The organism is Olivibacter sp. XZL3, from assembly GCF_004368405.1.
GTDB lineage: Bacteria > Bacteroidota > Bacteroidia > Sphingobacteriales > Sphingobacteriaceae > Olivibacter.
In genome coordinates this window covers 57,672-115,342 of the sequence record NZ_SBJH01000062.1, presented here as the reverse complement: position 1 = coordinate 115,342, position 57,671 = coordinate 57,672, and the positions used below count along the sequence as shown (strand labels likewise).

Below are 57,671 nucleotides of genomic sequence, written 5' to 3'. Positions count from 1 at the left end.
ATCATGAAGCAATTAGTGCAGCCTAATAAGGAGGAATTAAAGAAGCTGCAAGCCTTTATGCATCAAACGCTGTGGGGTAATATCCAACATAAAGAAGGGCCACAAAAGTACGGTGTTAAGAAAAGCGTTTTTTATTATGAGCCCGACTCCATGCCACCAGGTACCTATGATCCACAGATTAATTACAAAGTTTGGTCGGCCTGGAATAAGAAGGGAGCGGATGATGTTGGCCGATCCTATAATTATCCACACGTGGCAGCCGCTCATTGGGTATTGTATCGCTTATCCCGATTTCATAAGGGCTTAGTGGATCAAGAAAGTTGGCAGTGGTACCTGGATAAGGCTTTCCAGACCAGTATGGCGATGGTCAAACAGGCTCCTTACTATGCGCAGTTTGGGCAGATGGAAGGAACCGTCTTTTTACTGATATTACAGGACTTAAAAGCAGAGCAGAAATTGACCGAGGCAGCGGCTTTGGAAGCGGCAATGAAAGCGCGTGCCGACCATTGGCGTACATTGAATTATCCCTTCGGCAGTGAAATGCCTTGGGATTCAACGGGGCAGGAAGAGGTGTATATGTGGTCCGACTATTTTGGCTACACAGATAAAGCGGCGGTTACACTCAGCGCCATTATGGCTTATATGCCTACCATTCCGCATTGGGCCTATAACGGGAGTGCGCGGAGATATTGGGATTTTCTTTATGGAGGTAAAATAGCGCGGGTAGAACGGCAGATTCATCATTATGGGTCGGCATTGAATGCTATTCCTGTGTTAAAAGCGTTCCATGATCAACCCGAAAACCTGCATTTGTTGCGGGTCGGTTATGGCGGTTTAATGGGTGCGATAGCCAATGTAACCGAAGACGGTTTCGGTCCTTCGGCATTCCATTCGTATCCTTCTACATTGGCAAATGATGCCTTGTCGGGAGATTATGGCAGTGGTTTCTTTGGCTATGCCGTTAATACATCAAGTTATTTAGTGCAGAGCGAAACTTTCGGATGGTTAGGCTTCGGCGGTAATGTCCGCGAAGAAAAAGATTGGGTCGTGTTAAGGCCTACCACGGCGGCGAAATCAAAAATATTTATTGCACCTGCTAAACTGCTGCTGAGCTTGGATGCAGGCCAATTTAGGGAGGTGGCATATAATCCGGGAACAAAAGCTATTCGCATTAAGCTAGCGCCTAAGGATGCATTTACATCGCAGGCATTCCTGCGTTTGGAAGCAGAAGGAGCAAGAGGCTATGCCGTTGAAACGGAACCGAAGATAGAGCGGGGCGCTCAGGTAATCCCTTTAGCGGAACAAGAAACTACATTATTACTGAAGCCACATTAAAAAGGCGATACGGATTGTCTATGGTTGGGGCCGCGTCGAGAGATGCGGCTTCCTTTTGTCGTTCAAATTTGTTGATAGATTGTTAAAATCTGCGTAATGGGAAGCGAAGGTCTTACGTATTTTTGTAGGGTACGCTGCAGCGCAACGTTAAAGCGAACCAGTTAGACGACCGTTTTCTCTGAGACTAAGATACCGCCATATAAGGCGAAGAGGGACAAAACAGGATATCCCTATAAGATTAAAGTTTGCCCCCTTGAAAGGAGGGCAACTGCGGTGTTAAAAATTTTGTTTCATGTGTGTTTGACCGTCCGCCGTGAGGCGGGTGGTCTTTTTTTTTGCCACGGAAGACCCCAAGGGATAAGCTATAGGGTATAAGCTTTTTCGCTTTTCTCCCTGAAGTAAAGCCGCTCCCAATAACAAAAAGAGCCTTGACCCTACACTCTTGGCCAAAATGGTTAAATATCGAAGCCTTTTGGCTAAAATGCGGGAAGTTGGCTTTTCCTTTTCATTTTACATTTGAATCTTTAAGTGTTTCATAGACATTTATAGACCGAGCTAATCATTATTTATTTATCAGAGCCGAGGGAACCAGTACGACATTTGATTTTTGTGTAATCCACAGGTGTATACCTATAATGTAAATTTATATGCGAACAAATTACCAAACGGATAAAAAGCGCCTTAGTTGGGCATTTTTGTTTATGCTGTTACTTTCCGTAATGCGCGTCGAAGCGCAGGAACAGATAACAGGGACTGTTAAAGATTCCAGGGGCCTTCCTCTTCCTGGCGTAAGTATTGTGCAAGAAGGCGAAAGTATCGGCACCAAAACCGATGAATCGGGCAAATTTGTGCTCAGCTTACCAAAGCTGGGTGTTAAACTTATCTTCCGCTCCATCGGGTATAAAAATTACGATACCATCATTACCACTTCAAATAGTATTGAAGTGGTAATGGAAGACGATGTAGCCGGCTTAGACGAGGTGATGGTTACCGCTTACGGCACGAGCAAAAAGTCGTCCTTCACTGGTTCGGCCACCGTAATCGATGCAAAACAGCTTGAAAATGTGAATACTTCCAATGTTGCGCAAAGCTTACAGGGATTGTCGGCCGGCGTTCAAGTAACTAATACCTCGGGGCGCCCGGGAGCGAATCCAACAATTACCATCCGCGGTATCGGATCGCTGACAGCTGAAATGTCTCCGCTCTACGTGGTGGATGGGGTGCCTTCCGATGTAAATCTAAGCGCGTACTCTCCATCAGACATTGAATCCATCACGGTGATGAAAGATGCCGCTGCTACTTCACTTTACGGATCGCGCGCTGCCAATGGTGTGATTATGATTACGACTAAGCGTGGCGCCAGCGGTAAAGCGAGAGTTAACGCACGTGCAGCTTGGACAACCAGTGATTTTGCCGTGAAATTCCCCGAGCGGGTGTCACCTGCTAAACAATGGGAATTGGCTTGGGAAGGTTTGTACAACGATGCACGAGATTTCGATGAGTTGTCTGATGAAGCAGCTAGGGAGTATGCAAGTAATCGAGTTCCTTCTGTTTTCTGGAATACTACGCCCATATTGGATGAGAACGGGAATGTATTGAGAAACTATCGCTCCGGTTGGAATATGGATTATCCGGTTGGTTTGGATGGGAAAATCAAACCGGAGGCGCAACGCTTATGGGATTTTGACTTGTTTGAAGAGGCCTTCAACTATCGGCTAAAGCAAGACTATGGCGTAGATTTTAGTGGCGCTATGGGTGAAAATAATACCTATTATGCCTCCTTTTCTTACCTCAACGATAAGGGTGTTCACATCAGTGACGGCTTTAAGCGTTATACCGGAAGGGTTGCGTTAAACTCAAAAATAAACGATTGGTTCAGCATGAGCAACTCGATTATGTTTATGAATAGCACCGATATAAATGGCGGCTTTGATGCACGGGTATTTCGTGTCATGCCGACCGAATATTCAGCGTATCTGTGGGATTATGAAACCAATTCCTATGCGATCAGTCCTTATACCGGAAAGCCGCAGTTGGATGAAGGGGTCGGAAACGGTCGGGCTTGGTGGCCACGCTGGAGCGCCTATGGCGCTTTAACGGAAGCCAAAAACAGCCAGACCGATAATCTGCAAACGGTATCTGTGCTAAGCTTCCGCCTAATGGAGGGATTAAGCTTAAAAACAACCTATTCTTTCCAGTTAATCGATAACTTCTATAGCATGTGGAAAAGTCCGGAACGCGAGAACCAGTTACTTCCTTCCGAGGGCTATGTGCAAAGGGATAGTTATAGAAGCTATTCACATACTGTCAATAATGTATTAACCTACGACAAAACCTTTAACGATCTGCATCATATCAATGTATTGGCCGGGCAGGAGATTTATTCTTACACCACTTCGGGTTCAGGTGCAACCCGTTATGGTTTGGCTTTGCCTTATTTCAGGGAAATCTCGTTAGCCTCTAACGACCCTACAGCTTGGTCGAGCTTCTCCCGTTACGGACTAGCCAGTTTCTTTGGTAAGGCGGAATACGATTACAATAACCGTTATTACTTTTCAGGAAGTATACGTACCGACGGCTCTTCCCGTTTTCATCCCGACAATCGTTGGGGACAGTTCTATTCGATAGGAGCTTCCTGGCGTGTTTCTGAAGAATCCTTTATGGAGAATACCAAGGATTGGTTGCAAAATTTAAAACTTAAAGCGAGTTATGGTGAAGTAGGAAACGATCGGGTGAATAACTATTATGCCTATCAGGCTTTATTCGGACCAACCAGCTATGTTGGGCAAGTCGGCGTACGGCTTAATCAGTTGGAAAACGAAGACATTAAATGGGAAACCAATATCCAGACGAATATTGGCTTGGAATTCGCATTGTTTAACAAGCTTTCGGGAAGTATTGAATACTTCACTCGCAAGTCCAAAGATCTGTTGTTAGAAACCCCTTTGGCTCCGTCATTGGGGATGGATGCGATCTTGCGAAATATCGGCGATGTACAGAACAAGGGCTGGGAACTAGATCTAAATTACTCCGCTATTCGGAAAAAAGACTTCGACTGGAATATATCCTTCAATGCCACTGGATATAAGAATACGATTACTAGCTTGCCGAGTAGGGAAGAGCAATTTAACCAAGGAGTGGCCGTCTTTAAATGGCGAGAGGGCGGATCGCGTTATGATATTTATGCGCCTAGTTTTGCCGGTGTTAATCCAGATAATGGACACAACCAGTGGTGGCGATACGAATTTGATGACAACGGAAACGTCGTCGGTCAAGAGAAGACCGAAAATTATGACGAGGTGAACGTGGACGCGCAACGGGTTAATAAAGGCTCTGTACTTCCAGATGTTTACGGGGCTTTAACCAATAGCTTCCGGTATAAAGGACTGGATTTATCCTTTATGCTTTACTATAGTTTTGGCGGTAAACTATATGATTATAATTACTCCGAAAGCAATGTGCTGCGCGAGAATTTTGCTGCCTATGATAACCTTGATCGCCGTTGGCAGCAACCCGGTGATGTAACAGATGTTGCCAAGATCTACACTTATCACACCTTCGACGCTTTTTCCAATGCCCGATACAGCGATCAATACATTTTCAACAATGATTTTGTGCGGCTGAAGAATGTGATGTTAGGATATACCTTACCACAAACACTGGTGTCGAAATGGGGTCTATCGGCTTTACGCGTTTACTTCCGTGGGGATAATTTACTGACCTTCGGCAGTGCCAAAAACAGGGGCACCGATCCGGAGAATTTTGGAAACGGTTTTATTGGAGTAACCGACGCAAGCTCGGGCGTACCGATCTTAAGGAGCTATTCTTTAGGCTTAAACGTGTCTTTTTAGGCGCATAAAAACAGAAGAAAATGAAACATATAAATAAAGCATTCTTGGCTGTATTGGCCTCTGTATTATTGCTGACAACTAGTTGCGAGAAGTTTTTGACCGAAGAACCAACATCCGATTTAACAAATGAGTTAGTGCTCAATGATGTGACGGGTTTGAATTTGTTGTTGCAAGGGACGTATCGTATGATGCGTGATGGAAACAATGGAAGCGCCGATAATCCTGCCATATCCAGTCCTTCCGGTATCCGGTTGCTTTCGTCCGTGTCGGGATTCGATATGATGGTCAATCAGGAACAAGTAGGAAATAACTGGTATTTTTATACGTATAGCAACCAACGTTATGACGCAACCAGTGGCATCACATCGGCAATGTGGACTACCATGTATCGGGTGATTAACAATACCAATCTTATCTTAGAAAATGTCGATAACATAGAAGGGGAGCAGTCGGCAATCAACGCGATCAAAGGACAGGCGCTAGCTTTGCGCGCCCGCTGTTATTTTAACCTGGTTCGTATGTATCAACATACTTATGGTATTGCCAAAGATAAGCCGGGTGTGCCTTTGCAGTTGACGTCCGATTTGGAAGCCAAAGCGAGAGCAAGCGTTGCCGAAGTGTATAATCAGATTGTAGGGGATCTGACGAGCGCTGAAACCTTATTGGTGGATTATGCCCGGCCCAGTATCAACTATTATAACCAAGATGTGGTTCACTTCCTTTTGGCGGAGGTGTATCTTACGATGGAAGATTGGGCAAAGGCGCAGCAATATGCGAATAAGGTTCGCGTGGCCTATTCATTGATGACCATTGGCGAATATGCGGCGGGATTTTCGAGCCCGAATAGGGAATGGGTATTAGGTTATGAGCAAGGCGCACAGGATTATTGGTGGTACGACTCGCCGGCCTGTTGGTTTGATTTTGGACAGAATAATGCGCCCTGGCAGGCCGAGCAGATCCTACCGGCCAACTCTTTTGTAGAGGATGTCATGGCCGATGATCCGCGGGCACTCTTTATCGAGAATCCGTTGTATCCAGGTCGCTATGCCGCTACAAAGTTCTTAGAACTGCGCGATGAACCGCCTTACGGTCATTTGTATGACTTCCGTGCAGCGGAAATGTATTTGGTGGAAGCTGAAGCAGCAGCACGTCAAAATGATGTACAAACGGCGCTGCAAGTGCTCAATACCTTGCAACGCGAAAGAGGAGCTACGGTGACCAGTGCTACAGGTCAGCAGGATTTAATCGACGCCATTTTATTAGAAAGGCGTAAAGAAATGTGGGGTGAAGGTCTGGAATGGTTTGACATCCTTCGCTTGCAACTACCGGTGGAGCGAACTACCGCTCAAGGACATTTTCAGAACGTGAGCGTCCCGCAAAATTCCAACCGCCTAATCTTAATGATTCCTGAAAGAGAGGTGATAAATAATAGTTTGTTGGAACAGAATCCGAATCCAAGTCAAGTTCCGGTGTTTGTTCCCTAGTATTGAGAAATAATAAGGACACAAGCCGTCTAAAAAGCGGTCGCGTTTCGCCGCTTACCGCAGGCGCTATGGTTGATGGCGACAAATGGTGCTTTTTAGACGGCTTCATTTGCTTCCGTCGCGGAAAGTCTGTAGAGGTGACTAACTGATCAAAACAAGCTTCGAGCTTACTAAAATCGGAGCAAGCCAAAAGGCGCGGGAAGACTAGTTTTGGCTTCTAACCTTGTAAATATGAAAATAAAAACGATTTATTTTTTTTTCTTGCTTAGCGTGCATCTTGTTGGCTATAGCCAGATAAGGGCGCCGAAAGAGGCAATCGTTTCGGATTACAGAAAGTTAATGGTAACGACTCCTCCGGATTCGTTAAAGACCGACTCTTTTTATCGAAAATACAGTGATGCTTTTGGGATTCCGATTCTATCTTCTGAGAGAACGCCGGATGACGCATTATTAGTTGCGAGGGATATCGTTAATTATATGCTGATGGCTCGTCAGGATATCCGGGACGGGTTAATAAAGAAAGGTGCACGGGTCTTGATTATCGCGGCTGTTGAAGGGGAAATGGATTTGCCTGAACGCAGGCATTGGAAAAAACCAGCTAAAGACGATCGGAGATTGACCCCGGGAGAACGTGAAAACTACGATAAGCCGGGCGGTATCGCCAGCATGACAGACAAGGAGTATTGGAACAATCGGGCGAGGGGAATGGGGGGGACACTAACGTCTTGTGCCGAGGAAAACTTGTTGGGGTATCCGGGGACGCGGTACTATGGGGAGCATATTCTGGTACATGAATTCAGTCATAATATCATGGATGGTATCCGAACGGTGGATCCGACCTTATATGCAGCGATTGAAAAAGCCTATGAAGAGGCCAAGAAAAAGGGCATGTATAAAGGACAATATGCTATTAATACAAAAGAGGAATACTGGGCCGAGGGCACACAATGGTGGTTTTGGTCCAATATCGAGTTTTACGATGCAGGCCAACGGATCCAGAGTCCAAACGACCTTGCTGCTTATGATCCAACTTTATACCGCCTTTTAAGTCAAGTCTACGCCGGGCATCATATTCCTGTAGACATCTATTATGGCAAAAACCTAAAGCCGGCGCAGCCTTAGGACTGTTGAAGATTGATTCTATATTCAGCTGCATTTTCTTTGCCAGGTATTCCTTTTTTACATCAAGGGAGTGCGCGGTATTGAAAAACCAGGTGCTTGCTAAAATACAATCGTTGTTTGTTAATATCTGTGTATTTAATCAGCTATTGCTCTGATAACTTTGGTCTGTCGTCGACGTAGATCCATTATAAACCTGTATGAAGACTTTGGGAAAGGAAGATTAAGTGCTGAGTGATATAAGCAATCATACATTCAGTATAAAAATTTACCCAAAACCAAAGATATATGAAGTTAAATTTTACTATTGCCGTTATTATATGTTTTTTATATAAGGCGGCTTTCTCGCAGGAAAGCCTGCGAGGGAAAGTTGTGAACAATGAGAATGAGCCTATTCCTGGGGTTTCAATTCTCGTTAAAGGTACCCGAACAGGAACAACTACTTCTGCGGAAGGGACATTTACCTTGAATGTTTCAGGAACGGCTACCTTAGTCGTTTCCGGCGTCGGTTACATCAAACAGGAAGTTCCCATTGCTAATAAGGATTTCTTGGAGATCCATTTAGAGAGCGATGATATGTCCTTGGAAGAAGTAGTCATCAATGGTGCTTATGGTAGTTCTGATAAAAAAAGTTTTACCGGGTCGGCCACGGTGGTGAGCAGTGACAAGCTTTTGGCTACGCAGCCAACTAATTTGACCCAAGCTTTACAGGGCGCGAGTCCAGGTGTACAGGTACTGAATACGGACGGTTCGCCGGGCAGCAATGGGAGCATTACCGTTAGAGGGATCAGTTCGGTCGGCGCAGGTACAGATCCCTTGTATATCCTGGACGGTATGCCTTATAATGGTGATCTAAGCTCTATCAATCCGAGTGATATCGAAAGCCTGACGGTGTTAAAGGACGCTGCAGCAACAACCTTATACGGTTCGCGGGCAGCGAACGGTGTGATTGTGATTACCACTAAAAAAGGAACGGCTGCAAGTCCCGTTATCAATGCTAAAAGCAACTTTGGCTTTTCTGATATCGCAGTACCTTATCCGGACAAACTTAATCCGCAACAGGTTTTTGAATTAGCTTGGGAGGCTTTGAAGAACGGACAGACTGATCGTGGTGTTTCTGATGCGGAAGCTGCGCAGTATGCAACAGATAATGTGGTACTCCAGTATTTTCAAAATGCCGACAGAAATGTGTTTAACACCTCTACTCCCATTGGATTGGACGGTAAATTAAAGCCGGACGCTCAACAATTATTTTACGGTGATTGGCTAAACGAATTATTCAGTCCGCGTTTGAGGCAGGAACATAATGTCGATTTCAGCGGCGCTGCGGGGCAGGACAATCGTACCCAATACTTTATTTCCGGTTCCTATCTCAATGACAAAGGCTATTTCAGAGTGCAAGGCTTCGAGCGTTTCTCGGGTCGGGCCAACATCAATTCTCAGGTGAAAAAATGGTTGAATGTCGGTTCGAACGTCTCTTATAGTCATTCTTTTCGGCAAAATCCTGCTGTGGAAGCCCGCTTTACCCGCGTAATGCCTACAGTCTATCCGGTTTACGAATGGGATTATGATAACAATACCTATTTGCGGGATCCTTACGGAAACTTAATGCCCGATTACGGAAATAATACCCGAACCGAATGGAGAGGATGGAATCCAGGGTTTACGGGAGATTATAAGAATGAGTATGACTGGAATTTTAATGGAGCGCAAAGGGATAATTTATCGACCCGAAACTTTACGGAAATTACCTTTATACCGGGCTTAAAATTGAAGACGGGTTTGAGTACTGATTATCAATTAGACTATAACCATTCTTATCAATCAGCAACCCTTACCAATTCCGCTGGATATGGCGGATGGGCAAGTCGTACTGCAAACAGAAGATTTACGTATACGCTGAACAATTTACTGACGTACGATTATAGTGTCGGTTCACATCATTTCAATGTGCTGGCAGGGCAAGAAATCTACAAAGCAAAGTGGAATTATGTATCTACGTCAAGAGAAGGCTTTCCTTTGGGTGGGTTATATGAAACCGATGCCGCAGCGGGTCCCAGAGGCGGCGGATCGTCAGAAGATAATTATCGTTTATTAAGTTATCTGTCTCGTATAGAATATAACTATAACAGTAAATATTATTTTTCCGCCAGTTACCGTGCAGATGGTTCATCTCGCTTTTCTCCGGAAAACAGGTGGGGCAATTTCTGGTCGATAGGGGGCGCTTGGATTTTATCTGCTGAAGATTTCTTAAAAAACACTTCTTGGATCGATAACTTAAAGGCCAGGGCCAGTCATGGTACCGTAGGCAATGATCAGGTGCAGGATGTGGTGGGGTATTATGCTTATCAAGGATTGTATGCCGCCGGATATAACGATTATAACGATCCGGGAGCCATTCTCTCTAGGTTGCCGACGCCGGATTTGGTGTGGGAAAGTAACGAGCAAACAGATGTCGGGGTAGATTTCGACCTCTTCGGCCGGCTTCATGGGTCGATTGATTGGTTTAACAGAAAATCAAAGAACTTAATTTTTGCACGGCCCTTATCACCGTCGGTCGGACTAAGCAGCATCTTTGAGAATGTCGGTGATATCAAAAATACGGGTATTGAAGTGGAATTGGGTGCCGATATTTTCCGGGGGCATGCCTTCTCCTGGAATATAGATGTAAATGCCTCACGTTATAAAAACGAGATCACGCGTTTACCTCAAAATGAAATTATCGATGGGCGTTTTAAGATGGTCGAAAGAAAATCGCGATATGAATATTTCGGACCCGTGTGGGCAGGGGTAAACCCTGAAAACGGTAACAATACTTGGTGGTTGTATACCGATAACGGTCCGGTGCAAACGGAGGATTATACCTTGGTGAACAATAACGAGCAAAAGCGCTTTTTGGGATCCTCTATTCCGGATTTATTCGGCGCCATCACCAACAATTTTGCTTATAAAGGTGTGGAGTTCTCTTTCATGCTTTACTATAGTATAGGCGGGAAAATGTACGATGGCGATTATGCAGAAGGAGTTCGATGGAGAAGGGGCTTTAATATGAGCACAGATATTCTTGATCGTTGGACTCCCGAAAACACCAATACCGATATTCCGAGGCTGTCTGAATACACGCAAAATAATATTACCGTGTATTCTTCTCAATATTTGTTTGACAACAGTTTTTTACGTCTACGTAATATTTCTTTGGGTTATGTATTACCCAATCAGTTGACAGAGAAAATTGGAATAAACCGGCTGAAAGTTTTTGCCCAAGGTACCAATTTATTAACATGGGGCAACGCGGCTAAACGAGGAACCGATCCCGAAACAAGACTAAACGGTGTAGTAGCTAACGGGCCGGATGGTACGGGGAATGGTACGATAAGGAAAAGTTGGTCATTCGGTTTGCAAGCTTCGTTTTAGTCCAATTTGTGAATAGTAAAAGAAAATAAGGAAGCACAGTGGGTATGGGATGAATTGCTTCCTGAACACGATAAAAAAATTACAGTAATGAAACACAGAAAGAGCTTAATTTACGCTTTTATCCTTTTTTTAACGACATGGTTGTCAGGATGTAAAGATGTTTTTGAGACAGGTCCGTCTACGGCGATCTCCGATGAATTGATGTTTAATACCGTTGACGGTGCACAGACTGCTATGAATGGCGTGTATAATTACATGCGTTTAAGAAACACAGATATTGAATATGGAACAGTCATCCAGTTCAATAATGGTTTTGACGCGGCGTCTAACGACTTAATTGTCCGCAATTCTATGGGGCAAATGCAGGTTTACTATGCACATAATACAGCTGAAACCCGTGCAGACGCCACTTTAACGCGTGAAGTATGGAGCTACTTTTATACCATTATCAACAACGTCAATGTTATTATTAATAATATAGACGGTGCTGTGGGGAATGAGACACAAAAAACGGCCATTAAAGGGCAGGCCTTAGCCGTTAGAGGATGGGCTTATTTTTACCTTATTCGTTTTTATCAACAAACGTATGTGCTGGCAAAGGACCGTCCAGGAGTGCCTTATTATGATCAGGGCGGAACGATAGAAGGAAAGCCGCGGGAAAGCGTTTCCTTTATATACGACCGCATTGTTGACGATTTAATGGCGGCTATTGATCTGTTGGCTTCTTATAATAGGACCTATAAAAGTCAGATTAACCAAACGGTGGCACAGGGCATTTTAGCAGAGGTGTATTTAACAATGGAAGATTGGACAAATGCAGCTGCGATGGCAAGCGTTGCGAAGGCCTCTTATCCTTTAATGACGGAAGAGGAATATCAATCTGGATTTAACGATTGGGATCTCGATGAATGGATGTGGGGCGTTCATCAGACGCCAGAACAAAATCTAGGTAACGGCTCGCCGTTTACACTATGGGCCAATCAAAGTAGGGGTGATCGTTGGACCTTTGATTTTATGTATGTAAACGATCGCTTTAAAGATTTGTTTTCTGCTGAAGACGTTCGCAATCAGTTTTGGTTTAGAGAGGATCATGGCTTTTGGACTTCTGACAAATTTAGAGATGCTGCAGACTTCTATGGAGATATCATCTTGATGCGCGCTTCGGAGATGTTTTTAATCGAGGCAGAAGCGTTGGGCAGACAAGGACGCGAAAACGAGGCTAAAGAGGTTTTGTGGCAATTGCAAGATCAGCGGCATGCTGCTCGGTCAACTGCTAGCGGCTCAGCCCTAATCGACGATATTTTGGTGGAAAGAAGAAAGGAGCTATATGGTGAAGGCTTCGCATGGTTCGACCTAATCCGTAATCAAAGACCTGTGCACCGAGAGGGTGATCATCCACTGAAGCCCGAGATACCGGCACGTTCATGGCAGTTTATCTTGCAAATTCCAACTAACGAATTTAATAGCAATACCAGTTTAACGCCAGCGGATCAGAACCCCTATGATGGTATTTTTCAACCTTAATTAAAAAATAAATGAGTTATACTAAGCTAGAGATTGCCGTTAAGGCCTTCTTTAGCTTTAGCATTTCAATAATATAGACAGTTTCAGCTTGCAAAGAAAATAACTAGATTAACAGGGATCTAAAAAGCCGTCATTTCGACCGGAATGCAATGGAGCGGAGAAATCTGGCAGTGCAGGCTTTTTAGGTAGCCCGGTTGGTTTTATAAAAGGTCTCCGGCCGCTTGCTTAGATAAGGATATTTATTACCTTCGCTTTCAGTTTTTAATCAACTACATTTCATTATGCCCCAAATAAGCTTAGACGAAATCCGAAATTTCGAAGGAAAGTATCCAAAACAATTGTGGTATCTCTTTACCGTAGAGATGTGGGAACGCTTTTGCTTCTATGGTATGCGGGGAATATTGGCTTTGTTTATGGTCGATCAGCTGGCTTTGAATGATCGGGAGGCCAATCTTAAATACGGAGCTATACAAGCCTTCGTTTATGCGTTTACCTTTTTGGGCGGTATTGTGGCCGACAAAGTCTTGGGTTTTAATAAATCATTGGTGTTTGGCGCGGTGGTGATGATTGCAGGTAATGCGCTCATAGCCATTTCACCGAACGATTTCTTCTACGTGGGGATTTCCTTATCCATTATAGGCACCGGCTTTTTTAAGCCGAATATCTCTTCAATGGTGGGACAGCTTTACAAGCCTATCGATACGCGAAGGGATGCAGGATTCAGCTTATTTTATGCGGGAATTAACATAGGCTCCTTTTTAGGTGGCATCCTTTGTGTTTATTTAGGCAAGTATGTTAGTTGGAGCGCAGCTTTTGCAGCTGCCGGCGGGGTTATGGTAATCGGACTCATCACTTTTTATTTCTCCAAAAAGCAGTTAGGCCCTATTGGACTATCGCCACAAACGGATCTGCCGAAGGGTAAACGAAAGCGTAACGAGTTCTTGGTTTACGTTTTTGCACTCGTAGCGATACCTTTTATTTTGGTTATGATCCAGAATACGCAGTATACGGACTTCTTTATGTATACCGTGGGTCCACTTGCCTTGATCTATTTCTTTTACGAATGGTTTAGGCTGTCGGATAAGCAGTATCGTTATCCCTTATTGGCGGCTTTGATTTTCATTGTTGCTTATATCTTTTTTATTTCCTTCTTTGAGCAAATGGGAGGCTCCTTAAGTCTTTTTGCTGCCAATAATCTCAAACACGACTTGTTGTTCTTTAGCGTTGATCCCAATATGGTTAATAATTCGTCGGGGGCTTTGTTTATTGTGCTCTGTAGTTCTCCGTTGGGAATGTTGTGGATCTGGATGGCCAAGAAGAAAATTGAGCCGAGCACCTTGACCAAGTTCGGTATCGGCTTTCTGTTGCTTGCTATAGGCTTTTATCTGTTTTTCTTTACCCGCTTTTATGCAGATGAACAAGGTAAAACTTCCTTAAACATCTTTACCTTGGGATGGTTTTTCATCACCTTAAGTGAACTGTGTATCGGTCCGATCGGGATGTCAGTGATTACCCGGCTATCGCCGCACAAGTTGACGGGTATGATGATGGGACTTTGGTTTTTAGGCAGCGCCTACGGGCAGTACGTAGCCGGTTTACTGGGCGCAGACATGTCAATTGCCGATCAAAACGCATCATTAGGTGATAAATTGATGGCTTATACAGCAGGTTACAAACAATTGGCTATTTATGCGGTAGGAATCGGAGTTGTTTTAATGTCGATTAATCCGGTGATGAAACGGATGATGAAAAAAGGGGATAAGATAAGCTAAACTGCTTACCGATGTCACTTCATTAAAACCTTCCTAATCTAATACCGAGGCCTTTAACCTTGTACCACTAAGTTTAATCTGATAAGGCCATTGTTCATCGTTTTCTTCTTTGCCATCGGTTACATGCTCCCAGTGTTCTGTGGGAGCGCCACTTACGACTAACCATAGATGCACGGTGTTTTTTGGAACGACAAAGGAGGCATTGCCTTCGGCGGCCGAATAGACGGTTCCATATTTCCGCTTTCCATTTTTAAGAACGGCCAGGAATCCGTAACGCCATCCGGCTTTGTCGGGATTTATGCTTCGGAAGCCTTTGGCTGTAGGAGTTCCTCTGAACTGTAAATTGATTTTGCTGCCCGAGGCAGGAACCTCCAATTCTATACCATTGTATCCATAGTTTTGAGGGCAGTTTTCCGGCGCAATCTGCTGCCATCCGTCGCCCTTTGCATTTAGCTTAGTGTGGTGTTGGTTTGCATAGGGTTTGGCTACCTTTTCAATGCGCTTGATGTCCCAAGTGATAAATCGGCGCGCGGCGTCGAAGATTTCGTCGTTAAACTGTTTTTGATCAATGGAAGTGAGGCGTTTATAAGTCCTTACCGGATCTTCTCCTTCTTTCGCTTTTCTCCACAGTTTGCCAATAAAGTCTTTACCATGTAGGCTGGCCCAATACTCCAGTACATAGGGAGAGTGGTATTGATTCATCTCATGAAGAAAAGCGTAATGCGTGTTTTTTAGGAAGTCTTTCAGGTGGTAGTTCTCAAAAGTCATCCATTCGGGATAAACCTGCCACAGCATAAATTGGGAAGTCATTTCGAAAATCGCTTGTCCCCTGCTCCCTTTAGGTGCCGAAGTAAAGCCCCAGGCACCGTCGGCATGCACCATGTATTGGAAAGAATGACCCAACTCATGGGCCAGCGCGCCATAGGGCGCTTTGTTCATCCGTACAGCAGGCGTCCACAAAGTGCCGATTTTATTATCCGTTCCACCGCCAAAGGCGGTTCCTTCCTTCCCGCCGATCACAAAAAATAGCATCTTGTAGCGATCTGTCAGTGAATTTCCTTTTTCTACAAATTTCAGCTCATTGACGTAATAGCTATAAAACCGCTCACATTCTTTTATGGCTTCTTGTATATCAAAACGCTTATTCGTGTCAGGATTGGTCATTGGATCCTTTCCAAATTCTTTAGCCCAGAAAACGGCGATGTTTTCGGATTCTACCATCCGATGATAGCTGTACTCACTGGTATCGCTGTGGTAGTTGTTGTGGTCGGGTACGCGCCAAATTTTAGCAGGAATATGCAGTTCTTTCTTTTTAGGAGGATCGATTTTACCACAGAAGAACAAAAGTCCGACAAAAGGACTTAAATAGAAAAATTTCATGTTCAGGAAATATTTGTTCGTATATAAATATACATGCTTCTATAACGGAATTACTTCTATTATTTTGACTGATTTTTCTTGATTTTTACCTTCGTTTTAGCACTTTACTTGCTTTCATTCAGTGCTTTTTCGATCTGTTGGTAGGTTTTGATTAACTTTTCGACGTTCTTGTTTCTGGTATGAAACATAAAGGAAGTATAAATCCGTTGAACGCCTATTCCCGTGACCTTAACGGGTAAGATATTGTTAATCTTTATAATGGTTTTACGGTATTCAGAATTCTTATACCATCTGTCGAAAATTTTGTGCCGTATTCCAGCCTTGTTATCCTCATCAGAACATATGTAAACTAATGAATTTTCGGTGTTTTGAAAAAAACGTTTAATGATATCTTCTATTGTTTTTGAGACTTTAGCGTCAAAAGGTTCAAGGTCGTCACTTGCTTTTTCGATAACCAATTGAAATATATTTTGGATATCTTCTCCTGAAATGATCGAAAACGTGTAATCTACAACGAAGGCAACCCGATACAGAATGTTGTTTTTTGTTACGAAATTGTAGGTGTTGGTTAGGTTGTCGAAAACGTAGTTATAATGGTTTAGCAAGCTTTATTCCCTTTTTTGTTATTGTTTGCAGGGAGGTTTTTCCCTTGATGTACGAACGTACAAGCTCTTTGTCAGCTATCATTTTAGCTATTGACTTTACCACCATTTCCTTTTTTACATCTTGCTTTTTCATACTGTAGCAAAAATACAAAATTACTTCCTGTTAACAAAGTACCTGTCATCTTTACTCCAATACGAAAGCTTGCTTAATCATATATCCATCTCTAGGTGCAGCGTTGCCCGGATATTGGCCGATGAAAACGGCTATGTTTCCGGGCGCTAGCATTCGTTGATATAGGAACAAATTTTTAATATCCCTTCCGAAGAAGGAAAACCGAAGGGTCTACATATTTCTCCCCAATTGGCAGCACGTGTTCTTCTATATGCAGCTGATGCCGTTCAATTCGCGACACCTTATTTATCGCCACCAAAAACGAACGGTGTACTCTAACGAATTTATCTTTTGGCAACAGCATTTCTCCTTCTGAAATAGTCATTCTACTCAAATAGCTACGTCCATCAAGTAACACAAAATTCAAGTAATTACCCGAAGCTTCCACAAAACAAAGCTCATCCAATAAAATCCGTATTTGCTCATAACCCGTTTTAATAAACACATAACTCTTGGCGTCAGCTATCTGTTGTCGCAATGCCAATATCTCTTGCGCTTTATTACAGGCCTTCAAAAAGCGGGGAAAAGAAAACGGTTTTAATAGATAATCAAGCACATCGAGTTCAAAACTCTCCAAGGCGTGTTCCGCATACGCTGTAGTGAATATAACTATCGGTTTATTCGACAAACTATGAATAAATTCGATTCCTGAAATATCCGGCATTTTAATATCCAGAAAGAGCAGATCCACCGAATGTTTACGAAGGTAATCCATTGCCAGCAGGGCATTCGTAAATGTATCCGTTAACTCCAAAAAGGGCACCTTCACTGCATGGCTTTGCACTACATCCAAGGCTATGGGTTCATCGTCTATTGCTATGGCCTTTATCATGGTTTATTTAGTATTTCCTCCAATTGTAAATATAAACGTTCTCCATCACTTGGTCGTCTTGCATTTGTATTTAGTACAGTACCACTTCTGTCTACAATCATATATGTGGGATAAAAGCGGGGCACATTAGAGGTATGTAACAGATCTTTCCAAAAAGGTTCCATTTCGGAAGATGTTTTCCAGATATGAAAACCTTTAATATCTTGAAGGCTGATAAATTGCCTCCATTTCTCTACGTCTTTTTCACTTTCCATGGCAAGGTATAAAAACACGATATCGTTACGTCCAGCAAAATGCGTTTTCAACGCTTGGGTATACTGGCTCATTTCCACCACGCAAGGCCCGCACCAGGTACCCCAAATATCCAGGTAAATGACCTTCCCTTTAAAACGCGCAAATAAATCTTCCGGTGAAGTAATCAAGGCGGGGTTATCGATAAACACAATATTTTTGTCCTGCTTCTTCTCATGTAAAAGTGTTATCAACTCTTCTTTCCGTTCAGTTAAAGTAGACAGATACTCACTTTTAGGGAAAGCTCTTTCCACTTCGTTTATTGCAGCAATAGCTACAATCAAGTTTTTAGCTCCAAGAAAGTTTATAGCCTCATTAACTAAATACCTTTCATAAGCATAGGTCGGCAAACAGTTTCTTGCATATAAGAGGGCCAAAAATGTTTCTCCATAATCCCTTGCTTTCCGCTTAATAGTATCAACAGCTATTCCCACGGCTTGCTCTACAATTTTTTCACCTTCTTCTGTCACTCTTATCCATAAATTGCGGCAGGCATCTTTCATAAAATATTGGAGGTATCGATTAGCCGAATAACTATGCTTTAACATATCTTCAGTGGGCATTCCTGTGCTAAACACAATGGTATCCGCAAGGACTTTCCAAGTTTCTCCCCTTGCCAATTTGAATTGCATTCCATCTACTAAGTCCATGAGCGCATTTGCATAATAGTAAACAATTTCCGTTTTCTCAAGATCGCTCTGAATACCTTGTAGTATTGAATCTCGTTCTCTCCATACCCATGGCAAAACCACCTTCATCAAAGAGTCCTTGCTATAACGATTATATTGATTCAACAGTAGACGATTAACCAACAAGGTTTCTTGGTCTAACGTCTTTAAGTGTACTGCAGGATGTTGCAGTAGTTGATAAGAGAACTCTTTATTAGATTGTGCTTTACTTGCAATAGAAAAGCAAAAGACTGTAAAAAAAAATAATGTACGCATCTTTTATAAGGTCACGGTTAAATGAATAAAAAACTCAGTTGCTGTTTGACGGATGACTAATTCATGACGGTTGGGGTACATCCACTCCAGTCGTTGCTTCACATTATCGAGACCGATTCCTTTATGATCGCGTTCTGGATCTGACCCCAACTTGGTATGTAAACTGTTATGTACGTCAAAGAAAAGTCTGCCGTGTTCATCTCGGAGACTGATTTGAATCCACGATTTTTCCTGAAAGCTAATACCATGTTTAAAGGCGTTCTCTACAAAAGGGATGAGCAACATAGGGCTTATATAAACTCCATCCATACTATCACGGATGTCACAGTTTATTTGAATATCAGGAGACGTGAGTGTCCGGAGCATTTGCAAATCAATATAGTTTCGGAGGTACGCAATCTCCCTGGCCAACAGAATCTTGTCTTCATGGTTTTCATGTAACATGAAGCGCATCATATCCCCCAGTTTCTGAATGCTGGTGGCGGTACGTTCTGCATCTTCCTGCAGGGCAATCCCATACAAAGTATTAAGAATATTGAACAAAAAATGTGGGTTGATTTGTGATCGCAGAAAGCGGACATCAGCCGTACTCTTCCCTAATGCAGATTTCAAATTAATCAATTGTGCTATTGTAGCCTGTTGACCGGAATGGACATAATAGGCTAGCGGGACGACGATTAAGTTGATGCAAAACCAAGTGGAGAAATATATAAATCCTGCGGAAGATGTGAAATGCAAAAAAAGAACGCCAAAAGGCACGAATAATAGGAATGAACCTGCAATGCCGAGTAAGCCATATAATAATTTCTGTTGATGTACGCTATCAGACTTAGGCAGAAGCCAATAGGTGTTTAGCGCAAACACCAGATACGCATAAGGGGTAGACAGTATCCAAAGAAAAGCGCCATCTGGAGAAACAAGCATCAACAGAAGGAAAACAGGTATTCCAACAACCAATACTATTAAAAATTCTTTCGCGATGCGCGAAGCTATCGTTCCTTGTTGATGCCAAACATATGTCACCCCTGCCTTGATGGCCTCATACAATATAAAACATGCGAAGCTAGTTAAACTCACCCCTAAGGTTAGCCCTTCTAATATAAAAGACGACCATAACCTAGTTTCATCCGGCCTCTGCATTAACCATCCGCAGGTAGTTAAGCCCATCCACATAACGAAAAATAACAGTAAAGACAATCCTATGCCCGCTTCTGTCTTTTTCTGTCTAAAATAATGATAACATACCCATCCATTAAACGCCATAAATCCAGCGTAGATCACGCTTGCATAGCCCATTTTAGCACTAATTACCTCAAGTTCAACATTCCGACTTTTTTGGCTATATAGCACAATCAAGCAGAAGATCCAGACACCTGTAGCTATCAAATATTCGATGCGTTTCAATTTCATTCTTGTCTTTTTAGTAGTTTTTAGTTATCCTTTAAGTTTCGACAATAGTAGATAGTCTCGATTCGCTTTGCAACAAAGTGGGACGAAACCGCCTTTTTATGGGACGAATTTTTGATGGAAACAGCAAATAGTCATTACAAATGCTAGAACCCCTGCCATTAGCCGCCAACACCTCCGCTCTTAGCAAAATAGCTTCGTTTTATCATGAAGGCAGTGTCTAGTAAGATGGTATAGGTTTAATTCACTTGTGTGATGATGTTCAACGGCGGTTAAAATGGGGTGACAGTTGGCTAATATCCTTCTAAACAGGGCTCCTCCAAACCATTAATTTTGAAGCATAGCCTTTTAACAGGAATATGAAAAATATAAAAAAGATAGTTGTTCTCTTTCTACTTCTTTTCTCCGTCTGTGTCTTCGCACAAGAAGTGAAGCACAATTCGCTAGGTACGGGAAATCCCATTATACCAGGCTATTTTGCCGATCCGACGGTGAAAAAATGGGGAGACACGTATTATCTCTATGCTACAACCGATGGAAATGGCTTTGGGTTAGGGCCTTCGCAGGTTTGGACGTCCAAAGACTTCGTTAATTGGTATATGGAGCCGATGGACTGGCCCAATACGCCCATCTATTGGGCACCGGATGTGAATAGGGCGAGTGACGGAAAATATTACATGTATTATAGCCAGCCCTGTGAACTTTATGGGGCATCATCCACTTCACCCAGGGGCCCTTGGACTCCCTTGCTTCCCGGAACGGAAGCGGTGGTCCCGAATTATTTCGTGCCTAATGTAATCACGTTGGATGGGCAGACTTTTCAAGATGACGATGGGAAAATGTATATGTTCTGGGGAACTTGGGGCATCTATCCGAACAGCGGTTGCGGTGTGGGATTATTAAATGCGGATATGAAGTCCTTTGCCAAAACGGACATGATTCCGAACACCATTGCGAAGGACTTTTTCGAGGCGCCTTTTATGTTTAAAAGAAAGGGGATTTACTACTTGATGTACAGCGCTGAACATTGTGAGGACGACAGTTACAAAGTGCATTATGTGATGAGCAAGGCCGGTCCGATGGGACCTTTTACCTATGGCGAGAACAGTCCGATTTTAGTTACCAACGAGGATGGAACCGTTCATGGGCCTGGACACAACAGCGTATTGCAGGAAGGTGATGACTTTTTTATTGTTTACCACCGGCACAATAATCCACATAGCGGAGGCGGTTTCCATCGCCAAATTGCGGCGGACAGGTTGGAGTTCGACGCCGCAGGCAATATAAAAAAGGTAGTCCCCACGCATAAGGGTGTTGGCGCTTTGGCCAAAAAATCTGTGTCTGCAAAAAACCTGGCTCTTGGCAAAAAAACAAGCGCATCTTCCGTATATAGCCAGGCGTTTAAAGCCGAGTATGCTGCGGATGATAACAATGGGACGCTGTGGAAAGCGGCCGACAATATGCGGGAGGCTTGGTGGCAAGTGGATATAGGAGAATTAACATCTGTCCGCAGTGTGTTGACCCAGTTTGAATACGCTACCTGGTATTATCAATACCTGATCGAATACTCAACGGACGGCAAACAATGGAACGTATTCGCCGATCGAAGTAAAAATACGCAATGGGGAAGCCCTATGAAAGACTACGGTGACGTCAAGGCGCGCTATCTTCGCATCACCATCAAAAACAGCCAGGTAGCGGGCTTAAACAAGGCCATATGGAATGTGAAAGTATTCGCTGAAGCTGGTATTGGACGCAATGAAGGAAAATTATCCCTTCCACAAAAGGCTGTTGAACGACAGGAGACTCGTGGTCTGTTAGTAGATCTGGACGCCGATCGGTATGAACTGCGGGCTTCAGACACGTCGGTATCTAACCAAGGGGTTTTAGGAGGTGAATTTGTCGTGAAAAAGGGCGCTTATCAAGTCGATCTCGTCCAAGGAAAGAAAGCTTTTATTTTTGACGGACAAACTTATTGGCAATCACGCATGCACTTGCCGCCGACATTGAGCGGCAATAGTAGCTTTACCATCAGTGCTTGGGTCAATAACCCAAGCATTGCTAAGGAGGAGCCTTTAATCCAATGGAGCACCGGCGGACGTGATTTGATGCATGCCTCCCTAGGTTTTGGTGCCGATAAATCGTTAGGAGGTGTTGTGCACGGCGGGTGGGCCAATATTCCTTTTAAGAACCCTCCTTCTCCTGATCAATGGCATCACATCGTTCTCGTGTTCGATGGCACGGAGGAGCGTTTATATATCGACGGCATACTGGAGAATGAAGGAAATCGGATGCTGTTCCTCGAACAGGCCGGAAGTATATCGATCGGAACGGATAGGCGGCTACAACACTATTTTAGTGGTGCGCTGGCATCATTGAAGATGTACGATCGTGCTTTGACGAATGAAGATATCCGTAGTCTCCAAAGGGCGGAAAAGAAGAGTCCTTACTTCGTCTCTTTTGAAGCGAAGGACTTAAGCATTGGACCGGTAAAACAATGGAAGAATAAGGGCTATGGCATTTCGGGTATATCTTTCGAGGACGGCCAAGCGGAAGTTGTTACCCGGGATAATCGGATGGGCGTAAGACTGAAGGAGGGAAAAAAGCAGTTGCTAAATTTCTTTAGGCAAAGCTTGGATAGTATGGCAACTTTTTCCTTGTTATTTGTCTATGCCGACCGTAGCGGAAAGGTGCAAAGCGACTCGAATTTGTCGGCTTTAATAAAAAAGGGAAATCAGACTTATCGCTATAAAGCGGGTAAATTGGAGAAAGCGCTGCCTGTAGAAAAAGAAATGGACCTTCTGTTGCCAAGTGGCGAATTTTATCTCCATGCATGTTATCTCTTAGATGAAGCGTGGGAAGAAAACCGCTTGGAACGGTTAACGAGTGCATTGCTGAATACGAAAATGACGGATACTATACATCCCGTCTATCATGTCAAGCCAAAATGGGTGACGAAGGATCTGGCCTTTATGCAAGCTGATACCCTTTTGAGTGATCAAGGGTTTCATTTTAGTTTTAAAAGGATCGGTGCCGCAGGGGCAAGCTCGCCCTGGCAGTCGGCCACCGATTACCTAGCGCAAGACCTGAGTCCGGATGAGCAAGCTGCTTTTCGCTTTTATGTGCGCGACCGCTTTGGAAATGTTTTTGGCTCGGAGGAAGTTTCTTTAGCAAGAGCTCCGCGAAATCTGTTTAGCGACTTCAAGAAGCATGTAGACTACGCAACGCATTTTTCGTCGCAGCAGGATTGGGACGGAGTGGAAGGAATTACGGCCGACAGTGTGCATTTAGGTAGCCAAGATGGATTTCTTAGGCTCGCCTCCGCAAAAAGCGCTTGGGATGGAAGTGAAAAAAAAGGCCCGTTTTTGTATAAAGAGGTTGTCGGGAATTTTCTGATGCAGTTAAGGGTGAGTGATTTGTCCGGATTGGAACAGAAAAAGCCCTTGGGGGCAAACGAAGTCGGTCTCATGGTGCGGCGTGCAAAGCATGAGGAAAGGGAAGAGCTGCTGCAAAACGGTGTCATGCTGGGTTGGGGCATCGGAAACATGGTGACCGACTTACAGGATGGTCGGCGACAGCAGCATAATAATACTGGGTTCGATTTTTATTCCTATCTCCAAATTCAGCGTGAGGGCACATTTATTTTTGTGAGAGGGAGTAAGGATGGGAAAAAATGGGTGGAATTTCCGGGAAGTCCGTATTTTAAGCCAGAATGGGAGGGAGAAACGCTACAGGTGGGGCCTTATCAGGCCAGTTATGGAGATAAAAAAGGTTATGGTGTGTTTGCTGAGATTCGGTTGTATCAGTATCCTTAACAAAATAGCCGCGCTCTTTAAAAAAGCGCGGCTATTTTGTTAATTTCCCTTAACGTGTGGTGGATGATGGGTTCAGTTCTTTCAGCAACTCGTTAACGGCGGTGTCCAGCTGAATGTTTTTAGAGCCATAGCTTTCGCCTATCGGCCGACTCGCGGGTACATCCACTGGTCTGGGATGTAGTTCCATATCTTTTCCTTCGTGGTCTGTAATACGGGAGAAGGGAAGGCGGATACTCGAGCCGTCAATTAAACGGGCGGCCGAAGTGAAGATGATCCAGCCGGCGGTAGGTTCGCCAACCACTTTTCCAAGTTTCATGGTCCGGTAGCCTTCGGTGAAATCTTCAGCGTCCGAAAGCGAATGTTGATTAGTCACTAATATGGTCGGCTTTTGTAAGGCGCGTTGCCCTAACTGGATCCGGGCAGGCGATGCCGGCATATCTCTTCCCGTCATGGTTAGGTAAGGTTTCCGACTGAAAACATCCAATGCATAGGCGTTTACAAAACCTCCGTTATTGTTCCGGATGTCGATAACGACCCCTTCTCTACTTAACGTTTGCGCGTCCAGGTCTAGGTAAAGTTGGTGCAGTGAGGCTTCGCTCATATCCAACATATGGACATAACCCAGACGGCCATGACTGATTTTATCGACATAGCTACGCTGCTGTTCTACCCACTGGCGGTAACGCAGTCTTTTCTCCACCGTCATATTAATCGGACTGAGTGCAACTTCATCTTCTTTACCTCCTGCCGATAGGATTTTTAGTGTTACTTTTTTTCCGGTCTTATTGGATAAAAGCGCTTGAAGGTTATCGCTCTTTGTCAACGGCTTCCCGTCCACCGCCACGAGTTGGTCTCCTGTCTGTATTTTTCCCGAATTAGCTGCAGGACCGTCCGTTAGGACTTCAGAAATTACAAAGCGACCATTTTGCTCATAAGTTGCTGCATCGAACTGCAGGCCTAAACGGCCAATAGGTGCAGGCGCTTCTGTGGAACTTCCACTGGCGCCCATATGAGAAGCATTCAGTTCGCCGACCATCAAATTCAGCACACGGCGCAATTCTTCCGGTGTACTTGAAGCAGCAGCAAGTCTTCGGTACCGCGTTAACATAGCGGTCCAATCTACTCCGTGGAATTTCGGGTCGTAAAATCCTTTGTTCAACACTTCCCAGGCCTGATAAAGCATAATATTTTTTTCCTGGTTAAAATCAATATCCATATGGGCTGTTATGGCTAACGGCTTTGGCGTTGGATTGGCGAGCGCCATGATAAAGACCTTTCCTCCCTGTAAAAAATAAACCTGTTTGTCGTCGTTGCTGAACTGTATGTCTCCCATGCGCCCTCGGCTATTATAGATCAGTTTTGGATTGGGATCTGTGGCCAGTTCATCCAACGAATAGCTATACAGGCTTTGTTGCCCCAGATTCGTTACAGTGAATAGCAGGGTTTTTCCGTCTTTGCTGACTGCATAGTTATTGACGCTTGCATCAAAAGGCAAGAAGCTTAAGCGGCCCTTAATGTCCTTGAAATCTACCCGCGTACTGACCATGCTGTCCTTTTTCGCGGAGGAAGGTTTTTCTTTAAACAATTGATAAAAGCGGTCTTCCTTAAAAGGCTTTATATGAGGAAAGAGCTCAACACGTGCGATACGCGCATTTTCGGTACGTTGAGACGTGGTAAAGTAAATATATTTCCCATCTGCAGACCAATCTACCGAACTACCAAAGGTGTTCGATAAGAAACTGATCGGTCTGGCATCTCCCCCTTTACTGGCGACTACCCAGATGTTACGGATTGCATTTGAATCGTAATTGGCAAAGGCTAAATATTGGCCATCCGGCGACCAAGCTATTGATATGTTGGAAGCAAAAGACATTCTGCCTAAGGAGCCTTGGTAAAGAATCTGTTCTTTCTTAGCTTCCAAATCAAAAACTGCCAACTCTTTTGTGTTTCTGATATAGGCCAGGTGACTGCCATCGGGCGACAGCACCAAGGAGGAGTAATCTCCTTCGCGTAAGGGAAGCGCAGTGACGGTCTGTGTAGGAACCTCGCAGCGGAACAATTTGGGATGCTCGGTACTATGGGTGGAGAAGAAAACACTTTTGCTATCGCTTGCCCATACGGCATTCCCCTCTATTTCGGGTGTGTTGGTGAGCCGTACCGCTTCTCCTTCCGCAGTTGCAGATGAAGCAAACAAGTCCCCGTGAGCCGAAAACACCAATTTTTTGCCATCTGGAGATACAGCCAACTCTTGGAATTCATTGCTCAGGTCCTTGTACTGCGGCAACTGATGATTCGCATTTCCACGAAGACGAATTTCCAGCGCATTCGCTTTTTGACTGGCTACATCATATCTCCAGATTTTCCAATCGCGCTCAAACACAATGGTGCTCGCGTCTTTCGTTATAGAAGGCCACAAGACCCGGCTATCGGTAAACCGGGTCAGCATCATTGATTTTCCCTCGAGGTCTGTTTTCCAAAGGTTTTGGTTTCCAGACCGGTCGGACACGAAGAAAAGGCTTTTTCCATTGCTATCCCACATGGGCCAAACCGATCTAGCGCCGTCCGGTGTAATTCTTCGGTAACCGGTGTCGGTCATCTTTGCGGCATTAAATGGGCGGATCCAGATTTCAGCGTGATCTAAATGGCTACTCCCGCGTCGCCACCATTGCGCTCCAGCCATTCCTCGGGCAGCAAAGGCGATGTGTTGGTTGTCGGGAGAGGCTGTTCCATAGTATTCCGTGGCATAGCGATCGGCGCTGACAGGCATGGGCGTTCCTCCAGCTACTGGGATCTTCCAGATATCATACATACTGGCGATATCTCCGGTGTTTGAATGGAACAGAAGGTATTTGCCATCGGCCGACCAGCCTGAGAGCTCTTCAGTTCCTTCATCATAGGTAAGTCGGCGTAGTTTCCCGTCCGACAGAGAGAATACATAAATGTCGCCATTTCCGGTACGGCCGGATACAAAAGCTAATTTGCTGCCGTCCGGTGAATACAGCGGGCGCGAGTCCGGTGCAGGGTGGGCTATCAAAAGCCTCGCCTCTCCCCCTGAAGCGGGAACAGTCCAGATATCTCCACCGGAAACAAAAGCTATTTCTTTGCCATCCGGAGAAATCCCGGGCTCCGAAACTAGTGCGAAGGGACTGTCATTTTCGCTTTGCATAGCCCGTACCTTTTTCAAGGGTGCTGCACCAATCAGGGTGCCGATCAGCAGATAAGTACATGCCTTTTGAGCAGTCTTTGTCCATTTATTCATTTGTTTGCTTATTCGCATATAGATAGCCATCATTTCCAAGTTCAGGTCTTTCTTTCTGGGTTAAAGTTGCTTTTGTCTGCAATATAAAAATAATTGAGCTTGGGTAAATAAAAGAAGCTTATTTTTTAAAGATGACCGACAAAAACAGGTGTTTAATTAGGTAGCGTGTCAAAAAATTTTGCTTTACTGCGCAAGGCAGGGTGAAAATTGTAATTTTTGGTGTATGGTATGATGCTATTTTGAGTCGATTCTTAAGTTATTTTCTGTTTTATAGCGTTATAGTCGGTTTTTTTATTTAAAAATAACAACTACGGTCGTGTTTTATTGTAAACTTGTTAATATACGGTGCTTTATAGTTAATTTTTGATAATAACGCCTTGTGCTTATGTAATAGTTTTGTTATGGTTGGCGTATTTAGCGCTAGCTGCAAATAAAACCAACACAACGTAATCATGAGAATCAATTATTTAATCGCCTTTATCGTAAGTCTATGGGCTTTTATCGATGTACAGGCACAAACCAAGACGCTAAAAGGAGTAGTGGTAGACCAATCCAAGAGTCCCATCCCCGGAGCTTCGATTAAGTTGCTCGGCACAAGCCAAGGAACGTCTACCGATGCGAATGGAGCTTTTACGCTCAATTATGTCGAAGGGGCATCGCTGCAAGTGTCCGCTTTGGGCTATCAACCGCAGGAAATTCATTTAACAAGCCAAGCCCAGTTGACCATCACACTGGAAGAGGATAATCAGGCGCTGAACGAGGTGGTGGTGACGGCACTGGGTATCAAACGCGAAAAAAGGCAGCTTACCTATAGCACGCAGGAAGTAAGCGGCACAGAGATCACTAAAACGAAAGAGCCAAATGTACTAAATGCGCTCACGGGAAAGGTGTCAGGCGTACAGATAACCTCTTCCTCCGGTCAACCCGGAAGTTCATCACGCATTGTGATCAGAGGAACGAGTTCGCTGAGCGGAAATAACGAGGCCTTGATTGTTGTGGACGGGGTGCCTATCAACAATTCACAGACGGGCGACAATGGCAGCGGGAATGGCATCAGTCGGTTTTCTGATATCGATCCCGCCATTATTGAAAGTATCAACGTGCTGAAGGGCTCGGCGGCTTCTGCTCTTTACGGCTCAAGCGCAGCGCGGGGTGTTGTGATTGTGACTACTAAAAACGGTGCAACTGAGCAAAAACCAAGCATCAATTTTACCTCTCAATTTGCTCTCGATAAGGCAATTTATCCGCAAGTCCAAAGCATCTATGCGCAAGGAGACCGAGGTGTTTATTGGAATGGTGTGGACGACGATCAAAAAACGAGCTTGGTTTGGGGCCCCCGTTTGGATACCTTAATGGTAGGTGGCCAAGCGGTGCGTAATGTAAATCCCATGGATGTGTTCTTTCAAAGCGGCAAGACCTATACGAACACGGTAAGCGTACAGGGAGGAACGGACAAATCCAACTATTTTATGTCTTATTCCTATTTAGATCAGGAGGGAACCATCCCGCAAACTGATTATAAACGACACGCGGCATTCGCCAAATTCTCTAATAAAATTTTTGATAAGTTAACGGCCAATTTCCAATTTAACTATGTTGCTACGACAGCGCATCGCACCTCGGAAGGTTACGGTTTGGAAAGTCCGCTTTGGACTATTTATACGGCACCGTTTTCTTGGGATCCCTTGCCTGCGGTAAACGAAGACGGCTCGCAACGCGTTTTTCGTTATTCAAGGAACAATCCATTCTGGGCGCTGGATAACATCTACACAGACGTCCGCGGTAACCGTTTCATTCCAATTGCCACTTTCACCTATACGCCGGCCGATTGGTTAACGATTACTGAACGGTTAGGTGCAGATATTTATTCAGAGCAATCGAAGTATCACGAAGCGCCCAGCGATGTGTTAGCCACGCCAGGTGTTTTGCGCGATCGTAATGATAATTTCCGTCAGTTTAATCACGACTTAATAGCGGAGGCCAGAAAACAGCTGGGAGCCGACTTTGAAGTGAGCATGTTGCTCGGTAATAACGTATTTTCGACTTACGATCAGCGCTATGAACTGACCGGAACAGGCGGTTTTACCGTCCAGGATTTCAACAATATCAGCAATACCGAAACTCAGGTAAGCACCGAAGATTACAGGCGTTTTAGAAGGGTCTCTTTTTATGCACAGCCTACCGTTGATTATAAAAGATTGCTAACGCTGTCCTTCACGGGCCGCATGGAGCAAAGTTCCGTATTTGACAAAGCGAATCGCACGTATTTCTACGGGTCGGCCTCCGGTGGATTCATGTTTTCCGAACTTTTGAAGGAGAAGGCTCCTTGGTTGAATTTTGGTAAAATCCGTGCCTCCTATTCGAAAGTCGGAAACGATAATGTCGGTGCTTACGCTACCTCTACCATCTATAATACCGCCACTAACTTCCCCTTTAACGGTGTGCCCGGTTTCTTGATCAGCGGCGATCTAGGGAATCCAAACCTAAAAAATGAAACAACAACCGAGCTTGAAATAGGTTTAGAAGCACAATTTTTAAATAACCGGATCGGTTTGGAAGTCAGTTATTTTGACAGAGATCATAAAGATTTATTGTCTTATGTTACCTTGGCTAATTCAACAGGTTACCGGAATTCCTATATCAATGCAGGAAGTATGTACAACCGGGGGATTGAAGCCTTACTCAACCTAGCTCCTGTAAAAAAAGAGAATTTTTCTTGGGATCTTACCTTCAATTTTACCAAAATTAAGAATAGAGTGACTTCCTTATATGGTAACGCCGAAAGCGTTCAGATCGGTCAGACCTACGCCTTCGTAGGACAGCCTTACGGAACCTTTTTTGCTTCCGGCTATAGCTACAATGAAGCAGGAGACTTGCTGGTTGATGATAACGGTTTGCCCGTAATCAGCGCTTCCAAGCCTATCGGAAATATTCAGCCCGACTGGTTGGCTGGCGTAAATAATAGCTTTACCTATAAAAACCTAAACCTGAGCTTTTTCTTTGATATGCGGAAAGGGGGTGATTTAATGAACTCAGATGACCGTTATGGATTCTTTTATGGCACCAGTAAAGCCACCGAAAATAGGGAAGACCGCGTTGTAGAAGGTGTTAATATTAATACCGGGGCGCCTAATACGGTGAACGTTTCCGCACAAAGTTACTACCAACGCATAAGCGATATTTACGAATCTGCCGTTCAGGACGGAACCTATATTAAGCTACGGAATGTTAGTTTAACCTATAATTTTCCGAAAAAGTTTATTCAGAAAACACCGTTCAAACAGGCATCTTTTACGGCGACTGGACGAAATCTGTGGATTCATGCGCCGCATTTTACCGGCTCAGATCCCGAAGTTAATAGCTATGGAACGGGTAATGACGCTCTGGGCTTATATGGTAATTCCGTCCCTACTTCAAGGTCTTATAATTTTACTCTATCCTTAACCTTCTAATTTTTGAACAATGAAATCCTATATCGCATATATTGCTACTTTTGCAGCCCTGACCTTATCGGGCTGCGAAAAGTTTTTGGATGTTAATGAAAATCCGAATCGGCCTTCCACTGTTCAGGAATCGTTGATACTGCCGGCAGTCGAATACAACCTCGTTCACCATGTAACAGCTGGCTGGGCCTCTATCAATGCTGCTCATTTTATGCAGCTGATTGCGCTGAACCAAGCGTCGCCCAACGTCGGAACGTACCGTTTATTCCCTGTAGATTTAAATGACCCTTGGCGCTACACCTATACGGATTGTCTTCAAAATTTAAAATTGATGATGGAACAAGCGGACGAAAACGGCAACGACGTGTACGCCGGGATAGCGCGTATATTGACCGCCTATACGTTGGCCTACGCTACGGACATGTGGGGCGATGTTCCCTATTCGCAGGGGCTGAATGCAGCGGAGACCTTCCAGCCGGCGTACGACAGTCAGGAGGCGGTGTACATCAGTGTTCAATCCTTGCTGGATGAAGGCATTGCTAAATTAACCGCTGGGGGAGGAAGTGCCCCAGGTGGTCGCGACTTCTTTTATAACGGGGATAGCGGGCAATGGATCAAGGCCGCTTATACCTTAAAAGCCAGATACTACATGCATTTGACGAAAGCCCCCAATCACAGCGCCGCTCAGCAGGCACAGTTGGCTTTGGAAGCCTTGGAGCATGGCATGCAAAGTAATGAGGACGATTTACGCTTAGTATATGACGGAAGCTCAAATAGGGAGAATCGGTGGTATAGAAACTTTTTGCCGATAGAAACCATTGTCTTGTCGTCCAAAACCGTCGATTCCTTAGTCAGCCGGGCTGATCCGCGTTTAGATAAGTTAGTTTCACGTTCGAAGTTAAATAATGACTATAATGGTCGGGCAATCGGATCGGATGGTATCGGAGCTTTAGAGGCTTATTCTTTAGGGGGACCGTTCTATGCAAGTGCCAATTCGCCACTTTATTTAATCAATTACCGGGAAGCGCTTTTATTGAAGGCCGAAGCAACGCTTCTTTTGTCGGGAGCCGATGCTGCAGCCCCTTTTTACCGACAGGCTATTGAGGCTGATATGGCACATACGGGCGTCTCATCCAGCGCTGAAACAGCTGCTTATATGGCCAGTAGAGGCAATATTAACGAAGAAAATGCTTTGTCTTATATCATGGAAGAAAAGGCCGTGGTGAATTTTCTATCGCCCGAAATTTTTAACGACTGGCGTAGAACCGGCTATCCTGCCCTGGGCAGGGTTTCGAATGCTCTGTCGGATATTCCGAGAAAGATGCTCTATCCATTGAACGAGTTAACGAATAATCCGCAGCCGCAACATAATGGTGATGCGCTTACCAACCGGGTTTGGTGGGATACTGAATAGATTCATGTCGAGCGCCGTGCACTTGGTCTGCCGAAGGGAGTCGAGACATCCGTATGTTTTAATCCGTACCGATTTCTCCCCAGCAACCGCTGGCAGGCGTGTCTACGGCAGCCTCGGTAACGTAACGAAATGAAGTTGAGATTTTTATAAAACATCTTTTTATTGATTAGCGATGCAGAAAACGCTTTTTTCGCTTATGGTGGCATTTTCCCTTGTTGGGCTCATTCGGCCTGTGTTTGGTCAAGTGTCTGACAATCTATATGTCCCCTGCCAGGAGATTCCGCATTTGATGAAACAGTTCGAGGCAGATGAAGCTGCTGTTTATCGATTTTATTCTCCTTCCGAAAACGCACCCCGTTACCGTTTTTCGGAAGGCTTAGGCTCGCCTGACCGGCAGAAACGGCTACGCCTTTTAAATGAAAAATATCTGGGCCTGCTTGAGCAAGTAAATTTCGAACAGCTGCCACAGGAATGTAAAGTGGATTATTTGCTTTTTTCTAGGGACCTCAGGGAAAATTTACATGAGGTAGAAAAACAGGACGAGCAAATCCGTATGATGGGCGGCTGGTTTCCCTTTGCTGATAGCATTTTTTCGCTGGAGCGTTTACGCCGACGGGGATATTCCTTGGACGCACCGAAAGTTGCCGCCACTTTTTCGCAGCTAGCGCAGGCGATACCGTCCCTTATAGCCAAGCTAGCGGGCACCTCCTTTGAGCCTGAAGAAATCAGAACGGCCCAAGAAGAGCTCTCGCTTTTGCGTAAAACGGCAGCCAGCGTTTTTCAGTTTTATAATGGCTATGATCCTGCCTTCACCTGGTGGGTTCCCGAAGCTTATCACCGTGCCGACAGTATGCTCGAACAGTTCGGAAAGGCTTTTTTAAAGAAACAACAGCCCAATACGATGGGAATCTATACGCGTACCCCGGTTGGCCGGGAGGAGCTTGTGCGTCTATTGAAACTCAATGTAGTCAATTACAGTCCGGAAGACCTATTAGCGATTGCCCATAAGGAAATGGAGTGGTGTCATCAGGAGATGCTAAAGGCCTCGAGCGAGCTTGGTTTTGGTAAGGATTGGAAAGCGGCTTTAGAGCAGGTTAAAACAAGTGCCGTTCCGGTAGGTAAACAGCCCGAAGCTATTCGCAAGCTGTATGAAGAGTCTGTCGGATTTCTCAAGCAGCACGATTTGATTACTATTCCTCCGCTCGCGGAAGAGACCTGGGGTATGATTATGATGTCGCCCGAAAGGCAGCGATCCAACGCTTTTTTTACCGGTGGATGGGAAATCAGTGTCACGTATCCGACCAATACCATGGATTTTGATTTGGCTAACATGCGTATGCTCGGCAACAATCCTTATTTCTCGCGCGCCACCGTTCACCATGAGCTGATCGCGGGGCATAATCTGGAGTTTTATATGAATGCGCGCCATCGGACCTATAGAAACTTCGATACACCATTCTGGATGGAAGGCTGGGCCCTGTATTGGGAAATGCTGTTATGGGATAAAGGCTTTGCGCGGACGCCTGAGGAAAAGATAGGCCTGCTATTTTGGCGCAAGTATCGCTGCGCGCGCATTATCTTTCAGCTTAATTTTCATTTAGGGAAATGGTCCGCCGAAGAATGTGCCGATTTTCTAGTTGATGAGGTAGGACACGAAAGGGCAAACGTAGAGAGCGAGCTGAACTGGCCTTTATCCCGCGATAGTCAAGCTTTTCCGCTTTATCAAGTGTCTTATTATATCGGCGGCTTGCAGTTTTATACCTTACAACAGGAGGTGTTGAAATCGGGGAAGTACACGTTAAAGGATTTTCATGATACCGTTTTAAAGCTGAATGCCATGCCGGTAGAAATGATTCGAGCGATCTTGTTGGAAAAGAAGCTGGATAAGAATTATCAAACAAATTGGAGATTTTACGATAAACCGAATTAGATGAGGTAGGATTGTTAAGGGGGTGTCTCCTATGTTTGTTGCAAGCAAATGTAGGAAACGCCCCCTTTATTTATACAGTTCAAAAGGTTATAATGTTGCGCTTATCTCACCAATTGTGTGTATCGTTTCGATGTGACTAGTTGAGCATCAGCTCCCGAATATATTTAACCGGGGCATTCCCGTAGCTTAGAAATTGTTCATGGAATTTCTTCAGGTTAAATGCATCCTTGTCTTTCTTTTTCAGATCTTCCCGCAACTGATAGATTTCGTGGTAACCGGAGAAATAATTAGTCAGTTGTACGCTGCTCAGGGTAACCCGATCCCATTTACCTTCGGCTTCTGCCTGCTCCTGAAAGGCGCCATTGATGAGGAAATCAAGAGCCTGTGCCCGGCTCATACCGTTCACATGTACTTCGTAATCGAGTATGGCATTTGCTACCGCTCGTAAATGCCATTTATACCACATTAACCACATTTCGGGCGTATTGCCGCCATAGCCGTTCTCAAGCATCATCTGCTCGGTATAAACGGCCCATCCTTCAATCATAGCGCCGTTTCCAAATAATGATTTGATTAGGCTGGGCGATTGGTTCGCATAGACAAGCTGCGTGTAATGACCAGGGATCGCTTCATGGATACAGAGCGTTTGAAGGATGTAATGATTGTATTCCCTTAAGAAACTTTCTGTTTTTGCTGCCGACCAGCCAGCTAACGGAATGACGTTGAAATAAGTCATCCCCCCTTTGTCATAAGGCCCTGGCGCGCTCACTGAGGCAACGGCAACACCGCCCATATAAGCCGGTGTTTCCCGAACCGTCAATGGTTTGCTGGGATCGATATAAAGGAGATCCTTTTGGTTGATAAAGTCGATCAGTCGCGGAATCTGATTGCGGACCGTATCTAAGAAGCCCGCTGCGCTTGCATGATTGACCGATAGCGTGTCGACCACCTTCTTAATGAGTACCAAGGTGTCGGTGGGCATAGGTATGTTTCCAAAATACTTTGGCCATAGCTCCTTACTCAACTTCATCATTTCACCATGGACATAGTTTTTCCGTTGGATGGCACTGTGATACAGGCCTTCCGCCGATTGGTTGGCCTGGACCTGATAGGCAAATTTTTGCTCATAAAGATCCCGTCCCAGCCTAAAGCTTTTGGGATGCGTGGAGCGGAGGCCGCTAAGCCAGTCGGTAAAGTTATTAATTGCCTTCACAGCGTTTTCAGAAGCCATCAGCATGGCTTTCCGCTCTTCCGCGGACAGGTCCGCCTTTTCGATGCTATCGGCAAAATTAGTGCTGAGAATCGGAATTCCTCCCTTGAGTTGTTTAATCGCGAGTGCTTGAAGTTCTGGCACGGGATCTTTGATTTGCTTTTTGGCTGCTTCATAATAAGCCGGAATTCCCTGCAATCTTTTTCCGAAGGCCCGTAGGCGTTCCTTTAGGGGCGCATAACGGCCTGTCAGGATTTGAGCGAAGGTGCCCGCCTCGTTATAAGAAGAGGGGTCCCATTCGAAAGATTTTAAGGTGTCTTCCGACCAAATCATGGATTTTAATCGGTTTTCAATGAGATGATAATCAATTTGCTGACTGGCAGACAGGCGGTCCAAGGGGTAGGCGGACAAGGAATCGAGCTGCGCTTGTAGAAAACTTTTGTTCTTCACTGCGTTTTCAGGAGTCGGCAACGTGAGCACCGTGTCATAAGCATGGTAACCTGCTCGGGTCGCCCAAGAAGGGTACTGTTTCCAAAGAGCCGTCACAAAGTGATCAGTATAGGCTGAGAAAGCTTTGTCTTCTTCGTTGGAGGGCCGTTTGGACTGCCCGGACGAACAAGCGACGCAAGCAGTTAACAAATAGGGAAAATATTTTTTGAAGATCGTATATTTCATCGGTTTTTATTCTATTAAGACGCCTATATAATAATTGTAAGTATCTACTTCAATGTTGTCTCGGCTCGCTCCCGTCAGGTCAAATTCTTTCCAGCTTCTGCCTGGTTCGATAAATTGATAGCTGTTGCCTTTCGTCCGCACTTTTACCGGCATATTAAAATCGGCCACATCGGCAATCCAACGGGCGTAGGTTTTACCATCTTTAAACCGGAATTCCAAGGTTGGGATATTGCTGTGCTTGATATACTGAGCAAATACCGGATTGAGATTGCGCCCGGCGTGTTGACTTATATAGTCGACTACGTCTTCATAATTAACCGTTTGATGATAGAAAGTTTTGTTCAGTCCTCTTAATATTTGTCGCCATTTCTCATCGTTGTTAATGATGGTACGAACCATGTTTAGCAAAACTCCGCCTTTTGGATACATATCACCGGATCCTTCCTGGTTTACGCCATAAGGTCCTTGTACGGGACTGTCGTTCTGTATACCGCTTCGAATGCCATGTACATAGGCTTGCCCTGCCTCTTTCCCATAATTATAGTCGACAAACAGTGCTTCCGAGTAGTTGGTAAAACTTTCGTGTATCCACATGTCTGCAAGGTCTTTAGAGGTAATGTTGTTGCCAAACCATTCGTGTCCGCTTTCGTGTACAATAATAAAATCCCATTTCATGCCCCATCCGGTATCCGAGGCGTCACGGCCGCGATAGCCATTCGCATAGCCGTTTCCGTAGGTCACCGCACTCTGATGCTCCATGCCGGTGTAAGGTACATCCACCAACTTATAGCTGTCTTCATAAAAGGGATACGGCCCGAACCAGTGCTCAAAGGCTTTCAGCATCGGAATTACATTGATAGGGAAGAATTTTTTAGCTTTGGCCTCATTTTCTCTGAGCACCCAATAGCTGAGATCGAGCGCACCTTTTTCTCCTTTGTAGGTATCTGTGAAATTAACATAGTCGCCTATATTAACAGATACGCTGTAGTTGTTGATGGGATTACGTACAAACCAGTCGAATTGCGTGTAGCCGTCTTTTCGGTCGGTTTTTTTAATAAGTCGACCATTAGATACGTCAGATAGCCCTTTGGGTACGCTTATACTAATGAGCATGCTATCAACCTCGTCTGCCTGGTGATCTTTGTTTGGCCACCAAACGCTGGCGCCGAGTCCCTGACAGGCGGTGGCCACCCAAGGCTTGCCTTTGCTGTCTTTAGCGAAAACAAAACCGCCGTCCCATGGTGCGCGCTTAGCAACTTGAGGATGTCCCGAGTAAAATACCTGCATTGAATCTATGGATCCACTTTTAATAGCGGTTGGAAATTCGACAAACACGGCATTGAATTCGCGCGTAAAGGGTACTTCTCGGCCGTGATAGATTACTTTTTCGACTTTCAGATTGGCAAAAAGGTCAAATTGCAGCTTGCGGAAATCTTCGATCGCCTCAAATTTAAAAAGGTTACTGCCACTGATAAATTGCTGATCGATGTCTACCTTCACATCGAGATGATAGTATTTAATGTCATAACAAGTACGCAACGGCGTTAATGTACCTCTAAGCGTATCGGCCCTGTTGAATGTTTCTTGTTTTACCTGCAATTGGGCAGATCCGATCAAGGGCATGGCCGCCGTCGATAGGGCAAAGAGTATTTTTTTATAATTTAATTTATGCATGTTGATGAATATTAATAAGCCATTAGCAATACGTATTTTTTGTCCGTCTTCTAGCTTACAATCTAATTTTACTATTAAAACTTAAAAACCCATAACCTAAAACTTACAACTCTACCTTCCTCCCGGTGGACAATATTGCTTTAAATAGTTCGTGTACAAGCGCGCTAGGTGAGCCGAGGTGCCCTCGCCCTCCGATATGGAATGGCTCCGGTTTGGGTACGACATCAGCTGAAACTGCTTATTGTATTTAATCAGCTCATTAATTAGCATTTCCGCGTTCTGGTAATGCACATTATCATCTGCCGTACCATGGATGTATAGCAGGTTGCCCTGTAAGTTCTTCGCGTGTGTAATGGGCGAGCCTTTTACGTAGTCGGCCTGACTTTCGGGAGGAACACCCATATAGCGTTCTTGGTAGATGTTGTCGTACATGAGCTGGTTGCCTACAGCTGCAACGGCGATACCGGTTTTATAAATTTCAGGGTATTGGAACAGTAAGTTCAGCGTAGAAGAGCCACCTCCGCTCCACCCCCATACAGCAACGCGTGAGGAGTCGACAAAGTTCCATTTTAAGATTTCTTTGGCTGCCATGGCTTGATCTCGAATGTTAATGGTGCCAATGTTGCGGTAAATCGCTTTCCGCCAGACTCTGCCCTTAGGAGCCGGCGCTCCGCGGTTTTCAACCGAAACATAGAGATAACCGTCAGCCGCCATACTGCCTTCGTATAAACGATTAAACCCTGTACCGTAGGTGTCTGTAACTGTTTGGCCAGCGGGTTCACCGTATACCTGAAAAACAATAGGGTATCTTTTGGTGCTATCAAATGCGGTAGGTTTAACCATCCACCCATCCATCTCTACGCCATCTGCTGTAGTGATTTTAAAGAATTCAGGTTTTGGAGTTCCTGCTGGGAGATCACGTTGGATGGCCGCCGCCAATTTCTGTTCATGCCCGGGCAAAACCACTACTTCACCCGCGAAATAGGCCGTGCTGCTGCTGAATGTATGTTCTGCCAACTTTCCGTTAGGTGAAATGCGGTAACTGTGCGTACCTGCTTGGCTCAATGGAGATACGCTGGACGCTTTGCCTCCTTTTAAACTAACCTGATACAGGTATTTTTGTGTAGCATTGTCGGGGGAGGCGCTGAAGTAGAGCTTTTGATTATCCTCATCGATTAAATCTATACCGATAATATCATAGTTTCCTTTTGTAATTAAGGTTTCCTTGCCGTTTATATCGACTTTGTAGACATGTCGCCAACCGTCTTTTTCGCTTACCCATAGAAAGGCCTTTCCATTATCGATCCACTCCCAACCGCTAGGGTCGTCATCATTCCAACGCGATTTAATATCAATCCACGCATTATCCGTTTCCGAGTAGATATTTTTTGTGGTGCCTGTTTTAATTTCGCACAGCATAATATGGCTTTCCTGTTGTCGGCGGTCCAGTTGTTGAATAATAAGCGATTGGCCATTGGGCGTCCATTCCATACGGGGAATATAGTGTTGTATGGGGTCGCCGGGGATATCCATTTTTTTATTTTCCTTCGTCTTTGTATCGACCACATAGATATAGCAAGCGCTTGGATTTTGGCCTGCCTTCGGATATTCTACCGGAATGGTGAAGGAGTAGGTCGAATCGGTGGTGTTCAACATCAGGTAATTGCGTATGCTACGGGCATCAATCTTCCAATAAGCGATGTGTTTACTATCGCTCGACCAGCGGAAACCGTCCCTACAGCCAAACTCTTCCTCATAAGCCCAATCGAAGGTCCCATTGATCATTCGGTCATTTCCATCCGCTGTCAGCTGCGTAATCTGGTGTGATGTCAGATCCTCCATGTATAGATTGTGCTTGCTTACATAGGCTACGCTCGTGCCATCCGGCGATAATTTAGCAAACATTAAGGAGGAGGCAGGCAGTCCTTTCCCTAATTGGCTCAACTGTTTTTTGTTGAAGTCGTATATCCAATAATCGCCGCGCGTATGATAACGCCAGACACGTTTCGTATTGGTGAATAATAGTACCTTTTTGCGATCCGGAGAAATAATAAATTGTCTGATGCTCAAAGGTGTACTGCTGTCGGCCGGTGTAAGTGTAGCCTCATCCAGAAAAACGGTAGGGTGATTTGGGTCTAGGAGGTTCACTTCTAGTATTTTGCCCTCTTCGGCTTTATAGTAGCCGTTGCCATCTTGCGTCCATTGTGTCTTAACGCCCGGCTGTGCAAAGAGAAAATTAATAGGAAATGCGCTGCTTATTAGGAAGCAAATCCAAAGTAGTCGGTTTATGTGTCTCATGTGTTATATAGCAATTGATTTTTTAAATAGTCAGGTAGCCTCTTTAGCTATTTCTTAGCGCTTCCACCTCTTCAACGGTTTTGGCCAGGTAGTTGCCTAAGCGGCGGTTCCCCGCGTGCGTCACCAAGTAATTGTCTTCAATCCGAACGCCGCCGAAACCCATGTAATTCGCTACCGCGGAATAGTTAATAAAGTCGGCCAACTTGTTTTCTGCTTTCCAACGAGCAAATAATTCGGGAATAAAATAAATGCCGGGTTCAACCGTCAGCACGTAGCCTGCTTCCAATTCTTTTCCCAACCGTAAAGACTTCAGTCCAAAGGTGGTGGTGTCTTTCTTTAGGCTTTCGGTATAGCCCACATACTGTTCGCCCAGATCCTCCATATCATGTACGTCTAATCCCATCATATGCCCGGTTCCACATTGAAAGAACAGGGTATGCGCTCCTTTTGCGACCGCTTCGGCCGTATCGCCTTTTACAAGGCCTAGTTCTTTCAAACCGTCAAACAGCACGGTGCACGCTTTAAGGTGCACATCTAGATAACGCACGCCGGGAGCCAGCATAGCCGAGGCTTGCTCAAAAGCTTGTAATACTACGGTATAGATTTCTTTTTGTTTATTGCTAAACTGCCCGTCTACCGGGAAAGTGCGCGTTAGATCCCCTGCATAACCCATTGCCGTTTCGGCCCCCGAATCATTCAGTACGAGCTGCCCCTTTCTTAAGGTATTAGAATGCTTATGATTATGAAGGATTTCACCGTGGATGGATAGAATAGTCGGATAGGCAAGTTTTCCTCCTCCATTTTGGGCGATCTCCTGTATAGCGTTCGCAATCTGTAGTTCCGTTAGTCCTTCTTTTGCCATTTTCATGGCATGTAGGTGCATCTCTACCGAAGTATTCACCGCCATGTCGATCTGGCTAATTTCCTCTGCACTTTTAATCGAACGTTGCGCTACGACCGCTTTGATAAAAGGGATCGAAGCTTTTTTTTCCTGTTCGATCGGGTGTATACCTAACAAATTAAAGAGCTTAATTTTATTGTTCGGTTGATAGGGTGGAAGATAATGAACAAGCCGTTTCTGTTCTTGCGTCCGCTGTAAATAGTCGTACAGGCTAGCGCTCGGAAGAAGCGTCGAGATCCCGCTTTTTCCACTCTTTTCCATTAATGTTTCCTGTTGGCCTGTCCAAACGATTTCATCAATAGTGAGCTCATCTCCGAATAGTATTTCCTTGTCTTCGTCCAAATCAATGATGGCCGCAAGTTTCGGCTCCTGAATGCCAAAGTAATATAGAAACGAGCTGTCTTGTCTAAATGGAAAGGTATTATCCGTGTAGTTCATCGGCTGCTCATCATTCCCAAGGAATAGAAGCAAACCACTTGAAAATTCATTTTTTAGCCTTTTTCTCCGCTCAATATAAATCGATTTTTCAAACATGTCTTAATTCATTGCTGCTGTTTAGCAAAGGTGGTATCTTTTGAGTTAAATAAAAAATAATCCCGCTAATATGAAGTTTAAGGGGGAATGTAAAAATCATAAATAATTCCAAGCGATGCTCCCCCTTTTTTCTCAGATGCTATTCGTATTTTAACCAAATGCAGGCGTTATTGGCAATCATTTAACGAATAATGACCGTATTTTAACCTATTTTACCTAAAGTCTTGTATTTATGAGTTAATATTAGCAAATTCACATTACCTAATACACCAAACCAGCGATGAAGACACTACAGTTCACCATTCCGGTAGCGCACAACCGAACAGTCATTGTTCAGGAGGATTGCATGCCGCATTTCTACCCGCATCTACATCGTCATCACGAGGCGCAGCTCATGTGGGTATTGGAAGGAAAAGGAACCTTAATTGCAGACAATAGTATGCATCCTTTTCAGGAGAATGACATTTTTCTTTTGGGAGCTAATCAGTCCCATGTTTTCAAAAGCAATGCCGATTATTTTGATGACCACAATCCGAAGCAGGTGAGATCGATTTCGGTGTTTTTTGATCCAAATGGCAATTTAGCCTCCCTGTTTAATTTGCCCGAACTTTATATGCTTCAGAGTTTTGTTAAGGATCACGAAAGAGGCTTTAAGGTGCCAACTTCGTATTTTAAAGAAGTGTCCCGACGTGTTTTAAGGTTGAAAGATGCCAGTCAAATGGACCAGCTCATGCATTTCTTTTATTTATTGCGCACCTTATGCCAGGTATCTAAGCAAGCAACTTCGCTTGCCGGCGGTAAAAACTCGTCTATTTCGGAAAATGAAGGAATCCGTATCGGTTCGATTTACAATTATATAGCCCAAAATTTCACCAAACCAATTACCTTGGAGGAAGTTGCCGATCAGGCTAATTTAACGCCCCAAGCTTTTTGTCGCTATTTTAAGAAGCATACGGGTAATACCTTTGTTGCTTTTCTAAACGAAATGCGTGTGCATGAAGCCTGTAAAAAATTAACACACCATAAATGTGAAAGTATATCCGGCGTAGCGTATAATTGTGGATTTAATAGTATCACTAATTTCAATAGGGTATTTAAAAGTGTAATTGGTAATTCTCCCAAAGAATTTATGACGAATTTCCAAAGAAACATTCAGTAGCGATATATTAACTGCTTTAGCTGTCTGAAGCGATGCCAAGCCAAAGAGCTTGGCAGCCTTATACTTATGCTTTTCTTTGTCTATCTATACAGGTGAAGGCTTTTGTGCAGAAATCGACCTCATGAGAGGAGCGATAAGAAAAATTTGTATGAACAGGAAAAGAGTGAGTGAAGAAGTCAAGACAAAAGGCGTTAATAAAAAAGTTAAAATACGCGTATGATTGATTAATACATGGAAGGATATCTTTAACTGTTCGACTTACTTTTGAAGAAAAAAGAATTATAATGACTAAAGAACTTTGGAAAGGAATTTATCCTGCATTATTAACTCCATTTAAGGAGAACGGGGAAATCGATTTTGATATGTTTGGCAAAAACCTGACGGCGCAACTTGAAGGCGGTGTACATGGTTTGATTTTAGCGGGATCACTTGGTGAAGCGAGTACTTTATCAACACAAGAGAAATACGATTTATTGACATATACCGTTAACTTTGTTGCAGATAAAGCTGTTCCTGTTATTTTGGGTATTGCCGAGCAGGCTACCTCGGAGGCGATAAAGATTGCCAAGAAAGCAGAAGAGTTAGGCGCGGACGGACTTATGGTGTTGCCTCCTATGCGTTATAAGGCGGACGACAGAGAAACCGTTGTTTATTTTACAACGATTGCCAACAGCACGAGCCTTCCTATGATGGTATACAACAATCCAGTCGACTATGGCAACTTGGTTACCCTTGATATGTTCGAACAACTTGCTGACGTACCGAATATTCAAGCGGTTAAAGAGTCTACGCGCGATCTGACGAACATTACACGGATGATTAATCGTTTTGGCGACCGCTTTAAAATTCTTGGTGGGGTTGATACCATTACAACAGAAGCTTTATTGATGGGTGCGGATGGTATTGTTGCCGGATTGGTTGACGCTTACCCTAAGGAAACGGTGGCAATTTACGAGTATGTAAAGGCAGGAGAGATCCAAAAGGCTTTGGAAATATTCCGCTGGTTCTTGCCGCTTTTGGAATTAGATATTCATGCAAAACTAGTACAGTATATTAAGTTAGCGGCCGTTAGCGAAGGCATTAGTAATGAGACCGTCAGAGCGCCTCGTTTGCCTTTGGTAGGTGAAGAACGCGAACGTGTTTTGAAGATCATTGCCGACAGTAAAGTTAACAGACCGAATTTGGAAGTAAATGCGTAATTGAGCAAGCACTTTCATGCCTATTGTGATTGTGGCGATCACGAGGGTTTTATTTTGTTAAGAGGAATTATATGTATACAGAAACATCACAGGAACAAGTAGAGGAATTATTGTATAAAGCAGCAGCAGCGTTTCAATATTTAAAACAGCGGAGTACCGCTGATAGGGCGGCGTTAATGTATGCCATTGCCGACAAGATTGAAGGACTGGGCGATGAGCTTATTGCAGCAGCCATGGAAGAGAGCCGTCTTCCTGAGGCCCGTCTAGTGGGAGAAAAGGCCCGTACGATTTTTCAGTGGCGGAGCTACGCCGATCACATCAAAGAGGGAGCCTGTTTTGAAGCGCGGATTGATACAGCGATTGCGGATAGAACGCCCGCTAAACCAGATCTGAGAAAGATCAAAGTTGGCGTAGGTCCTGTGGTTGTTTTTGGAGCAAGTAATTTCCCTTTTGCATTTTCAACCGGAGGAGGCGATACCGCTAGTGCCATCGCCGCAGGCTGCCCCGTAATCTTAAAAGCCCATCCCGGGCATTTAAAAACCTCTACGTTGATGGCGGAGGCAATTACAAGCGCTATACAGGAAGCCGGTTGGCCCGAAGGCGTATTTTCACATGTGTATGGTAATTCCAATGAGGCTGGGGCTTACCTCGTGCAACATCCCTTGACTAAGTCGGTAGCTTTTACCGGATCCTTCAAAGGAGGTAAAGCCTTGTTCGATTTGGCCAATAGCAGGTTAGAGCCTATACCGGTATTTGCCGAGATGGGAAGTGTAAATCCTGTTTTTGTACTTCCAGCGAAACTTGCAGTGAACCCGCAGGAATTTGCCGGGCAATATTTAGCTTCGCTTACACTGGGCGTGGGCCAATTTTGTACCAATCCAGGCGTTGTCGTGGCATTGAACGGTAAAGATTTAGAAGCTTTTAAGTCGGCTTTAAGCGAAGCTGTATCAGCTTGTCAACCCGCTCCCATGCTTCATGAGGGAATTGCGAAAGCCTATCAAAGCAACAGCGAAAAAATGCTGACGCAATCGGCTGTTGCGGTATTAGGAAAAGCCGCGCAGTCAGCGGCGGAAGGGCAAGGTGCGGCATTACTTGCTGAAACGAATGCCAAAGCTTTGTTAGCGAACGAACAGCTATTGGAAGAGGTTTTCGGCCCTTTCGGTCTAATAGTTACCTGTACCGATAAAGAGGAAATGCTTGCGGTGGCTGAGCAATTAAAAGGTCAGTTAACGATTACGGTAGCGGCTACGGAGGCAGATGCCGTGGAATATGCAGACCTAATCAATGTGTTACAGGATAAGTGTGGACGTCTCTTGTATAACGGCATGCCGACCGGTGTAGAAGTTAGTTTAGCGATGCAACATGGTGGACCTTTCCCGTCGACAACAGATAGTCGGTTTACTTCAGTAGGACCGGATGCCGTTCAGCGGTTTTTGCGTCCTTTATCTTTCCAGAACTGGCCCGACAATTTACTTCCGGACGCTTTAAAAAATGCAAATCCGTTAGGGATTTATCGTACAGTAAATAATCAGCTAACGAAGGAGGCTGTAGGCGGTAAGCTATAAGCAGTAAGCTTTAGGCTGCCGCAATCAGTCGAGGAGAATTAAATAAAAAAGATTTATAGGAGCTGAAAGCTATTAGCTAGCTGAGGACTCAAAGCTGTTATATGAGAAAAACCTTTTTTTGTATAGACGCCCATACCTGTGGTTGTCCGGTACGGCTGGTGGCCGGAGGTGGGCCTTTGCTTGACGGCAACTCCATGATGGAGAGGCGTCTACATTTTATGCGAGAATACGATTGGATTCGGAAGGGACTCATGTTTGAGCCTCGGGGCCATGATATGATGAGCGGAAGTATTCTTTACCCGCCCTGCGATCCGTCGAACGATATCGGTGTACTCTATATTGAAACGAGTGGCTGTTTGCCTATGTGCGGGCACGGCACAATCGGTACGGTTACCATTGCGATTGAGGAAGGCTTGATCGAGCCGAAAACACCCGGAGTATTGCGCTTAGAGACACCGGCAGGCTTGGTGTTGATTGACTATAAACAAGAAGGTAAGAGAGTGAAATCCGTTAAATTCACCAATGTAAAATCCTTTTTGTATGCCGAGGACTTAGAAGTGGAATGCCCCGACTTAGGGCTTATCCGCGTGGACGTATCCTTTGGAGGGAATTTCTATGGCATTATTGATCCACAGGAGAACTTTAAGGATATCAAGGAGTTTTCTGCTGGTCAACTGATTCACTATGGCAAAATAATTCGAAAATTATTAAACGATCGCTATGAATTTGTGCATCCCGAAAACAGTAATATTTTCGGCTTAAGCCATATACAGTGGACGGGGAGCGTTTTAGACGCCGCATCAAGCGGCAGAAATGCGGTGCTTGTAGGAGAGAATGCGTTGGATAGATCGCCCTGCGGCACCGGTACATCTGCGCGGATGGCTCAGTGGTATGCCAAAGGAAAATTAAAGAAGGGCGATCAATTTATACATGAAAGCTATATAGGATCCAAGTTTCTCGGAACGATTGAGGAAGAAACAACGGTAAACGGAAAACCTGCCATCATACCCGGAGTGGAAGGGTGGGCGTTAATTACAGGATATAATCATATTATCATTGACGATGAAGATCCTTATGCCTTCGGTTTTCAGGTGATATAAAAAAGTAAAAAGTAAAAATTCAAAAGTCAAAAAGTCTGTCTCCCGTAGGGATTGTAAAATTCAAAAGTAAAAATTCAAAAGTCGAAAGCGGCCGGCAACTGGGCACCGGCAACCGGCAACTGAAAAAACGACAATAACACATGAATCAAGAAAATAAAGGGAGTGTACTGATTATAGGCGGCGGTATTGCAGGACTATGTTCGGCCTATTACTTACTAAAAGACGGCTGGAAAGTAACGCTCTTAGACAGTGGCGACTTGAAAGACAATTGTTCTTATGGAAATGCGGGGATGTTGGTGCCAAGTCACTTTACACCGCTCGCAGCACCAGGTATTGTGGCACAGGGCATAAAATGGATGTTCAATAGTAAGAGTCCGTTTTATGTAAAGCCAAGCTTAAGTGCCAATCTGATCTCTTGGGGCCTCAAATTTATTAAACACGCCAATGCCACGCATGTCGAGCGGTCGGCGCCGAGTATCCGTGATCTGAATCTGTTGAGTAGCAATCTGTATGATGAGATCGCCAAGGCGGACGATTTTGCATTCGAATTACAACATAAAGGAATTCTTATGCTATACAAAACCGAGAAGATGGCAGAAGAAGAGGTTCATTTGGCTGAAACGGCAAAATCGTTGGGGCTGGACGTAGAAGCCTTGTCCAGAAACCAAGTACAGCAATTAGAGCCTCATGCCAAGCTAGATGTGCTGGGCGCAGTGCATTACCGTTGTGATGGTCATCTCTATCCGCAGGCATTGATGGCGCAACTGATTGCTTATATAAAACAAAAAGGGGCAATCATTCACGAGCATACGGCGGTAACCGGATTTGAGGCCAAGCAAGGTAAATTAGAGGCCGTTATTGCAGGTAGTAAAAAGTTTAGTGCCGATAAATTCGTGATGACCGGCGGAGCCTGGTTGCCCGATATTGCGAAAAAGGCGGGACTTCGTATTCCGCTTATGCCCGGGAAAGGCTATTCTTTTATGTACAAGCCATCCGAGCACCGATTGGAGCACCCCTCGTTATTAGTGGAGGCAAGGGTTGCGGTAACCCCCATGAATGGGTATATTCGTTTTGGTGGAACCATGGAGCTGGCGGCCTTAAACAATAAAGTCAACATGAATCGGGTGCAAGGTATAGTGGACGCCATTCCGCATTACTATCCTGAGCTGAACGTGGATATGCCTGCCAAGAAAGACGTGTGGTTCGGTTTTCGGCCTTGCTCGCCTGACGGCTTGCCCTACCTGGGGTATAGCAAACAACTGAAAAACCTGATTGTTGCGGGTGGTGGTGGCATGATGGGGCTTAGCTTGGGGCCGGCTTATGGCAAGGTAGTGAGCGAATTGGCAAAGGAACAGCAAACTTCAGCAGATGTATCCTTGTTCTCGCCCGAGCGCTTTGCTTAACTTCGGTTTTTTGGCAGGATGCACGTCCGTCCATAACCTGCATTTAAGTTTATTATATATCAATCATAAAAAAAGCCTGTTTATAAAATTACAGGCTTTTTTTTCGTTTCGAGCGATTTATTTAGCATTTTTCTTTTCCGTTACTTCGTTACGGATATCTTGGGCTAATGCTTTCGTTTTTTGTAAGGCGCCTCTTAGTCTAGTACCAGCGGCCTTGTTTCCTTTTTCGTAGAATGCCTGTGCATCTTTTTCCGCCGTAGCGATTAGTTCTTTTAGTTCAGAGAATTTTTCCATAATACTTATAAATTTTTATGGGTTTATAAAATTAAGTTAATGATGTTGCTAAACTACGTTTTTTTATCAAAAAGCAATAAGCTTTTTAAATTTTATTTGCTTGATAAGGCACTTCTTAGCGTTTTTACCGCGCTACTGTTATCACTTGCACTGCTAAATAGCTTTTGTGTATCGGCATCGGCACCATAGTAATTACTGTTGGATGTTTTATCGAATGCGATATTAGAGCCATTGATACTGATACCTGCAAAAAGCCCCTTGCTTCTCGAATAGGAATAGACTTCTGCGTCCAATTTATAATCGGTGTTTGCACTGGTACTGCGACCAACAGGGCCTGCCGCGGCCGACAGATCGCCACCGATCGTGAAATCACCATTTTTAGCGTCGGTTAACGCTTCTTTATGCTTGAATAAAAGCACCAAATCGACTGCCTGGACGCCTGCCTGGAAGCCGATACTGCCTCCCGTAATCGTTACGAATACCGGGTCGCTCCATGTTCCGGAAGCCAGTTTTACCATCGCCACGCCCCTTCCTCGTTTTCCGCCAATACCAAAACCGGCATTGATCATCTTCGGAATAATCACCATGCCCTCGGCATCTTGCAGTATAGAGGCCGGGATACTTTCCTTCATCTTTTTGAAGTCTTCGAATACCCTTGCTGCTTTCTGGATACGGTCGGCCTCTTTATCTACCGTATATGAGGAGCAAAACAAGCATATTAAGCCCAACAAAATTGGAGCGATTGTCCATTTCTTACTAGTTGATTTCATACCTATACTAACGATTGCGCCGCAAAAATAGTGTTTGTAAGTATCAGGTTTTACCTTATAAAGTTTATATTTTAAATTTTACCTGCCTGCGATAGGTAGGCTTATCGCCTACTGACTACCGCTTTATCGCGAAAGATGAACACGCTTATATTCTAATGGAGTTACCCCTTTTTGTTTCTTAAAATGCCGATAAAAATTGGAAACATTATTGAATCCACATTCAAAGCAAATTACTTCAGTCGGTAAGATGTTTTCAATCAATAAACGGCAGGCATGGCTAACGCGGATCTCAATTAAAAAATCATAATAACTTTTTCTGGTCATCATCTTAAAGTAGCGGCAAAAGGAGGTAACGCTGAGATTGCTGATGGCTGCTATCTCTTTTAATGTGATTTCCGATTTATAATTACTGAAGGTATAGGTATACACTTTATTTAAGCGAATTGTGTCTGCTTCATTGGGAGAGGTAAAGGCATGGTATTTATTGGTTATCAATCTGTATTCATCGCTTTCTGCTAGGGTTTTTAGAATCGCCAACAACAAAATTATGCGTTCGAGGTTTTCGGCATACGTGCATTCATACATGAGTTGTGCGACCTTTTTTTGGGTTTCGCCATAAAAAATCATTCCGCTTTTGGCTTTTTCATATAATCTAGGAATCAAATAAGCCTCCGGAATATTAATCCAATCTTTTCCTAAACAATCGGGCAAAAATTGCATAACAATAGCTTCGATGTTCAAGTCCGGGTCTTGCTGAAAATACTCTTCGCGACAGCGCCAGGCATGCGGCAAGTTCTCCCCCAATAAAATGATTTCTCCGGATGAAAAATTGTCAATATGGTCGCCTATGAATCGTACACCTTCCCCCTTGATATTATAGTGCAGTTCCAATTCAGGATGGTAATGCCAAACATTACCAAAATTGGGCATAATATCATGGTTGATGCTAAAGGAGCTCTCCGATTTGATAGGAACTTTTTTTAAACGAGGTTTCATAGTTATATGTTTAAGCGGAAAGCCACTGCTCAAAACGAAGTCTTTAACCGTTTAGCTTACGTTAAGGAATCGTTGCTTTAAAGGCTCTACCGAAATTTGGTTAGTTCGCATGCTTCTTATAGCATGATTTCCTCAAAAGTAATAGGTTTAAAATTTCTATGCAAATATTGTACAGGATGAGGGGAAAATTGTACAACAAAGTGGTTTTAACGAGCGCTATCTTTGAGTCTCAATTATAGCGAGCATACCTCACTAAATAAAAACAAAACAGTGGCTAACGCCATTTAGGGTCGAGCGATCGGCTCCGTATCGGCGTATAGAAAGACTGACAATGGTGGTTTAATGATGACAGTAATACGAGATATAAGTATCGATCTTCCAAGTAAGATCCATTTTGGAAGTGGCAGCATGGATAAAATGATAGCTGAAGTCGGATCTTTAGGTTTAAAGAAGGTGTTGGTTGTCACGATAAAACCTTTGTTCGGCAGGCTTCAGACCTTAATCAATAAATTGGAACAAGCCGGTACCGGAGTTTTACTGAATACGTCGATTGACCAAGAGCCGACCTTTCTTGATATGGATCAACTTATACAAGCCTACGCCAACAAAGGGGTAGATGGTGTGATAGGCGTTGGCGGCGGTAGCGTGCTCGATGTCGCCAAACTGGCGGCCGTACAATTGGCGAGTGATCAAAAGTTGGAAGAAATTGTTGGGAAAGACCTCATTCGAGGGCGCAATATTAAACTTATTTGTGTCCCCACTACTTCCGGTACCGGCAGTGAAGCTTCCCCCAACGCTATACTCATCGATCCGGTAGATCACCAAAAAAAAGGGATTATTAGCCCTTTTTTGATGCCTGATTTAGTGTGCGTTGATCCCAGTTTGACGAGCAGTGTACCTCCGGCTATAACCGCTGCGACCGGCCTTGATGCATTGACCCATTGTTTGGAAGCCTATACCAACAAATTCGCGCATCCATTTATCGATACCTATGCTCTTCAGGGGGTGAAACTCATTGCCGCGAACCTTAGGCCGGCTGTGGAGAAAGGGGATGATGCCTTTGCACGCGCACAGGTGGCTCTAGGCAGCCTGTTTGGAGGCTTTTGCCTTGGGCCGGTGAATACTGCCGGCGTGCATGCATTGGCCTATCCGTTGGGGACGACCTTTCATGTTGCACATGGTCTGTCCAATGCCCTGCTTTTGCCTCATGTCATGGCGTTTAACATTCCGGCCGCGCCTGCGCGGTATCGAGATATAGCTTTGGCATTGGGCTGTGAAAAATCCACTGACGATGTAAAGACAGCCTTTGCAGGTGTTGAAAAGATTAAGCAGCTAATAGAAGTTTGTAAGCTTCCGACTAGATTGAGGGATCTAGCTATTCCAGCCGATTCGATTCCGCAAATGGCGGAGGATGCTATGAAAATAACCAGATTATTAGTTAACAATCCAAGGGAAATTACCATACAAGATGCCATTTCTATTTATCAAGAGGCATTTTAGTGCAAAAAGCTTGTCTATCAAGATGTGGGAAGTCGAGGATAGACGTAAACAAAACAAATGATTCACAGATGAAAACAAAAAAGAAATATCATGGTACCATTGTTCCCTTAGTTACGCCGATTAATACCAATTATCAACTGGACCGAGAAGCGGTTGCCCGGATTTTAGAAAATTTAAGACAATTTAACGCATCTCCTTTTATTTTGGGTACGACAGGCGAGTCTGCATTGCTCACCAGTCAATTAAAGCAAGAGTATCTGGAGACTGTTGCCAGCATTCGATCTACCGAACATAAACTCTACGTAGGCATATCGTCCAATTCAATGAAGGAAACGATCGAGTTTTCAAAACGGTGCTTTGAGTTTGGAGCGGACGCGGTAGTGGCTACCTTGCCTTTTTATTATAAACTGTCTGAACACGAGATTAAAAAGTATTTTCTTCAATTAGCGGATCATATTGCTGGCCCCATGGTTATTTATAATATACCGGCTACAACACATATGTCTATTCCGCTTCCTTTATTGGACGAATTGAGTTTACATGAAAATATTGTGGCGACGAAAGATTCAGAGCGTTCAGAAGAACGCCTTCAGGAATCCTTGGCACGTTGGGCCGATCGGTCCGACTTCAGCCATCTACTCGGCTGGGCAGCGAAATCGGCTTATGGCCTTTTGCATGGCAGCGATGGTTTGGTACCTAGCACCGGTAATTTGGCACCTTCTATCTATGACGGTTTATCGCAGGCTGTTGCAGAGGGATCAGAAGGAAAAGCGTATTATTATCAGCGTCAATCGGATTTATTGGGTAACCTTTACCAAACAGGGAGAACATTAGGCGAATCGCTCTGGGCTTTGAAAGTATTAATGCAGTCTGTTGGTTTATGTGAGCCACATGTAATGCCTCCGCTGCAGGGTGCCTCTTCAGAAGAGGTGCATGTCTTGAAGGAGTCATTTCAGCAACTTGTGAAAGACGAAGGAATAAAACTGAATATTTACAATCATGCCTAAAAAGCCAATCATCGGAATTACTATGGGCGACCCGGCTAGTATTGGGCCGGAAATCGCTGTGAAGGCCATGCTTTCGAAACCGCTTTATGATATATGTCGGCCGATACTGATTGGAAATGCAAATGTATTTCAGCATATCATAGAAGCCTTGGCGCTCCCTGCTTCCGTAAACCCTATAAAGCGAATAGAAGAAGCTCAATTTGTCGTTGGGCAACTCGATGTCTACGATCTGGGCCCGGCGGATTTAGATGCCATTCATTTCGGACAAATATCGATTGCGGCGGGAGATGCAGCCTTCCAGTCGGTAAAAAAGGCGATTGACTTGGCAATGGAGGGCGCGATTGATGCAACGGTTACCGGGCCCATTAATAAAAAATCGATCAGCGAAGCGGGGCATCCGTATCCCGGACATACTGAAATTTATGCCCATTACACCAATACAAAAAAATATGCAATGTTGCTGGTGGAAGAAAAAATGCGGGTTATTCATGTTTCAACCCATGTTTCATTGCGAGAAGCTTGTGATTTAGTAAAGAAAGAAAGGATCTTAGAAGTTATCGAGTTGTTACAGGGAGGTCTAAGGAGCTTGGGCGTAAAGAATTTAAAGATTGGCGTAGCGGGCCTAAATCCCCATGCAGGCGATTCAGGCCTGTTTGGTACGGAAGACGCATTGGAAATAGCGCCTGCCGTAGCAGCTGCCTGTCAATTAGGCTACGATGTAGAAGGACCTGTTCCGGCCGATACCCTCTTCTCTAAAGCAGCCACGGGCTACTACGGGGGGATTGTGGCGATGTATCACGATCAAGGACATATCCCTTTCAAACTGACCGGTTTCAAATGGAATGCTGAAAAGCAGCAAATGGACAGCGTAAAAGGGGTGAATATAACGATGGGTTTGCCGATTATTCGTACGTCGGTTGACCATGGAACGGCCTTCGAAATAGCGGGAAAAGGAGTTGCCAGTCACGATGCCATGTTACTGGCCATTGAAGCTGCCACGCAGTTAGCACTAAACAAGATTTACGGCATATGATTATTGTAATTGCAGACGATCTGACCGGAGCTGCCGAACTAGGAGGTATCGGCTTACGTTATAACCTGCGAGTAGAAATTGCGAATCAAATAGGCGTCGCTTTTTCCACGGAGACCGATCTGCTGGTAATCAATATCAACACCCGCTCTATGATAGAAGCGGCTATGGAACAGCTCAGTCGTGCATTAAAATGGATAGAACAGCTGCCTTACTCGTTTTTATTTAAAAAGGTCGATTCCGTATTGAGAGGACACGTAACGGCAGAAATAAATATGCAGCTTGTTAACACGCACATGAAACGAGCTTTATTGCTTCCTGCAAATCCGCGTTTAGGACGAATAATCAAAAATGGGAAATACTATGTACAAGGCCAGGAAATACATGAAACACACTTCTCAAAAGATCCTGAATTTCCGATAAAGAACGCAGATGTGTTGCACATGTTGGGGGCAGGGGAAGAGGTACAGGTAATGGCATGGCGTGATATTTTTCCGGAAGAAGGCATTGTTGTGGGAGAAGTGCTCACCGAAGAGGACGTAGAGAAATGGATACAGCTTGTGCCGGATGATGTGTTGCTTGCGGGCGGATCTTCGGCCTTCATTGCTTTTTTAACACAGAAGATAGCGGGACAAGGTTTCCAAAAAGAGGATGCGAGCGATACCTTTTCTGGGTTTAATCGGCCTTGTTTATACGTTTGTGGTAGCAATTATGAGAAGAGCGTACAGCGTGTACAGGCTTGGCGAATGGCTAATGAACCGGTATGTTATCTTCCTATTGTTCAACCCGGAGAAAAAATGAACGGGCAATTGCTGAATAACTGGATAGAACGTGTAAAGGCTGCGATCGCTTGTCACCAAAAAGCAATAGTCGCCTTTGATAACGAGGGACTGAGGGGCCTAAGCTTAACTCCCTGTTTCTTAAGAGAGCAAATGGCCCAGGCGGTTCACAATTTATTGAACGAAGTTTTCGTTCGCGAGCTTGTGATAGAAGGCGGCGCAACCGCGGACGCTATCTTAGCACAGCGGCACATTACTCAATTAAAGCCCTTAGAAGAATTAGGTCCAGGGGTAATTCGCTGCAATATGCATAAAGATCCAGAAATATGGATAACTTTAAAGCCGGGTAGTTATTCTTGGTTTATACTGTAATATACCAATATACTAACTGATAATAAAAACAACCAAATTATGAATAAAACTGCATTAGGGGCGGTTGATTACGGTATCATCGTGATCGTGATTATGATAACGCTGTATATGGGCATGCGTTATGCAAAAAATCAAACGTCTACCCACTCGTTTTTTTCGGCAAGAGGCCGCATTCCTTCCTGGGCCATTGGAATTTCGCTTTTAGCGACACTGATAAGTAGTGTCACTTTTTTAGGTTATCCCAGCGAAGGCTTCACCTCCAATTGGATATTGTTGGTGCAGGGATTGATGGTGCCCGTTGTCTTGCTGGTGAGTATATGGTTTATTGTACCGATGTACAGAAGAGTAATTGGATTAAGCACTTACGAGTACTTTGAAAAGCGTTTTGGTCTGTTTGCCCGCTATTACAGCTCCATCGCCTTTGTGCTACGCCAATTCTCGGGCATGGGCACGGTGCTATACCTGCTGGCGGTTGCTCTAAGCAGTATGACGGGCGCGAACACCTTTTGGGTGATTGCAGGTACGGGGGCGATTATCATCACGATTAATTTGCTTGGCGGACTTGAGGCGGTAATTTGGCTGGATGTATTTCAGGGCTTTATGCTTTTTGTAAGTGGTATCATCTGTTTATTGTTGATCTTTTTTGCGGTAGACGGTGGCGTGCAGGAAGTCTGGCATGTTGCGCAGCTAAATCATCGCACCGGTTTTGGCCCTTACGATTTCGATTTTAAACACCTGACCTTTGTGGTGGTAGCCATTAACGGGCTTTTCTATGGTATACAGAAATATGGTACGGATCAAACGGTTGTGCAACGTTATTTAACAGCTAAGACAGATAAAGGGGCCATCGGTGCCTCCTTGCTTGGTATCCTGCTTACTGTGCCTGTTTGGGCTTTGTTTATGTTGATAGGCACCGCGCTTTTCGTCTACTATACGCAGCAACCACTGCCCGCTCATGTGAACGCGAACAGCGTATTCCCTTATTTTATTATGACCGAGCTGCCGACAGGCGTAGTTGGCTTTGTGTTAGCCGCGATGATTTCGGCCGCTATCTGTAGTTTAAGTGCCGACCTTAATTCACTGGCAGCGGTAGGTGTAGAGGATTACTATAAGAAAATGCGTCCAGGAAAGACAGATCGCGCCTATTTGGCAAGTAGCAGGTGGATGGTCCTGTTTTCGGGATTGATTACCATATCAATCGGATTTGTGTATGCTTTTTTAGGAAGTGAAGGCATTTTAGGGGTTATCTTTACTTTGTATGCTATTTTTTCGGGGGGTATTGTGGGGGTGTTCCTATTGGGATTGTTTTCGAGTAGAGCAAATGAAAAAGGAGTGAATATAGCGATTATAACGTGCATATTTTTTACTGCCTATGCACTTTTAACCTCTACGGAAATTGGCGTTGGTGCCGAAAAACGCAAGTTGTTAGATTTGGGTGCCTTCAACTTTACACACCATAAACTGATGCTTGGAGTATATAGTCATGTGCTGGTTGTTGTAGTAGGTTATATTTGCAGCTTATTCTTCCCCAAGCCGGCCATCAACGAAAATTTATTATACAGTGGGTGGTCAAAATGGAAAAAAGCGAAAAGGCAGGAGGAAAAGAGCAACCGCCTACATCTGGAACGGCCTACAACTAGCGCGTATAAATTATATCAGGAATGAGTTTAACCCAGAATACGCATTAGCTCATGAACTGCAATGAAATGCTCCTTTACATCCATTTCAATAGCTCATTCGCCATACCGCAGTATGTCTCGTTCCCTATTTCATGCCTGTTTTGGATCATTCCCTTTCGTTTTAATTCCTAACGCGTAATCTGGGTTTAAGCTAAGGGAAGGCTAGCGGCGGAAAGCTGTGAAGTCAGACTATTAAGCGGATTGCTATTTGATTTTAGCTGGGTAATGCTTATGTTTGAATGAACTAGCACAAAAAGCCTACAGCCATGTCTTACTTAAACCCGCCATATTGCAAGATAGCCTTCGTCGCAGCGCTGTTAATAAACGTTTGTTTGACGGTTAATGCGCAGTTTAAACGAATAGGGCTGCGGGAAGGCTTATCAAACAATTCCATTACAACGATCTATCAAGACCGCTACGGATTTATGTGGCTAGGAACTTTCGACGGCCTTAACCGTTACGACGGATACGAATTTAAGGTATTCAAAAACAACCTGCGTGATTCGCTGTCCTTGCCAAACAATCGAATCTCCGCTATTGACGAAGATGGAAACGGGAACCTGTGGGTGGGAACAAAGCAGGGCATTTATCGCCTAGACAAATCGAAATTGTCCTTTTTTCCCTTATATTATAGTCCGCAGAACAATTCGCAGCTTATCCAAAAAAAAATCACTCATCCGATTAATGCGCTGTTGAAGTTGCAGGATGGCAGCCTATTAGTCTGTACAGCGGGAGAAGGGCTATTCCGCTATGAAGCGGGGGCAAAGGAGGCACATCAAATCCCCCTTCAACGGGAAGGCCGAATGATATACGCTTTTCATGCACAAGCAGCGGCGGTAGACGGAAATCATAGGCTATGGATATTTGTGCAAAATGTCGGTTTATGCCGTTACAATGTGGAACGCGGCGCGCTGGAGCTGTACAATGGGGCTGTTTGGCAGGCCAACTGTATGATGCTTGATCATGAGGGCGCAATCTGGATAGGTAATAACAACGGGTTGCACCAATTTGAAAAAACGGGAAATGATTCCTTTACCTATAAATACAACGCTGCGGTCGGTCATCGGCCTATTACGAGTATCAGTTTAGATTTGTCAGGAATTGTATGGGCGGGGTCAGATGGCTCTGGAGTGTTCAGTATCGATCCAAAAACCAAAGAACTCCTGCATTTTTCGGCAGGAGAAAGCCCAAACCAATTATCCAGCGCTGCCGTTTATGCAATTTATACCGATAATTTGAACCGCAAATGGATCGGTACCTTAAGAGGCGGCCTCAATATTTTAGATAAAACAGCCAACCGCTTCTCGTCCGTGCGCCGAAATAGCCATAGTGCGAAAGCACTTAGCAGCAATTTTATCCTCTCATTCTGTGAACAAGATAGCAATAACATTTGGATCGGGACTGATGGTGCAGGAATAAGTTTGTGGGATAGAAGGGCAAATGCCTTCACCAATTATCGTCATGACCCGGAAAATCGGCAGAGCCTAAGTGACAATTATGTCGTAAATATGGTGATGGATGAAGAAGGAAATCTC

36 protein-coding genes (2 of these 36 cut by a window edge) are annotated in these 57,671 nt (G+C 44.5%); 22 read left to right on the top strand and 14 right to left on the bottom strand.

Translation table 11 applies throughout. The features are described from left to right. The 7 genes from EPX21_RS13560 to EPX21_RS13530 all read left to right on the top strand — a co-directional run. Nucleotides 1–1,335, top strand: the final stretch of a protein-coding gene (locus EPX21_RS13560) for a DUF5695 domain-containing protein (protein ID WP_134090236.1). 1,422 nt of this gene lie to the left of the window's left edge; 1,335 of the gene's 2,757 nt are visible here — the last part of the coding sequence; its start codon lies off the left edge, out of view; it ends in the stop codon at nt 1,333–1,335. 647 nt (nt 1,336–1,982) lie between these two features. Further along, nucleotides 1,983–5,186, top strand: a complete 3,204-nt coding sequence (locus EPX21_RS13555) for a TonB-dependent receptor (RefSeq protein ID WP_134090235.1) — start codon at nt 1,983–1,985, stop codon at nt 5,184–5,186. Nucleotides 5,187–5,206: 20 nt separating this feature from the next. Continuing rightward, a complete protein-coding gene (locus EPX21_RS13550) occupies nt 5,207–6,670 on the top strand; it encodes a RagB/SusD family nutrient uptake outer membrane protein (RefSeq protein ID WP_134090234.1) in 1,464 nt (487 codons plus the stop codon). Nucleotides 6,671–6,901: 231 nt separating this feature from the next. Next, nucleotides 6,902–7,792, top strand: a complete 891-nt coding sequence (locus EPX21_RS13545) for a glycoside hydrolase (RefSeq protein WP_134090233.1) — start codon at nt 6,902–6,904, stop codon at nt 7,790–7,792. A 285-nt stretch (nt 7,793–8,077) separates the two neighbouring features. After that, nucleotides 8,078–11,203 (top strand): TonB-dependent receptor, encoded by a 3,126-nt coding sequence (locus EPX21_RS13540; protein WP_134090232.1) that lies wholly within the window; start codon nt 8,078–8,080, stop codon nt 11,201–11,203. Between the two features lie 87 nt (nt 11,204–11,290). Further along, a complete protein-coding gene (locus tag EPX21_RS13535; RefSeq protein ID WP_134090231.1) occupies nt 11,291–12,727 on the top strand; it encodes a RagB/SusD family nutrient uptake outer membrane protein in 1,437 nt (478 codons plus the stop codon). A gap of 281 nt (nt 12,728–13,008) precedes the next feature. After that, complete coding sequence (locus EPX21_RS13530; protein WP_134090230.1) at nt 13,009–14,499, top strand: peptide MFS transporter; 1,491 nt, start codon at nt 13,009–13,011, stop codon at nt 14,497–14,499. 33 nt (nt 14,500–14,532) lie between these two features. Here the strand turns inward: EPX21_RS13530 and EPX21_RS13525 are convergent, their stop codons facing one another. From EPX21_RS13525 to EPX21_RS13505, 6 genes are all read right to left on the bottom strand, one after another. Further along, nucleotides 14,533–15,879 (bottom strand): DUF6055 domain-containing protein, encoded by a 1,347-nt coding sequence (locus tag EPX21_RS13525; RefSeq protein WP_134090229.1) that lies wholly within the window; start codon nt 15,877–15,879, stop codon nt 14,533–14,535. A gap of 104 nt (nt 15,880–15,983) precedes the next feature. Next, entirely contained in the window at nt 15,984–16,484 is a 501-nt protein-coding gene (locus EPX21_RS13520) for a DUF6169 family protein (protein ID WP_134090228.1), read from the bottom strand. Continuing rightward, entirely contained in the window at nt 16,468–16,617 is a 150-nt protein-coding gene (locus tag EPX21_RS22725; RefSeq protein ID WP_166670765.1) for a hypothetical protein, read from the bottom strand. Before EPX21_RS22725 ends, EPX21_RS13520 begins: the two co-directional genes overlap by 17 nt. A gap of 175 nt (nt 16,618–16,792) precedes the next feature. Beyond that, nucleotides 16,793–17,488 carry a LytTR family DNA-binding domain-containing protein gene (locus EPX21_RS13515; protein WP_166670764.1) on the bottom strand — a complete coding sequence of 232 codons (696 nt, stop codon included), beginning with the start codon at nt 17,486–17,488 and terminating at the stop codon, nt 16,793–16,795. Then, nucleotides 17,485–18,723 (bottom strand): TlpA family protein disulfide reductase, encoded by a 1,239-nt coding sequence (locus tag EPX21_RS13510; protein ID WP_134090227.1) that lies wholly within the window; start codon nt 18,721–18,723, stop codon nt 17,485–17,487. The genes EPX21_RS13515 and EPX21_RS13510 overlap by 4 nt, the downstream gene beginning before the upstream one ends. Before the next feature lie 3 nt (nt 18,724–18,726). Continuing rightward, nucleotides 18,727–20,133 carry a sensor histidine kinase gene (locus tag EPX21_RS13505; protein ID WP_134090226.1) on the bottom strand — a complete coding sequence of 469 codons (1,407 nt, stop codon included), beginning with the start codon at nt 20,131–20,133 and terminating at the stop codon, nt 18,727–18,729. Between the two features lie 356 nt (nt 20,134–20,489). Here EPX21_RS13505 and EPX21_RS13500 point away from each other — a divergent pair, with 356 nt between their 5' ends. Further along, nucleotides 20,490–23,945 (top strand): family 43 glycosylhydrolase, encoded by a 3,456-nt coding sequence (locus EPX21_RS13500; protein ID WP_134090225.1) that lies wholly within the window; start codon nt 20,490–20,492, stop codon nt 23,943–23,945. A 49-nt stretch (nt 23,946–23,994) separates the two neighbouring features. Here the strand turns inward: EPX21_RS13500 and EPX21_RS13495 are convergent, their stop codons facing one another. Continuing rightward, entirely contained in the window at nt 23,995–27,204 is a 3,210-nt protein-coding gene (locus EPX21_RS13495; RefSeq protein ID WP_240768682.1) for a DPP IV N-terminal domain-containing protein, read from the bottom strand. 452 nt (nt 27,205–27,656) lie between these two features. Between EPX21_RS13495 and EPX21_RS13490 the strand changes: the two genes are divergently transcribed. The 3 genes from EPX21_RS13490 (at nt 27,657) to EPX21_RS13480 (ending at nt 33,991) form a co-directional block, all read left to right on the top strand. Then, nucleotides 27,657–30,656 carry a SusC/RagA family TonB-linked outer membrane protein gene (locus tag EPX21_RS13490; RefSeq protein ID WP_134090223.1) on the top strand — a complete coding sequence of 1,000 codons (3,000 nt, stop codon included), beginning with the start codon at nt 27,657–27,659 and terminating at the stop codon, nt 30,654–30,656. Between the two features lie 10 nt (nt 30,657–30,666). Further along, nucleotides 30,667–32,061, top strand: a complete 1,395-nt coding sequence (locus EPX21_RS13485; protein WP_134090222.1) for a SusD/RagB family nutrient-binding outer membrane lipoprotein — start codon at nt 30,667–30,669, stop codon at nt 32,059–32,061. A 172-nt stretch (nt 32,062–32,233) separates the two neighbouring features. Further along, on the top strand, nt 32,234–33,991 hold the full coding sequence (locus tag EPX21_RS13480) for a DUF885 family protein (protein ID WP_134090221.1): 1,758 nt from the start codon (nt 32,234–32,236) through the stop codon (nt 33,989–33,991). Nucleotides 33,992–34,127: 136 nt separating this feature from the next. Here the strand turns inward: EPX21_RS13480 and EPX21_RS13475 are convergent, their stop codons facing one another. The 4 genes from EPX21_RS13475 to EPX21_RS13460 all read right to left on the bottom strand — a co-directional run bounded on the left by EPX21_RS13475 (nt 34,128) and on the right by EPX21_RS13460 (nt 41,283). Continuing rightward, nucleotides 34,128–35,876 carry a DUF885 domain-containing protein gene (locus EPX21_RS13475; protein ID WP_134090220.1) on the bottom strand — a complete coding sequence of 583 codons (1,749 nt, stop codon included), beginning with the start codon at nt 35,874–35,876 and terminating at the stop codon, nt 34,128–34,130. A 6-nt stretch (nt 35,877–35,882) separates the two neighbouring features. After that, nucleotides 35,883–37,550 (bottom strand): M1 family metallopeptidase, encoded by a 1,668-nt coding sequence (locus EPX21_RS13470; protein WP_134090219.1) that lies wholly within the window; start codon nt 37,548–37,550, stop codon nt 35,883–35,885. A gap of 111 nt (nt 37,551–37,661) precedes the next feature. Further along, nucleotides 37,662–39,848, bottom strand: a complete 2,187-nt coding sequence (locus EPX21_RS13465; protein WP_134090218.1) for a S9 family peptidase — start codon at nt 39,846–39,848, stop codon at nt 37,662–37,664. Nucleotides 39,849–39,891: 43 nt separating this feature from the next. Further along, a complete protein-coding gene (locus EPX21_RS13460; RefSeq protein ID WP_134090217.1) occupies nt 39,892–41,283 on the bottom strand; it encodes an aminopeptidase P family protein in 1,392 nt (463 codons plus the stop codon). 280 nt (nt 41,284–41,563) lie between these two features. Between EPX21_RS13460 and EPX21_RS13455 the strand changes: the two genes are divergently transcribed. From EPX21_RS13455 to EPX21_RS13435, 5 genes are all read left to right on the top strand, one after another. After that, nucleotides 41,564–42,442 carry an AraC family transcriptional regulator gene (locus tag EPX21_RS13455; protein ID WP_134090216.1) on the top strand — a complete coding sequence of 293 codons (879 nt, stop codon included), beginning with the start codon at nt 41,564–41,566 and terminating at the stop codon, nt 42,440–42,442. Nucleotides 42,443–42,726: 284 nt separating this feature from the next. Next, nucleotides 42,727–43,641, top strand: a complete 915-nt coding sequence (locus EPX21_RS13450) for a dihydrodipicolinate synthase family protein (RefSeq protein WP_134090215.1) — start codon at nt 42,727–42,729, stop codon at nt 43,639–43,641. 71 nt (nt 43,642–43,712) lie between these two features. Beyond that, entirely contained in the window at nt 43,713–45,206 is a 1,494-nt protein-coding gene (locus EPX21_RS13445) for an aldehyde dehydrogenase (NADP(+)) (RefSeq protein WP_134090214.1), read from the top strand. 101 nt (nt 45,207–45,307) lie between these two features. Next, nucleotides 45,308–46,306, top strand: coding sequence for a 4-hydroxyproline epimerase (locus EPX21_RS13440; protein WP_134090213.1), 999 nt, complete (start codon nt 45,308–45,310; stop codon nt 46,304–46,306). A gap of 140 nt (nt 46,307–46,446) precedes the next feature. Continuing rightward, nucleotides 46,447–47,709, top strand: coding sequence for an FAD-binding oxidoreductase (locus EPX21_RS13435; RefSeq protein ID WP_134090212.1), 1,263 nt, complete (start codon nt 46,447–46,449; stop codon nt 47,707–47,709). A gap of 117 nt (nt 47,710–47,826) precedes the next feature. On the opposite strand, the gene EPX21_RS13430 is transcribed toward EPX21_RS13435, so the two are convergent. From EPX21_RS13430 to EPX21_RS13420, 3 genes are all read right to left on the bottom strand, one after another. Next, complete coding sequence (locus EPX21_RS13430; protein ID WP_134090211.1) at nt 47,827–48,003, bottom strand: histone H1; 177 nt, start codon at nt 48,001–48,003, stop codon at nt 47,827–47,829. A gap of 92 nt (nt 48,004–48,095) precedes the next feature. After that, the gene (locus tag EPX21_RS13425; RefSeq protein WP_134090210.1) at nt 48,096–48,773 is read right to left on the bottom strand and encodes a lipid-binding SYLF domain-containing protein; all 678 of its coding nucleotides are present in this window, start codon (nt 48,771–48,773) and stop codon (nt 48,096–48,098) included. A 123-nt stretch (nt 48,774–48,896) separates the two neighbouring features. Continuing rightward, entirely contained in the window at nt 48,897–49,769 is an 873-nt protein-coding gene (locus EPX21_RS13420; protein WP_134090209.1) for an AraC family transcriptional regulator, read from the bottom strand. 342 nt (nt 49,770–50,111) lie between these two features. Here EPX21_RS13420 and EPX21_RS13415 point away from each other — a divergent pair, with 342 nt between their 5' ends. From EPX21_RS13415 to EPX21_RS13390, 6 genes are all read left to right on the top strand, one after another. Continuing rightward, a complete protein-coding gene (locus EPX21_RS13415) occupies nt 50,112–51,269 on the top strand; it encodes an iron-containing alcohol dehydrogenase (protein ID WP_134090208.1) in 1,158 nt (385 codons plus the stop codon). A gap of 68 nt (nt 51,270–51,337) precedes the next feature. Continuing rightward, nucleotides 51,338–52,276 carry a dihydrodipicolinate synthase family protein gene (locus EPX21_RS13410; protein ID WP_134090207.1) on the top strand — a complete coding sequence of 313 codons (939 nt, stop codon included), beginning with the start codon at nt 51,338–51,340 and terminating at the stop codon, nt 52,274–52,276. After that, the gene (pdxA, locus tag EPX21_RS13405; protein WP_134090206.1) at nt 52,269–53,309 is read left to right on the top strand and encodes a 4-hydroxythreonine-4-phosphate dehydrogenase PdxA; all 1,041 of its coding nucleotides are present in this window, start codon (nt 52,269–52,271) and stop codon (nt 53,307–53,309) included. Before EPX21_RS13410 ends, pdxA begins: the two co-directional genes overlap by 8 nt. After that, on the top strand, nt 53,306–54,457 hold the full coding sequence (locus tag EPX21_RS13400) for a four-carbon acid sugar kinase family protein (RefSeq protein ID WP_134090205.1): 1,152 nt from the start codon (nt 53,306–53,308) through the stop codon (nt 54,455–54,457). Before pdxA ends, EPX21_RS13400 begins: the two co-directional genes overlap by 4 nt. A gap of 39 nt (nt 54,458–54,496) precedes the next feature. Further along, complete coding sequence (locus EPX21_RS13395) at nt 54,497–56,122, top strand: sodium:solute symporter (RefSeq protein WP_134090204.1); 1,626 nt, start codon at nt 54,497–54,499, stop codon at nt 56,120–56,122. 280 nt (nt 56,123–56,402) lie between these two features. Continuing rightward, a protein-coding gene (locus EPX21_RS13390) for a two-component regulator propeller domain-containing protein (protein ID WP_134090203.1) crosses the window boundary here: on the top strand, nt 56,403–57,671 show its 5' portion. Its footprint extends 2,802 nt past the window's final position; only the first 1,269 of its 4,071 coding nucleotides appear in the window; the start codon lies at nt 56,403–56,405; its stop codon lies beyond the right edge, outside the window.

Coding starts and splice junctions, on each gene's coding strand:
- EPX21_RS13470 (WP_134090219.1), bottom strand. CDS start 37,550: ATGCATAAATTAAATTATAAAAAAATACTCTTTGCCCTATCGACGGCG.
- EPX21_RS13550 (WP_134090234.1), top strand. CDS start 5,207: ATGAAACATATAAATAAAGCATTCTTGGCTGTATTGGCCTCTGTATTA.
- EPX21_RS13435 (WP_134090212.1), top strand. CDS start 46,447: ATGAATCAAGAAAATAAAGGGAGTGTACTGATTATAGGCGGCGGTATT.
- EPX21_RS13555 (WP_134090235.1), top strand. CDS start 1,983: ATGCGAACAAATTACCAAACGGATAAAAAGCGCCTTAGTTGGGCATTT.
- EPX21_RS13485 (WP_134090222.1), top strand. CDS start 30,667: ATGAAATCCTATATCGCATATATTGCTACTTTTGCAGCCCTGACCTTA.
- EPX21_RS13440 (WP_134090213.1), top strand. CDS start 45,308: ATGAGAAAAACCTTTTTTTGTATAGACGCCCATACCTGTGGTTGTCCG.
- EPX21_RS13515 (WP_166670764.1), bottom strand. CDS start 17,488: ATGATAAAGGCCATAGCAATAGACGATGAACCCATAGCCTTGGATGTA.
- pdxA (WP_134090206.1), top strand. CDS start 52,269: ATGCCTAAAAAGCCAATCATCGGAATTACTATGGGCGACCCGGCTAGT.
- EPX21_RS13430 (WP_134090211.1), bottom strand. CDS start 48,003: ATGGAAAAATTCTCTGAACTAAAAGAACTAATCGCTACGGCGGAAAAA.
- EPX21_RS13420 (WP_134090209.1), bottom strand. CDS start 49,769: ATGAAACCTCGTTTAAAAAAAGTTCCTATCAAATCGGAGAGCTCCTTT.
- EPX21_RS13525 (WP_134090229.1), bottom strand. CDS start 15,879: ATGAAATTTTTCTATTTAAGTCCTTTTGTCGGACTTTTGTTCTTCTGT.
- EPX21_RS13475 (WP_134090220.1), bottom strand. CDS start 35,876: ATGAAATATACGATCTTCAAAAAATATTTTCCCTATTTGTTAACTGCT.
- EPX21_RS13530 (WP_134090230.1), top strand. CDS start 13,009: ATGCCCCAAATAAGCTTAGACGAAATCCGAAATTTCGAAGGAAAGTAT.
- EPX21_RS13540 (WP_134090232.1), top strand. CDS start 8,078: ATGAAGTTAAATTTTACTATTGCCGTTATTATATGTTTTTTATATAAG.
- EPX21_RS13425 (WP_134090210.1), bottom strand. CDS start 48,773: ATGAAATCAACTAGTAAGAAATGGACAATCGCTCCAATTTTGTTGGGC.
- EPX21_RS13490 (WP_134090223.1), top strand. CDS start 27,657: ATGAGAATCAATTATTTAATCGCCTTTATCGTAAGTCTATGGGCTTTT.
- EPX21_RS13510 (WP_134090227.1), bottom strand. CDS start 18,723: ATGCGTACATTATTTTTTTTTACAGTCTTTTGCTTTTCTATTGCAAGT.
- EPX21_RS13450 (WP_134090215.1), top strand. CDS start 42,727: ATGACTAAAGAACTTTGGAAAGGAATTTATCCTGCATTATTAACTCCA.
- EPX21_RS13415 (WP_134090208.1), top strand. CDS start 50,112: ATGATGACAGTAATACGAGATATAAGTATCGATCTTCCAAGTAAGATC.
- EPX21_RS22725 (WP_166670765.1), bottom strand. CDS start 16,617: ATGAAAAAGCAAGATGTAAAAAAGGAAATGGTGGTAAAGTCAATAGCT.
- EPX21_RS13495 (WP_240768682.1), bottom strand. CDS start 27,204: ATGAATAAATGGACAAAGACTGCTCAAAAGGCATGTACTTATCTGCTG.
- EPX21_RS13445 (WP_134090214.1), top strand. CDS start 43,713: ATGTATACAGAAACATCACAGGAACAAGTAGAGGAATTATTGTATAAA.
- EPX21_RS13460 (WP_134090217.1), bottom strand. CDS start 41,283: ATGTTTGAAAAATCGATTTATATTGAGCGGAGAAAAAGGCTAAAAAAT.
- EPX21_RS13410 (WP_134090207.1), top strand. CDS start 51,338: ATGAAAACAAAAAAGAAATATCATGGTACCATTGTTCCCTTAGTTACG.
- EPX21_RS13500 (WP_134090225.1), top strand. CDS start 20,490: ATGAAAAATATAAAAAAGATAGTTGTTCTCTTTCTACTTCTTTTCTCC.
- EPX21_RS13455 (WP_134090216.1), top strand. CDS start 41,564: ATGAAGACACTACAGTTCACCATTCCGGTAGCGCACAACCGAACAGTC.
- EPX21_RS13395 (WP_134090204.1), top strand. CDS start 54,497: ATGAATAAAACTGCATTAGGGGCGGTTGATTACGGTATCATCGTGATC.
- EPX21_RS13545 (WP_134090233.1), top strand. CDS start 6,902: ATGAAAATAAAAACGATTTATTTTTTTTTCTTGCTTAGCGTGCATCTT.
- EPX21_RS13480 (WP_134090221.1), top strand. CDS start 32,234: ATGCAGAAAACGCTTTTTTCGCTTATGGTGGCATTTTCCCTTGTTGGG.
- EPX21_RS13505 (WP_134090226.1), bottom strand. CDS start 20,133: ATGAAATTGAAACGCATCGAATATTTGATAGCTACAGGTGTCTGGATC.
- EPX21_RS13400 (WP_134090205.1), top strand. CDS start 53,306: ATGATTATTGTAATTGCAGACGATCTGACCGGAGCTGCCGAACTAGGA.
- EPX21_RS13465 (WP_134090218.1), bottom strand. CDS start 39,848: ATGAGACACATAAACCGACTACTTTGGATTTGCTTCCTAATAAGCAGC.
- EPX21_RS13535 (WP_134090231.1), top strand. CDS start 11,291: ATGAAACACAGAAAGAGCTTAATTTACGCTTTTATCCTTTTTTTAACG.